33 protein-coding genes and 1 tRNA gene (2 of these 34 only partly in view) are annotated in these 57,671 nt (G+C 72.2%); 9 read left to right on the top strand and 25 right to left on the bottom strand.

Annotation, left to right across the window (positions count from 1 at the left end):
* A protein-coding gene (locus AC0KTA_RS04800; RefSeq protein WP_481053838.1) for an IS701 family transposase crosses the window boundary here: on the top strand, positions 1–1,158 show its 3' portion. It extends 33 nt beyond the left edge of the window; only the last 1,158 of its 1,191 coding nucleotides appear in the window; its start codon lies beyond the left edge, outside the window; it ends in the stop codon at positions 1,156–1,158.
* Between the two features lie 326 nt (positions 1,159–1,484).
* Here the strand turns inward: AC0KTA_RS04800 and AC0KTA_RS04805 are convergent, their stop codons facing one another.
* On the bottom strand, positions 1,485–1,853 hold the full coding sequence (locus tag AC0KTA_RS04805) for a hypothetical protein (RefSeq protein ID WP_481053839.1): 369 nt from the start codon (positions 1,851–1,853) through the stop codon (positions 1,485–1,487).
* A 323-nt stretch (positions 1,854–2,176) separates the two neighbouring features.
* On the opposite strand from AC0KTA_RS04805, the gene AC0KTA_RS04810 reads away from it, so the two are divergent.
* From AC0KTA_RS04810 to AC0KTA_RS04820, 3 genes are all read left to right on the top strand, one after another.
* On the top strand, positions 2,177–2,602 hold the full coding sequence (locus tag AC0KTA_RS04810) for a nuclear transport factor 2 family protein (RefSeq protein ID WP_481053840.1): 426 nt from the start codon (positions 2,177–2,179) through the stop codon (positions 2,600–2,602).
* A gap of 66 nt (positions 2,603–2,668) precedes the next feature.
* Entirely contained in the window at positions 2,669–2,992 is a 324-nt protein-coding gene (locus AC0KTA_RS04815) for a nuclear transport factor 2 family protein (RefSeq protein ID WP_481053841.1), read from the top strand.
* A gap of 170 nt (positions 2,993–3,162) precedes the next feature.
* Positions 3,163–6,453, top strand: coding sequence for an AfsR/SARP family transcriptional regulator (locus tag AC0KTA_RS04820; RefSeq protein ID WP_481053842.1), 3,291 nt, complete (start codon positions 3,163–3,165; stop codon positions 6,451–6,453).
* On the opposite strand, the gene AC0KTA_RS04825 is transcribed toward AC0KTA_RS04820, so the two are convergent.
* The 13 genes from AC0KTA_RS04825 to AC0KTA_RS04885 form a co-directional block, all read right to left on the bottom strand.
* Complete coding sequence (locus AC0KTA_RS04825) at positions 6,425–6,742, bottom strand: AzlD domain-containing protein (protein ID WP_481053843.1); 318 nt, start codon at positions 6,740–6,742, stop codon at positions 6,425–6,427. The genes AC0KTA_RS04820 and AC0KTA_RS04825 overlap by 29 nt on opposite strands.
* Before the next feature lie 37 nt (positions 6,743–6,779).
* Entirely contained in the window at positions 6,780–7,484 is a 705-nt protein-coding gene (locus tag AC0KTA_RS04830; protein WP_481053844.1) for an AzlC family ABC transporter permease, read from the bottom strand.
* A complete protein-coding gene (locus tag AC0KTA_RS04835; RefSeq protein WP_481053845.1) occupies positions 7,481–8,452 on the bottom strand; it encodes a branched-chain amino acid transaminase in 972 nt (323 codons plus the stop codon). Before AC0KTA_RS04835 ends, AC0KTA_RS04830 begins: the two co-directional genes overlap by 4 nt.
* Positions 8,449–8,883, bottom strand: a complete 435-nt coding sequence (locus tag AC0KTA_RS04840; protein ID WP_481053846.1) for a nuclear transport factor 2 family protein — start codon at positions 8,881–8,883, stop codon at positions 8,449–8,451. Before AC0KTA_RS04840 ends, AC0KTA_RS04835 begins: the two co-directional genes overlap by 4 nt.
* Before the next feature lie 56 nt (positions 8,884–8,939).
* Positions 8,940–10,214, bottom strand: coding sequence for a DUF6421 family protein (locus AC0KTA_RS04845; protein WP_481053847.1), 1,275 nt, complete (start codon positions 10,212–10,214; stop codon positions 8,940–8,942).
* Positions 10,211–10,861 (bottom strand): type 2 periplasmic-binding domain-containing protein, encoded by a 651-nt coding sequence (locus AC0KTA_RS04850; protein WP_481053848.1) that lies wholly within the window; start codon positions 10,859–10,861, stop codon positions 10,211–10,213. Before AC0KTA_RS04850 ends, AC0KTA_RS04845 begins: the two co-directional genes overlap by 4 nt.
* Before the next feature lie 383 nt (positions 10,862–11,244).
* Entirely contained in the window at positions 11,245–12,138 is an 894-nt protein-coding gene (locus tag AC0KTA_RS04855; protein ID WP_481053849.1) for a 3-hydroxyacyl-CoA dehydrogenase family protein, read from the bottom strand.
* Between the two features lie 70 nt (positions 12,139–12,208).
* Positions 12,209–13,309: an HAD-IIIC family phosphatase gene (locus AC0KTA_RS04860; RefSeq protein WP_481053850.1), complete on the bottom strand. Its 1,101-nt coding sequence runs from the start codon at positions 13,307–13,309 to the stop codon at positions 12,209–12,211.
* Positions 13,310–13,326: 17 nt separating this feature from the next.
* The gene (locus AC0KTA_RS04865) at positions 13,327–14,484 is read right to left on the bottom strand and encodes an acyl-CoA dehydrogenase family protein (protein WP_481053851.1); all 1,158 of its coding nucleotides are present in this window, start codon (positions 14,482–14,484) and stop codon (positions 13,327–13,329) included.
* Positions 14,481–14,741 (bottom strand): acyl carrier protein, encoded by a 261-nt coding sequence (locus tag AC0KTA_RS04870; protein WP_481053852.1) that lies wholly within the window; start codon positions 14,739–14,741, stop codon positions 14,481–14,483. Before AC0KTA_RS04870 ends, AC0KTA_RS04865 begins: the two co-directional genes overlap by 4 nt.
* A 55-nt stretch (positions 14,742–14,796) precedes the next feature.
* Positions 14,797–15,801, bottom strand: coding sequence for a 3-oxoacyl-[acyl-carrier-protein] synthase III C-terminal domain-containing protein (locus AC0KTA_RS04875; protein ID WP_481053853.1), 1,005 nt, complete (start codon positions 15,799–15,801; stop codon positions 14,797–14,799).
* The gene (locus AC0KTA_RS04880) at positions 15,802–22,974 is read right to left on the bottom strand and encodes an amino acid adenylation domain-containing protein (RefSeq protein ID WP_481053854.1); all 7,173 of its coding nucleotides are present in this window, start codon (positions 22,972–22,974) and stop codon (positions 15,802–15,804) included.
* The gene (locus AC0KTA_RS04885) at positions 22,971–39,470 is read right to left on the bottom strand and encodes an amino acid adenylation domain-containing protein (RefSeq protein WP_481053855.1); all 16,500 of its coding nucleotides are present in this window, start codon (positions 39,468–39,470) and stop codon (positions 22,971–22,973) included. The genes AC0KTA_RS04880 and AC0KTA_RS04885 overlap by 4 nt, the downstream gene beginning before the upstream one ends.
* Positions 39,471–39,640: 170 nt before the next feature.
* Between AC0KTA_RS04885 and AC0KTA_RS04890 the strand changes: the two genes are divergently transcribed.
* Positions 39,641–40,000, top strand: coding sequence for a hypothetical protein (locus AC0KTA_RS04890; RefSeq protein WP_481053856.1), 360 nt, complete (start codon positions 39,641–39,643; stop codon positions 39,998–40,000).
* On the opposite strand, the gene AC0KTA_RS04895 is transcribed toward AC0KTA_RS04890, so the two are convergent.
* A tRNA-Pro gene (locus AC0KTA_RS04895) sits at positions 39,982–40,055 on the bottom strand. The genes AC0KTA_RS04890 and AC0KTA_RS04895 overlap by 19 nt on opposite strands.
* Positions 40,056–40,182: 127 nt before the next feature.
* On the opposite strand from AC0KTA_RS04895, the gene AC0KTA_RS04900 reads away from it, so the two are divergent.
* Together AC0KTA_RS04900 and AC0KTA_RS04905 are read left to right on the top strand one after the other, a co-directional pair.
* A complete protein-coding gene (locus tag AC0KTA_RS04900; RefSeq protein WP_481053857.1) occupies positions 40,183–40,905 on the top strand; it encodes a transketolase in 723 nt (240 codons plus the stop codon).
* A 58-nt stretch (positions 40,906–40,963) separates the two neighbouring features.
* On the top strand, positions 40,964–41,869 hold the full coding sequence (locus tag AC0KTA_RS04905; protein WP_481053858.1) for a transketolase family protein: 906 nt from the start codon (positions 40,964–40,966) through the stop codon (positions 41,867–41,869).
* Between the two features lie 151 nt (positions 41,870–42,020).
* Here AC0KTA_RS04905 and AC0KTA_RS04910 read toward each other — a convergent pair whose 3' ends face one another.
* The 3 genes from AC0KTA_RS04910 to AC0KTA_RS04920 form a co-directional block, all read right to left on the bottom strand.
* The gene (locus AC0KTA_RS04910; RefSeq protein ID WP_481053859.1) at positions 42,021–43,265 is read right to left on the bottom strand and encodes an MFS transporter; all 1,245 of its coding nucleotides are present in this window, start codon (positions 43,263–43,265) and stop codon (positions 42,021–42,023) included.
* Between the two features lie 380 nt (positions 43,266–43,645).
* Positions 43,646–44,002 (bottom strand): MmcQ/YjbR family DNA-binding protein, encoded by a 357-nt coding sequence (locus tag AC0KTA_RS04915; RefSeq protein ID WP_481053860.1) that lies wholly within the window; start codon positions 44,000–44,002, stop codon positions 43,646–43,648.
* 92 nt (positions 44,003–44,094) lie between these two features.
* Positions 44,095–45,084 carry an alpha/beta fold hydrolase gene (locus AC0KTA_RS04920; RefSeq protein ID WP_481053861.1) on the bottom strand — a complete coding sequence of 330 codons (990 nt, stop codon included), beginning with the start codon at positions 45,082–45,084 and terminating at the stop codon, positions 44,095–44,097.
* A 299-nt stretch (positions 45,085–45,383) separates the two neighbouring features.
* Between AC0KTA_RS04920 and AC0KTA_RS04925 the strand changes: the two genes are divergently transcribed.
* On the top strand, positions 45,384–48,866 hold the full coding sequence (locus AC0KTA_RS04925) for a ThuA domain-containing protein (protein ID WP_481053862.1): 3,483 nt from the start codon (positions 45,384–45,386) through the stop codon (positions 48,864–48,866).
* The gene (locus AC0KTA_RS04930) at positions 48,863–49,723 is read left to right on the top strand and encodes a sugar phosphate isomerase/epimerase family protein (protein WP_481053863.1); all 861 of its coding nucleotides are present in this window, start codon (positions 48,863–48,865) and stop codon (positions 49,721–49,723) included. The genes AC0KTA_RS04925 and AC0KTA_RS04930 overlap by 4 nt, the downstream gene beginning before the upstream one ends.
* A 27-nt stretch (positions 49,724–49,750) precedes the next feature.
* On the opposite strand, the gene AC0KTA_RS04935 is transcribed toward AC0KTA_RS04930, so the two are convergent.
* From AC0KTA_RS04935 to AC0KTA_RS04965, 7 genes are all read right to left on the bottom strand, one after another.
* Positions 49,751–50,914 carry a serine hydrolase domain-containing protein gene (locus tag AC0KTA_RS04935; RefSeq protein WP_481053864.1) on the bottom strand — a complete coding sequence of 388 codons (1,164 nt, stop codon included), beginning with the start codon at positions 50,912–50,914 and terminating at the stop codon, positions 49,751–49,753.
* Positions 50,915–51,045: 131 nt separating this feature from the next.
* Positions 51,046–54,201 carry an AfsR/SARP family transcriptional regulator gene (locus tag AC0KTA_RS04940; protein WP_481053865.1) on the bottom strand — a complete coding sequence of 1,052 codons (3,156 nt, stop codon included), beginning with the start codon at positions 54,199–54,201 and terminating at the stop codon, positions 51,046–51,048.
* Between the two features lie 90 nt (positions 54,202–54,291).
* Positions 54,292–54,831 (bottom strand): N-acetyltransferase family protein, encoded by a 540-nt coding sequence (locus tag AC0KTA_RS04945; protein ID WP_481053866.1) that lies wholly within the window; start codon positions 54,829–54,831, stop codon positions 54,292–54,294.
* Positions 54,828–55,427, bottom strand: a complete 600-nt coding sequence (locus AC0KTA_RS04950) for a helix-turn-helix domain-containing protein (RefSeq protein ID WP_481053867.1) — start codon at positions 55,425–55,427, stop codon at positions 54,828–54,830. Before AC0KTA_RS04950 ends, AC0KTA_RS04945 begins: the two co-directional genes overlap by 4 nt.
* Before the next feature lie 43 nt (positions 55,428–55,470).
* Entirely contained in the window at positions 55,471–56,310 is an 840-nt protein-coding gene (locus tag AC0KTA_RS04955) for an ABC transporter ATP-binding protein (RefSeq protein WP_481056308.1), read from the bottom strand.
* Positions 56,311–56,361: 51 nt separating this feature from the next.
* Positions 56,362–57,393, bottom strand: a complete 1,032-nt coding sequence (locus AC0KTA_RS04960; protein ID WP_481053868.1) for an ABC transporter substrate-binding protein — start codon at positions 57,391–57,393, stop codon at positions 56,362–56,364.
* Positions 57,394–57,512: 119 nt separating this feature from the next.
* On the bottom strand, positions 57,513–57,671 hold the end of the coding sequence (locus tag AC0KTA_RS04965) for an ABC transporter permease (RefSeq protein ID WP_481053869.1). 708 nt of this gene lie beyond the right edge of the window; 159 of the gene's 867 nt are visible here — the last part of the coding sequence; its start codon lies beyond the right edge, outside the window — the gene reads right to left on this strand; it ends in the stop codon at positions 57,513–57,515.

Genomic DNA, 57,671 nt, shown 5'->3' on the forward strand with positions numbered 1-57,671 from the left:
GACTTCACCGATCAGGTCTTCCAGAATCTGCGCCGGGCCGATCAGCGCAGATGGGCGGGGGCCTATTTGGCGGGCCTGCTCATCACTCCCGGCAAGAAATCCGTGCGCCGCCTCGCCGGCGCCGTCTCGGCGTCTCCCACCGCGGTGCAGTCCCTGCGCCAGTTCGTGAGCCTCAGTCCCTGGGACTGGGAGCCCGTCATGCACGAGCTCACCCACTGGGCCCAGCGCCACGGCCCGGCCTCCACCTGGGCGATAGGCCGCGCGGTGCTGCCCAAGCGCGGCGACCGGTCCGTGGGCGTGCACCGCTACTTCGACCCCTCCTCCGGCCGCACGCTGAACTGTCAGCTCGGCCTCGGCGCCTTCCTGGGCATCGGCACCCTGCAGGTTCCGGTCGACTGGCGGCTGCTGCTTCCGGCCCCCTGGACCGAGGACCCTCAGCTCCGCCGCCGCGCGCGGATCCCCGACGACGTCGGTCACCGCCCGCTGTGGGCCCAGGCCCTCGACCTCGTCGACACCCTGGAGGCGCGCACCGCGCCCAGCACCGCGCCCGTCGTCGCCGACATGAGCGACGCCCCGGACGTGACCCTCTTCCTGCGCGGACTCAGCCAGCGGGGCCGGGACTTCGTGGTCGCGGTGCCCCAGCACCTGAAGGTCCTGCCCGTCGGCGAGCGCACACCGGGCGCCCCGGAGCCGGTCAGCGCGCGGGCCCACATCTCCTCGGGCAACACCGACTCCCTGACGGTCACCGCCCCGGACGGGCAGCAGCAGCACACCCGGGTCCAGTCCGTGCTCGTCCGGCTGCCCGGAGCCCGGCCGGGCGCGACACCGGAATATCCGTATCGCATTTTCACCGAGATGCTGCCGGAAAGCCGCCCGGGACCCATGTGGATCACCAGCCTCACCCATCAACGCCTCGACAACGTTGCCTCACTCGCCACACACCGCACCGGAACCACCACCGCGGTCGCGGGCATGGAACGCCACTTCGGTCTCCTCGACTTCGAGGGCCGATCATTTCCCGGGTGGTATCACCACATGGCGCTCGTTTCCGCGGCATACACCTATCAGCGATTGACACATCGCCCCGTTCCCCGGCATATGCCATGCTGCCCGGCACCGCTTTCGCGGATGAGCGAGGAACGACTGCATTTGGTCTGAAACGTGACCGGGCGCCATTCCCTGGGCGACTGCAGTGATGGGCGCCTGCAGTGATCTCGATTTCCTGGTGACGGAACGCGAATTCACGCTATTGACCGGACGTCGGCCGGGTGCCGGATCGGACGTCAACTCGGCGCCGGACAGCGGGAGTTGCCCGGCGCCTCTCGTGCGCCCGTCCCTGCCGGAGGGTGCGGCACTCCTCCGCGCCGGAAGGGTGCGGCCCTGGAGACCGCCGGGGGAGGTCGGTCTCCAGGGCCGCGGGATCGGTACCGGTGTACGGCAGCACACCGGACCGAAGCTCTTGCGGAGCGCAGCTCCGGTGTGCGCTAGGAGCTGCCCGGCGCGCCGCGCGGTGCGCGCCGCTCCGTGCGCCGGCCGCGTTCGTCGTACTCGAGCATCGCGGACACCGCGCGGATCAGCCAGGCGTTGACCGACAGCCGCTCCCGGTCGGCGGTCTCCTCGATGCGGGTCTTCGGATGCTCCGGCGGCCGGAAGTTGATGCGGGACGTCGCACCCTCCTCCCCGTTCACCGTGACTGGCGCCAATGACGCCAGTGATGGCACCACCCCGTTGTGCGCGAGGCCGCGCAGCCGCATCTCCACCGACCCGAGGGCCAGGTCGCGGGTGATCTCGTCGGCGGCAGCCGCCAGTGTGTGCTCCTGGCGCAGGGTGTCGACGTACCGCGTCAGCTCCATGGCGCCATAGTTGCACCATAATGGCACCACGCGCAAGCTTTCGAGCGCTCGCTCTCTCGGCGGGCGGTTCCGGGGGCCGTCCCAGGGGCCCGTCGACTGTTTCCGGCCACTGCCGCATCCAACTGCCCTGGCGCGCCAACGGCATCACCGTGTCAGGGCGATGTCGTGGTCGAACCGGGCTCACAGTTCAAGATCACGGGCCGCCGGTCGCGTCGGCGCCAACTCGTGGCGGGAATGAGTCGACTCGCTTACGCTCGCCGCAACAGGCGCACCACACTGGAACTCCACGACCAAGGGTCGATAGGCGACGAGGAGTTGGTGAGATGTCCACGCAGCCCCCCACGGGATCCGCCGAGGCCACCAGAGGTGTGATCGACGCCTATCTGGCCCGGCTCGCCGAGCGGGATCTGGACGGGGCGGTGCGGCTGTTCTCGGAGGACGCGGAGTGGGTCGCTCCCGGCTCCCCGGCCGTGCCGTGGTCGGGCAACCGGACAGGGCAGGCGGGGGTCAAGGAGTTCTTCACCCTGCTCCACCAGTATCTGCAGCCCGAGGAGTTCACCGTCACGCACATCGTGGTCGACGGCGAGCAGGGGGTGATCATCGGGCACCTCCGGGACACCGTCAAGGCCAACGGCACACCACTGACCACGCCCTTCGCCGCGCACCTCACGGTCGTCGGCGGCCAGGTCACGCGCTACCACCTCTTCGAGGACACCTACGCCCTCCACCGGGCCGCGACCGGCGGCTGACCGTCCGGCCGGGCCCGCCGCCATGGCAGCCACCCGCACGACCCGGAGCACCAGGAGGCACGAACGATGACCCCCCGTGACGGCATGCCGTCCCACCCGGCCGTACGCGCCTTCGTCGACGCGGTCAACGCACAGGACCCGACGGCCCTTTGGGCCGTCCTCGCCAAGGATGCCACCGTCATCGACGTGGGCACCGAGCGCGACCTCGACGCGTGGGTGGAGCGGGAGCTCCTCACGTCGCACGCGCGCATGGAGGTGGTGCGGGAGTCGCCCGACGGCCTGTCCGTCACGGCCCGCTTCCACAACGACATCTGGGGCGACATCGACACCGCGTGGGAGTTCTCGGTGTCCGGCGGCGTCATCCGGCGCTTCGTCACCGGTCCCGCCTGAGCGTCGCCCGGCCGCCGGAAGGGGAAGAAGGTAAGGGCACAGGCAGAGACAGGCGGAGAGCGGGAAGAGAGCAGGAAGGGAAGAGGGGGACGACGGCGACAAGAAGAGACGGCCCCAGAAATCCCCGGAAACAGGGAAGCAGCGGGACCACAGGTACCAGAGGAAGTGGTGTGAGCCGCACGCCGGGGCCCGAGGTGGAGCAGGCGCCGAAGGAGTCCGTGCGGATCCGCCTGCTCGGCCCGGTGAGCGTGGAGGTCCGGGGCGCGCACGTCGGCCTCGGGCCGCAACAGCGCGCCCTCCTCGCCGCCCTCGCGCTCGCCCACGGCCACCCGGTCAGCACCTCCCGGCTCGCCGAACTCCTGTGGGAGGGCGACGAACCGGACGGCGCGATCAGCGCGCTGCGTACGCACGTCCTGCATCTGCGCCGCATCCTGGAGCCGGGCCGGCGGGCCACGTCCGGCTTCGAGGTCCTGCTCAGCGCGGGCGCCCGCAGCAACACCAGCTACACGCTGGACGTCACCGACGAGCAGATCGACGCCCTGCGTTTCGTGCACCTCACCGACCGGGCCCGCAAGGCCGCCGCCGACGGCGACGCGGGCTCCGTGGTCGCGCTGCTCGACGAGGCCCTGGCCCTGTGGACCGGGCCCGCGCTCGAAGGGGTCAGCGACCGCAGCTTCGCCCTGGCCGAGGCCGAGCGCCTCGAGGAGCTGCGCCTCGTGGCCAGGGAGGACCGCCTGGACGCGCTCATCGAGCTCGGCCGCCACGAGGAGTCGGTGGCCGAACTGACCACGCTCGTCAGCGAGTTCCCGCTGCGCGAGCGGCTGCGCGGCCAGCTCATGCTGGCGCTGCACCGCTCGGACCGGCCCGCGGACGCCCTCGCCGCGTACCGCGACTTCTACCAGCTCCTCGACGACGAGGTCGGCATCGAGCCCGGCCGCCGGCTCCAGGAGCTCCACCAGAGCCTCCTCGCCGGCGACCCCGGCCTCACCCCCGGCCCCGCCCCGGCCCCCGCTCCCCCGCCCCCGGCCCGTCCCGTGCCCCGCCAACTCCCGCCCGACGTCGCCAGCTTCACCGGCCGCGCGGACTATCTGCGCCGGCTCGACACCCTCCTGGCGCAGGCCGAGGCGGGCCCGGGGCAGACACTGGTGATCTCCTCCGTGTCCGGCATGGCGGGCGTCGGCAAGACCGCTCTCGCCGTGCACTGGATGCACCGGGTGGCCGGCCACTTCCCCGACGGCCAGTTGTACGCCAACCTGCGCGGCCACGACCCCGCGCCCCCGACGACGGCCGACGAGGCCCTCGGGCAGTTGCTGCGGGCCCTGGGCGTCGGCACCGGGCATCTGCCGGAGAGCACGGACGAGAAGGCCGCCCTCTACCGCTCGCTCCTGGCGGGCAAGCGGGTGCTGATCCTGCTCGACGACGCGGCCGGCCTCGAACAGGTACGCCCGCTGCTGCCCGGCTCCCCGACCTGCTTCGTCGTCGTCACCAGCCGCAACGACCTGCGCGGCCTGACCGCCTTCCACGACGCCCACCGGGTGAGCCTGGCCGTCTTCGGCGAGGAGGAGGCGCTCGCGCTGCTCGCCCGCGTCATCGGCGCGGACCGGGTCCGGCACGAGCCGGAGGCCGCCGCCGAGGCCGTCCGGCTGTGCGGCCTGCTGCCGCTGGCCGTACGCATCGTCGCGGCCCATCTCATCGGCGACCGGCATCCGCCGATCGCGGAGGTCGTGCGCAGGCTGCGCGAGGGCGACCGGCTGCACGAGCTGACGCTCGACCAGGAGGAGCACACCGGCGTACGGAGCGTGCTCGATCTGTCCTACCGGTCCCTGCCCGCCCCGGAGCGGGAACTCCTGCGGCTGCTCGCCCTGGCTCCGGGCCCCGAGCTGTCCGCCCCGGCCGCCGCCGCCCTGGCCGGGACCGACCTGCCCGCGACGGCCCGGCTCCTGGACCAGTTGGTGGCCCGCAGCCTGCTGGAGACCCACCGGCCCGGCCGGTTCCATCTGCACGCCCTCGTCCGCCTGTTCGCGCGCGAGCGGGCCGAGGCGGAGGACACCGCCACCGACCGCGAGCGCGCTGTCGGCCGCCTCCTCACCTGGTACCTGGCGACCGCCGAGCAGGCCGCCCACCTCCTGTACGGCACCTTCTACTCCTGGTACGCGGCCCGCCCGCCGGAGCCGGACGGCTCCCCCACGTCCCCGCTGGTCTTCGGCGGCGCCGTCGACGCGCTGGCCTGGCTGGAGGACGAACGGCCCGCGCTCCTGGACTGCGCGCAGCACGCCGTACGGCACGGGCCCCGCCCCTTCGCCTGGAAGTCCGCGCTCGCCCTCCACGGCCACCTGATGGAACACGGCCGCCGCGCCGACTGGCTGCGGTCCGCGCAGGCCGGGCTGCGGGCCGCCGAGGCCGAACAGGACGACCACGCGCGGGCGGTGATGCACTGGAGCATGTGCTACGTGCTGTGGGAGCTGGCCCGGCACGACGAGGCGCTGGAGCACAGCGCCCACGCCGAGGCGCTGTTCGCGCGGACCGGGGTGGGGATGGAAACGGCCGGAGCGGTGCTCGGGCTCGCCGCGTCGCACCGCGAGCAAGGCGCCCTCGACCAGGCCGCCCGCGACGCCGAACGGGCCCGGCGGCTCTACGCCGAGGGCGGGCAGCCCGCCGGGGAGGCGTGGGCGCTGTTCCTGCTCGGCTTCGTCCGCCTCGACCAGGGCCGCCTCGACACCGCGCACCGGCACTTCACCGACGCCCGCGCCCGCGCCGAGGCATCGGGCGACCAGCACACGGTCATGCTGTCGCTGTGGGGTCTCGGCGTCGTCCAGCACGCGCTCGGCGCGCCGGACGACGCGCAGCGCCTGCTCTCGCGGGCGCTCGCGGCGGACGGCAGGCTGCTGTCCACGTACGCGGCGGAGGGCGCCCTCAACGCGCTCGCGGCGGTGTGCCGGGACAGCGGTGACCCGCGGCTCGCGCTCAAGCACGGCGTCGACGCGCTCGGTGTCACCCATCGCACGCGCCGCCGTCTCGTGGAGCCGTACGCCCTCAACACGATCGGCACGGTGCTGCTGCGCCTCGACGACGTGCCCGGCGCCCTGGACCACCACGAGCGTGCCCTGGAGGCGGCGCGCGCGGCGGGCTGCCGCCGGGCCGAGGCCGAGGCGTGCGTGGGGCTCGCCGCCGTGCACCGGCAGTTGGGCGCGCACCGCGAGGCCCTCGCGTGCACCCGGCGGGCGCTGGCCGCGGCCGGCCAGTCCGGGCTCCGTCTCGTCGAGGGCGAGGCGCGGACCGAGCTGGCCCTGGTGCATCTGGCGCTCGGTCAGCGCGGCAAGGCGGAGCGGGCCGTCGAGCGGGCCGTACGGCTGCACCGGGCGTGCGCCCACGAGCCCGGGCTCGCGCGCGCCCTGGAGGTCGCCGAAGCCGTACGGCGCGCGAGCGGCGGCCTCAACTCAGCGCCCGTACCCCCGCCGTGACCGCCGCGGCCACCAGGATGACGAGCGGTACGGGGGCCTTGAGCCGCCAGGCCACGAGGGCACCGGCGAAGCCGGCGAGGCGGGCGTCGAACGTCATGCCGTGCGCGCCGGCCGAGCCCACGAGCTGGGTGATCACGAGGACGGCGAGCAGCGCGGGGGTCAGGTACTCGACGAACCGGGGGAACCAGGCGGGCAGTTCGCGGTCGCCCATCACCAGGGAACCGGCGCCCTTGATGAGGAAGGTGGTCACCACCAGGGCGCCGACGACGATCCACGGGTCACGGCTCATCGGGCCCTCCCGGACGGGCGGTTGGCCGTCGCTTCGCTCATCGGGACCTCCACGTCCATACGACGGCGATGACGCAGGCGACGGCGATGGCCGTGTCGGGGACCGCGACGGCGGTGAGGAGCGCGGCGGAGGCGGCCGCGGTGGCGGCCGCCGTCCGCTTGCGGGCGGTGCCCAGGTGCGGGGCGAGCAGCAGGAAGAACAGCACCGGTGAGACGGCGTCGAGTCCGTAGGTGAGGATGTCCACCGCCTTGAAGGGGCCGACCGCGCCCACCAGGGTGCCGAGGACCCAGCCGAGCCACAGCACCACTCCGGAGGACAGCAGCCGCACCCGGTCGAAGCGTCCGTCCGCGTCGCTCGCGATGGCCCAGGACTCCTCGATGACCAGCTGCGACTCGACGGCGCGGCGGGCCCGGCCGCCGCGCAGGGCGGGCAGGATGGCGAAGCCCATCACCAGATAGCGCAGGTTCAGCAGGGTCCCGGCCACGGCCGCGGCCGCCCAGCCGCCGCCGTTGACGATCACCGAGACCGCGGCGAACTGCGACGAGCCCACGAAGACCAGGCCGGACATCGAGGTGGCGGCGAGCGCCCCGAAGCCCGCGCCCTTGGCGAGGACGCCGAAGGAGATGCCGAAGGCGAAGATGGCGACGGTGAACGGCACGGCGGCCCTGGCCCCGACGGCCCAGGCGTCGCGCGGCCCGCCGGACGGTGCCGGACGCATGGGCCCGGACCCGCGCTCGGTCATCCGCGCTCGCTCGGGGCGGGGGTGGGGGCGGGGGTGCTGCCCGGCGTAGCGGCGGGGGTCGCACCGCTGCCCGGCTCGGCGGCCTCGTCCCGCACCACCCGTGCGTACGCCTCCGCCAGCGCGGCGCCCACCTCGCCCAGCGGGTATCGCCGGTCGTCGACGGCGGTGACCGGCTGGACCTCGTACGCCGTGCCGGTCAGGAACACCTCGGTGGCGCGTTCGAGTTCGGCGGGGGCGAGGTGGCGCTCGACGACCGTGAGGCCCAGGTCATGGGCGAGGGCGAGGACGGTGCGGCGGGTGATGCCGTCGAGGACGCACTCCGGGGGCGGGGTGTGGAGTGCGCCGTCGAGGACCAGGAACAGGTTGGCGCCAGTGGCCTCGGCGAGGCGGCCCCGGTGGTCGAGGAGCAGCGCGTCGTCGCAGCCGGCTTCCTCGGCCTCCTGTCCGGCGAGGGAGCCGAGGGCGTACTGGGCCGCGGTCTTGGCGGTGACCGGCGCGGTATCGGGGGCGGGGCGACGCCAGCGTGAGGTGCGCAACCGGATGCCGCGCGGCCCGTCGGTGAAGATCCGTGGCCAGGGCCAGGCCGCGATGGCCACGTGCACGGAGTTGTCCGGGGCGACCAGGCGCAGGGTGTCGCTGCCGCGCCAGGCGACGGGCCGCACATAGCCCTCGGTGAGGCCCGCGAGGGCGACGGCCTCGCGGGTGGCGGCGTCCAGCTCGGCCGCGGTCCAGGGCAGTTCGTAGCCCATGCGGCGGGCCGAGGCGACGAGCCGGGCGCTGTGCTCGGGCAGCTTGAAGACGCGGCCGTCGTAGGCCCGCTCGCCCTCGAAGACGCTGCCGCCGTAGTGCAGTCCGTGGCTGAGGACGTGCAGTTGGGCGGCGCGCCAGGGCACGAACTGCCCGTCGAGCCAGATGACGCCGTCCCGGTCGTCGAGGGGGGCGGCGGGCGGCGGGGCCGCACGGGTCATGTGGCGAACCCCCGCTCGGCGTAGGGGTAGCCCTCCAGTTCGTTGACGTCGGTGGTGTCGTCGCGCCGGGACGCGTAGTAGATGCGGACCTCGTCGATCAGGCCGGTGTCGTCGAAGCGGTAGACCTCGGCGCCGCGCAGCACCTTGCCGAGGCGCGGCTTGAAGGCGGTCCACTCGCAGACGGCGGTGCGGGTGTGCTCGTCGGCGTAGACGGCGTCCACCGCCCAGTGCGACGCGTTGGCCCGCACGTCGGCGCCCCAGCGCTCCACGATCGGGTCGATGCCGTGCACGGGCCCGGACATGCCGTGGGCGAGGTAGTGCACGACCTCTTCGGACAGACACTGCGCGAACAGGTCGCGGTCGACTTTGTTGCACGCCTCGAAGTACTGCCGCACCGCGGCCTCCATCGTGGCCCGGTCCAGGCTTCCCATGGCTGTTCGTCCCCTCGTCTCTCGATCGCTTCCGTGCCGGAACGGAGCCGTTCCGGTCACATCTCCGCCGACGCGAACCGCAGGGGCGGCAAGGAGGCCAGCCGCTCCCGTGCCGCGACGAGCGCCCGCTGGTCGTCCGTGAAGGCGTAGCGGTCGCCCTCCGCCCCTTCGGGCAGCTGGCTGCGTACCAGTTCCTTGGCCGCCGCGCGGTACTCCGCGGACGTGCCGACGGCCGCTTCCATACCCTCGATCGTGTCGACCAACTCCCGCAGTCCGTCGATGACCCGCTCGTGGTCCAGGCGCAGCCCGTCGCCGCGGTCGGCGACGATCGCCCGGCGGGCGCGCAGCCAGGAGTAGAGGAAGACACCGGTGCCCGCGTCGAAGTTGCGGACGGCGTGGGCGTCGAGCGGGTACCGGAACATGCGCTCCAGCAGGATCATGGCGATCTGCTCGTCGGCGTACGGCACGGCGGTGTCGCCGTGGCAGGCGAGCACGGTCTTGGCGTCGACCTTCAGCTCTTCCAGGAGGCCGATGAACCAGTTCATCTTGAGTTTGACGTGCTGGTCGAGCGGCCACCGCCCCTGGTGGTGGAAGTAGTCGTGCAGATATCCCCAGACGGAACGCGCCTGGTAGCAGACCTCGGGGTCGAGTCCGGCGGATCCGCGGGGCACGGTGTCGGCGGTGAGGACGGACCGCGCGGACGGCAGGGCGTACGTCTCGTGGATGCGGCGGAATTTGCTGAAGAAGAAGATCGCGTAGGCCTGTTCGGTCACCTTGTCGTGGGCCGCGACGTTCTCCGGGAAGAAGACGATGCAGTTGCCGCGCGTCAGTCCGGCGCTGCCGGCGAGCAGCACGGTGGCCTGGCAGTTGTTCTTCGGGTGCGGGTAGTGGACGGCCAGTTCGGGCAGCGCGTCGGGTTCCTTGCGGCGTACGAGGAAGAACTCCAGGCGGCGGCCGACCGGCGGGACGCTGTTGGTGGTCTGCACGGGGGCGAGGAACGCGGCCCAGTCGCCGTCGGCGGGCGCGGTGAGGGCGTCGCGGCAGCGGGCGAAGTGCGGCGGAGTGTCGAGTCCGGCGGCGAGCCAGTCGTCGATGTCGGCGGTGAGCGCGTCGGCCTGTGCCGTCCTGCCGTGCCCGGCGAACCACTGTGCGGCCTCGTCCTTGATGGCCAGCAGGGCGCCGCGGTCCTCGGCGTCGGGTGCGGGGACCGTGCCGTCGTCGCGCTGGCGGGTGCGGAAGGCGTCGATCCGCGGGAGCAGGCCGCGACCGAGCAGCGCGGCCTCGTCGAGCAGGTCGTCCTTGAGGCGGTACGGGGTGTGCGTGCTGCTCATCGGCCGGCCTCCCGCACCTGGTGGGCCCGGCCGGTCTCCCGGACCTGGTGGACGGTGTAGACCATCGGCACCTCGCCGAAGCTGCGGACGACCCGCAGGCCGTGGGCGCGCGCGGCGACGACGGTGGTGACGCACCCGTCGGCGCGGCCGTCGGCGCAGTCGATGGCGGCCTGCGCGTTGCTGGTCACCAACTGCCGTGCGCTCGCGGGCGGTACGAGTCCGGCCGGGGCCGGGTGGGTGGCCACGGTGCGCGGCTCGGCGCTGGTGCCCGGCGCGACGGCGAGCACCATTTCGTACGTGGGCGACAGGAAGCAGTCCACCATGCGGCAGGTGTGCAGGTTGCCGAACACGAGCGTGTGCAGCTCGGGGTAGACGGCGCAGGCGAGCAGCGCGTGGGCGCCGGTCCTCGGCACGCTCTCCATGGCGCTTTCGAGCGACGTGTGCAGGACGACCTGCCCGTCGTCGGCGCGTCCTCGCCGCCGGAGCCACAGGTGGGCCGCGGACTCCAGGTTGGTGCCGGTCGGGCCGAGGGTGTGCAGGTACCGAATCTCATCGACGGTCGAGGACGACTCACCGACCCACGACGACGGCGACGGCACTCCCGAAGCCGCCGCCCCAGCCACATCCAAGGTCACTTCCGAAGGCACTTCCGAAACCAAGTGCGAGAGCGCAGCAACGCTCACTTGTTCCCCCGTCATCATTTCCACTCCCCTTTGAATTTCCCCCGAAATTCTCCGGTTGTGATGAGGCGGCGCCCGGACCGTGCGCCGCTCGTACAGGTGCGCGTCGGCGATCCTAGGCGGCCGTGCCCCGCCGCGGCCAGGGCGTCTAGGGCCCACAGGGCCGATTGCCGCACTCTGGCCAATTCGGCCCGCCCCGGTTTCTGAAATCCCGGCGACAAACCCCACCGGGCCGGGCGAAAATTACGCTGCTTTCATCGACATGCCCGCGAAGTCGCCGTGCGCATCACGTCACGGCGACCGCAATTCGACGGTCCCGGAGTCCGACTTGGGCAGGCCACGCCTCCATATCAGCTGGCAGTACCGGCGGTTGGGTAGGTGTGGAAACCTTGCCCGCTCTTGCGGCCGAGCCTGCCTGCCGCCACCAGGTCCGTGAGCAGGGTGCACGGGGTGAAGCGGGCGTCGTCGGTGAGCTCGTGCAGGACGTGCAGGGTGTCCACGACGGTGTCCAGGCCGATCAGGTCGGCGGTGCGCAGCGGGCCCATGGTGTGCCCGAAGCACTCCTGGAAGAGTCGGTCCACGGTGGCTGCGTCCGCGGTGCCGGCCTGGACCACGGCGGCTGCGTCGTTGTATGTGGCGTGCGACAGCCGGTTGGAGACGAACCCGGGTGCGTCGCCCACCATGATGCCCCGCTTGCCCATGCTCACGAGGAGGTCGTGTGCGTCGTCGAGGGTCTGCTCACTGGTGTGCTCGCCACGGATCATCTCGATGGCGTCCTTGGCGTAGGCGGGGTTCATGAAGTGCATGCCCAGGACGCGGCCGGGATCGTCGATGTGTTCGGCCAGCAGGCCGACCGGGATCGCGGACGTACAGGTGGCGAGTGTCGTGGTGGGGGTGAGCACGGTGTTGAGGGAGCGGAAGACCTCCCGTTTCACGGGGATGCTCTCGCGGGCGCATTCGACGACGAAGGACGCGCTGCGCAGCTGGGCCAGGTCGGCGCTGAACCGCACCCGCTCCGCCGTGCGCCCGGCTCCGTCGGCCGGTGCGCGGCGCATCAGGGTGGCCATGCGCAGTCCGGCGCGCAGTCGGTCGGGAGCGGTGGCCAGGGCCGCCGGTGCGGGGTCCACGACGGTCACCTCGTGGCCGGCAGCCGCCAGGCAGTGAGCGACGCCGACGCCCATGGTGCCTGCGCCGACGACGCCGACCGTACGGCTGGGGGTGGAGGGCGGGGTGGGGTGGGACACGGGTTCTCCTGGGGCGGCGGTCGGTGGGGTCGGTGCGGTCGGTGCGGCCGGTGCAGGCGGACCGGAGGGGTCAGGCGGTGGTGACGACGCGTACCGCACTGTCCTGGGCAGGGGGCGTCTGCTCGGGGTCGAAGCCGAGCAGGATCCGGGGGCCGTTCCGCTCGATGACGTCGAAGCCGCTGAAGCGCAGGTTGACCAGCATCACCCGGTTCACCTCGGTGGGCACGAACTCCGCGACAGGCCGCCGCCCGGCGGCCAGCGCGTCGCGGACGATGTGGCCGATCAGGGCGGGACCGATGCCGCGGGACATCACCCTGCAGGACAGCAGCAGCAGCTTCAGCACGCTGTCGGTGCCGGTGAGCTCGCTCAATGCGAGGCCGATGGTGCCGTACGAGCCGAAGCGGTCCTCCAGGCTCGCCACCAGCACCTGGTGCGACGGGGAGGCGCTCAGCTTGCGCAGTTCGGCCATGTCGTAGGTGCGGCCTGTGGTGTTGAGCTGGTGGGTGCGGACGGTGAGTTCGTGGGCGCGGTCGAGATCCGTCTCGGTTGCCCGGCGCACGGTCAGGACCAGGTCGAGGGTGGCCAAGAAGTCCTTCGCGGGGCCGGAGTGGGTGTCCTGGGCGCGCTTGCGGCGGAGTTCGCTGCGGTAGAGGTGGCGGCGGCCGCGGCTCTCGTCGGTGACGAACGGGGGCTGGAAGTCGGGCAGGACGGGCAGGACGGCCGCCTGCTCGGCGGCGAGAACGCGTACCGCAGGGTGGGCTGCCGCCACCTCTGCGCGTTCCGCCGCGTCGTTGTCGATGAATGCCACGGTGTCGATGCCGATGTTGAGGGCCTCGGCGATCCGGCGCACGGCATCCGACTTGGCGCCCCAGCCGATCTCCAGGACCGTGAACAGTTCCTCGATGCCGAGTGCCCTGAGATGCGCGGTAGCGGTGTCGTGGTCGCCGCGGCTGGCGGCGGCGTGCAGGATTCCGCGCTCGTCGAGGACGTTCAGCGTGGCAAGGACCTCGGGGAAGAGCCGGGGGGCGTCGCCTTCGAGGACGGTGCCGTTCCATACGGTGTCGTCGAGGTCCCAGACCAGGCACTTCACGGTCGCTGCGGGTGCGGGTGCGGTGGCGGTCGCGTCCGTCTCGGGTGTGTTCGTCTCGGGTGTGTTCGTCTCGGGCTTCATGGCGGTCCCTTCCCGGATCACTGTGCGGGTACGTCGGCGGACGCGGGCCGGTACCCGTAGCGGCGCAACAGCCGGTTGCCGATGTGGAGTTCCGACACGGACTGCGAGCCCTCGATGAGCTCCATCACCTTGGCGTCCCGGAAGAAGCGGCCCGCCGTGCTGTCCGGCGCGATCCCCGTGGCGCCCAGCACCTGCACGGCCGCCCCGGCGACGAAGGTGGCTGCGCCGGCAGCCGCATACTTGGCGAGAACGGTCTCCGCCACGGCCGACGGGTCTCCCTCCTGACGCAGCCGGCCCGCTCGGGCGCACAGCTCGCGGGCGGCCCTGGCCTGGACTGCGGCGCGGGCGAGTCCGGCGCGTACGAGCTGATGCCCGGCCAGCGGCACGTCCCGCTGAAGGCGGTGCACCGCGTGGTCGGCCGCGGCGTCGAGGCAGGCTTCGGCCATCCCGACGCAGCCCCAGGCCACGGTGTAGCGCCCGTGGTCCAGGGCCGTGCCCACGACGTGGGTGAGGCCCACGCCGGGCGGGCCGATCAGGTGGTCCCGCGGTACCCGCACCGAGTCGAAGCCGACATGGGCGATCTCGGCCGCCCGCATGCCCAGCTGGCCTTTGACGGGCTCCCGGCGTACACCCGTGAGGTTCCCCTCGACCAGTACCGCCGACGGCCGGCCGGCCAGCCGGCCCAGGACGAGGAAGACGTCGGCGGTTCCGCCGAAGGTGATCCACCGTTTGCGGCCGGTGACGACCAGGTCGTCGCCGGCCTCGTCGATGCGCGTCTGCACGCCTGCCAGGTCGGTGCCGGCCTCCGCCTCCGTTGCGGCGAAGGCGGCGAACCGGTCCCCGCAGGCCAGTTGCGGCAGCCACTGCTCGCGCTGGGCGGCGGTGCCCCAGCGCAGCAGCGCGGCGGCGACCATCTCCTGCACGGTGAGCAGACCGCGCAGTGCGCTGCACACTCCGCCGAGCTCGGCGGAGGCCTCGCCCAGCTCGGCCGGGCCGAAGCCCGAGCCTCCGTAGCGCTCGGGCAGGGCGACCCCGAAGAGTCCGGCCTGGGCGACGGCCTTGCGTACCCGCTCAGGGAGGGTGCACAAGCGGTCCCACTCGGCGGCCTCACCCCGGAGCGCGGCGGCGAGTTCCGCCGCGTCCGGCGGGCCCGCGCGTCCGGCGGCCTGCGTCATGACGCCAGAACACCCCCTCGGGCCTGGGCGAAGGCCAGGATGTTCGCGGCCGTACGGAAGTTGTCGATGGCGAGGTCCTCGACCTCCACCGTCAGCCGGAAGCGGTGCTCCACGAAGTTGACGAGTTCGAGGGCGAAGAGCGAGTTGGCGAGTCCGGTGGCGAAGTAGTCGTCGTCGGGGCCGACCTCGGTGCCGAGCGCGCGGGTCAGGAAGGCCAGGATGTCCTCGATCGCGGTCGTTGCGGGTGCTCTCGTCATGGGTGATCTCTCTTCTCGGGTCTCACGAACGCATGGGGTGACTGCGGCGCGGGGCTCACAAGTAGTGGGGTGCGGCGCCGGCTCCGATCTCCACGAGCAGCAGGCTCCACGCGGCGACCGGGCTGGCGCTGAGCAGGACGGCCCGCTGTCCGTCGCCGAGGCCGCCGCGTTCGAGTTCCGTGTGGAGGTTCACGAGGACGTCGTTCGGGCCGAGGTGCCCGTACCGCCGGAGGTTGTCGAAGCACGTGGTGCTGATCTCGATGCCGAGTGACTCCTCGGTGAACCGGAAGCCGCCCAGGGAGAGGTTGTGGCTGAGGTAGCAGGAGATGTCCGCCGCCGTGAGGCCGTTGCGTTCCAGAAGCCGCTGGTGCATCGCGCGCAGGCGGTTGCGGGTCTCCACGGCGAGCTTGAAGGAGTACGCGCGCTGATCGCGGCACTCCTCGCGCCACTGCGCGGTGGGCCGGTCCCGGTAGTCGACGTGGAAGAGGTCCCAGTACTCGCCGTTGGTCTCCTGGACGATGTCGAGGATGCGGACCGGTCCGCTGCGGGAGATCACCGCCGCAGCGCCGCCGTCACCGCTGACGGTCACCGGGTGGCGGTAGCGCTGTGGTGTCGGCGGCTTGCTGCCGTGTGCCACCAGGACGTGTTCCAGGTCAGGGTCGGCGGCGAGCAGTCCGCGGGCGGCCAGCAGCGCCGGGGTGAGCGAGACACAGCCGAGGCCGCCGACGGAGAACGCCGGCGCCCCGTCCGCACCGAGCAGCGCCTGGAGCCGGGTGGCCTGCGACGTCATCAGCATCTCCGGGGCGCGCGAGTCGATGAGGATCAGCGCGCCGATCTCGTGCCCGGTCAACCCCGCCTGCGTCAGGGCTCGACGGGCGGCTCCGGCGGCGAGGTCCAACGCGGTCAGCGAGTCGTCCGCGCGGACCTCGTCGATGCCGAGCTGGGCGCAGGTCTCGCGTTCGGCCGCGCCGAGCGGGTCGAGGCCCGGCAGCTCGGCGACGGGCAGCGTGCCGTCGGGCTGGTGGACCGCCACCGCTGCGAGGGCCGTCGTCGAAGCCATTCAGCGGCCTTCATCGCTCTTGCCCGGGGACGCCGCGCCCGCTGTGTGGTGTGCGCCGTGCCCGTCCTGCGCGGCGGCGAGCTCGGTGAAGGCCTCGACGAGGTGATCGGCGAATGCTTCCATGTCGGCACGGGCGATCGAACCGCGGTGCACGACGCCGAGTTCGAGCGTTCCGCCCATCACATGGGTCTCGACCACCATCGGCACGTAGCTGAGCAGCGAGGTCGGCCGGCCCGGCAGGGACGACCGGCGCATGCGGACGGCGGCACCGCCCAGCTTGGCGAGCCCGTTGTTGGCGCTGGCCAGGTGCTCCACCAGCACCTGGGGCTCCGGCAGCGCCCGGACCTCCGCCACCACTGGGGTCTCGGGGCTGAGGTGGCGCATGACGCCGTACCCGATGCCGTCGTTGGGCACCGACCGCAACGCCGCGGCGGCGACCGGAAGTGTCTCCGCGACGCCGGCCCCGGGCTCCACCCTCAGGAAGGCCGGGAACATGTGGGTGAACCAGCCGATCGACGCGGTGCGGTCACCGTGCCACAGCGCGTGCGGCGAGGCACCCATGCCCAGGGTGCTCAGGAAGGCGTGCGGCCGGCCGCGCCACCGGGACCAGGCCACGGCGACCGCGGCCATCGAGGCGTGCTGGCTGGCCGGACCGCTCTCGCTGAGCTGCGCCGCAACCCGGTCGGCCGCGACCATACGCTGGACGAGCCCGGGCGCCGCGTCCTTTGGCCCGTTTTCGGGTACGGGCTCCTCCGACCCGTCAGCCGCGCTCAGTATCCCCTTCCAGTACGGCAGTTCACCGGCCACCTCGTCGGACGTGGCCATGGCGCGCAGCAGATGCGTCCATTCCCGCCAGGCGGTGCGGCGCCCGGCGGTGGGACCGGTCCCGGCCAGGGCGGCGTCGAGGTCCTCCACCAGTGGCACGATCGCCAAGGCGTCGTAAACGAAGTGGTGGACCGCCATCAGGATCACACCGGGCAGGTCGGCGCCGCGGTCGTAGAACCTGACCCGGAGCACCGGGCCACGTCCCAGGTCGATGTCCGCCAGCAGATCGTCGAAGTCGGCCTCCAGGCGCGCGTGCAGCTGGTCTTCGTCCAGTGGCGGCAGCACCCTGGCGTCGACGACCGGCGCGGTCTCACGCTCCGCACACTCGATGCGCCAGCCGAGTTCGTTGTGCCGGAACCGGTAGCGCAGCGGCTCGTGCAACTCGACGAGGCGCTCGAACGCCGCGCGCACCGTGTCCGCCGGGATTCCCGGGGCCGTCTCCAGTACCGCCGGCGAGACGAAGTCCAGGGCGCCGTCGGGCGCGGTGTCCTGCAGGGCCCGGATCAGCGGCGTCGGCGGGATCGGTTCGCCGGGCACGGGCGCCGTCGCGGCGGTGGCGGCCGCCTCCGGACGGGCGGCGGGAACGGGCACGGCTGCTGCGGCCTGCGCGCGCAGGGTCGGGTGCTGGAGGACGTCGTGCGGGGTGAGGCGCAGCCCGGCCTTGGTGGCGCGCGAGGCGATGGTCACGCTGAGCAGCGAGTCGCCGCCGATCTTGAAGAAGTTGTCGTCGGGTGCCACCCGGGCGACACCGAGCAGGTCGGCCCAGATTTCGCCGAGGATCCGCTCGGCCTCGCGTCCTGCCTCGTCGGTAACTGCTCCCGGGGTCACGGCCGTGGTCACCGACGTCAGCTCGTCGGTCGTGTAGTGGTCGAACACCGCGCTCTCCTTCATCCTCTTGCGGTCGAGCTTTCCGTTGCTCGTCCGGGGCAGCTCGTCATGGCGTTGGACGCGGCCGGGCCTCATGTGGTCCGGCAGTTCCCGGGCCGCCCATGCCCTCAGCTCCGCCTCGTCGGGCAGTGGCGCGCCCGCGACGTGGGCCACCAGCAGCGGGGCGCCGGAGGGCTGTCGCTCGGCGAGGACGAGGGCCTCCCGCACCTGCGGGTGCCGCATCAGGGTCCGCTCGATCTCGGCGGGCTCCACGCGGTGACCGCGCAGTTGGAGCTGGTCATCGGCGCGCCCGCGGAACTCGAGGATGCCGTCGGGGCGGACGACGGCCAGGTCGCCTGTGCGGTACATGCGGGCGCCGGGCTCGTCGGCGAAGGGGTCGGCGACATAGCGGGTCGCGGTCAGGCCCGGCCTGCCGTGGTAGCCGCGGCCGACGTGCGCGCCGCCGAGATGGACCTCACCGGTCTCCCCCCGCGGCACCGGCCGGCCCCGGCCGTCCAGGAGGTACACGCGGGTGTTGGGGAGCGGTTGTCCGATGTCCGGCAGCTCGCCGGAACGGGTGGTGGCCTCAGCCACCCGGCCCGCGGTCGCGCAGACCACGCACTCGGTCGGCCCGTAGATGTTGAGCACGGCGAACGGAGCCTGCCGGGGCGGCCGTACGCGCAGCAGATCGCCGCCGGTGACCAACAGCCGCAGGGCGAGGTCCTGGACGTCGGGAAGGTCGGTGAGGACCAGCTCAGCGAGCGGTGTCGGCATGCAGGCCACGGTGACGCGATGCTCGGCCAGCTCGCCCAGAAGGCTCTCCGGGGTCTGCAGAAGTTCCGACACGAAGCACAGCGTCGCTCCGTAGTACAAGGCCGACATGACCTCGAGCACCGCCATGTCGAAGGCGGGAGACACCGTCTGCGCGAGACGGTCGGCGGACGTGAGCGCTGCCTCCTCGCCGAACCAGTGCAGCAGGTTGAACAGCGCCCGGTGCTCGATCTCACAGCCCTGCGGGCGCCCGGTCGAGCCCGAGGTGTGCGAGATGTACGCCAAGTTGGCCGCGCCGGCCCGCCGCGGTGGCCCGGCGCCCGGGCTCTCGTCGCCGGGGGCGGCGGCGATCCGGACGACCGGAACTCCGCCGCCGCCCTCGACCGCCATGCCCTCGCCCACGACCAGCGCGCATGCGCCGACCTCGGCGAGGACGGACCGGATCCGCCGCTCGGGGACCGCGGGGTCGATCGAGGCGAAGGCCCCGCCCGCCTTTTGCACCGCGAGCCAGCCGACCACCAGGTCGGCGCCGCGTGCGGCGACCACCGGGACGGCGCTGTCCGGTCCGATGCCGTGCTCGACGAGCCGGCGCGCCACGCGGTTGGCCCGCCCGTCGATGTCACGGAATGTGTGGCTGCCTGTGGCGTCGACGACGGCGATCCCGTCGGGGCGCTGCGCGGCGTGCTCCTGGAAGGCCTCGCTCACCAGGCGCACGTCCGGCTGGTCACGCCGGTCACCGGCGAGAAGGGAGGGCTCCGCAGCCTCGATGGCCGCGACGGGCTCGGTGGCAGCGGCCGGCTCACCGCCTCCCTGGAGGAGTTCCTCCAGGGGCCGGTCCGGCTCGTTCATCGCTGCCGCGGCGACATCCTGGAAGAGGTCGACGAGACGGTGCGCGGTGGCCGGCTCGAACAGGTCGACCGCGTACTCCAGGTAGCCGTTCATCAGCCCGCCGTCCTGGTCGTACAGGCCGAAGGTGAGGTCGAACTTGGAGGTTCCCGGGGCGACCCCGGAGACCCCGGAAAGGTCCTCCCCGAGGCTGTCGAGGCTCTCGGTGGTGAGGCCCGCCAGCTCGACGCCGGCCGCTGCGGTGTTCTGGTGGGTGTAGCAGACGGTGAACACCGGGTGCCGCGAGGGATCGCGGTGGTCGGCCGCGGCGACGATCTTCCCGAAGGGGATCTCCTCGTGGTCGAGTACGCCGGTGGCGGTGGTCGCACAGCGGGCCACGAGGTCGCGAAAGCTCAGGCCCGGGTCGACCTTCGTGCGGAACGGCAGCAGATTGTTGAAGTAGCCGATCAGGTCGTGTGTGGCGGGGTTGAACCGGCCCGTGGTCGCCGCGCCCACCACCACGTCCCGGTGGCCGGCCCACAGGTGCAGGACCGCGTCGATCACAGCGAGCATGGTGGCGAAGCTCGTCGTGTTCTCGCGCACGCTGAAAGCACGCAGGCGTCGGGACAGTTCCTCGTCGAGGCAGAACTTCACGGTGTCTCCCCGGAAGGACTGCACCGCGGGACGCGGCCGGTCGATCGGCAACTCGGGGGTGTCCAGGTCGAGCAGCTCGGCGTTCCACCACCGCAGTCCGCGCGCGGTGCGCTCCGCGTCCAGCCACTCCCGCTGCCAGGCCGCGAAGTCGGCGTACTGGACGGGCAGGTCGGGCAGCTCGGCTCGGTGACCGGCGCGGCGGGCGTTGTAGCAGGCGGACAGTTCCCCGAAGAAGACGGCGGGTGTCCAGCCGTCGTAGACGATGTGGTGCCAGGTGTGCAGGATCACGTGGTCGTGCTCAGCGACCTTGATCACCACGCTGCGGAACAGCGGCCCGCGCGCGAGGTCGAACGGTGCCGTCGCCTCCTCGGTCAGCGCCCGTGACAGCTCCGCGAGGCGCTCCCGGTCCGGCAGCGCCGCGAGGTCGATGAAGGCCAGCTGCGGCTCGGGCACCGCGTCGAGCGCGTACGGCCTGCCGTCCTCGTCCAGGATGCGGGTGCGCAGGATCTCGTGCCGGCCCACCACGTCACCCAGCGCGCCCCTGTACGCGTCGAGGTCCAGCTCGCCGGCATAACGCAGCTTGACGGGGATGTTGTAGAGCGCCGTGCCCGGCGCCAGCCGGTCCAGGTACCACAGTTGCTCCTGGTTGAACGACAGCGGCAGCCGGCCGGGGCGCGGCACAGGGGTGATCGTCCAGTCGTCCCGCTCCGGTCCTTCCGCCCGCAGGACGTCTATCCGCGCGGCGAGTTCGCGCAGCGTGGGGTGCTGGTGCAGGTCGCCGAAGGTGAGGCGCACGCCGAACAGATCCTGGGCCCGGCTCAGCACCGTGATGCCGGCGATCGACGTGCCGCCGAGGTCGAAGTAGTTCGAGTCGGGGCCGACGTCCTCGGCCTTGAGGATGCCTGCCCAGATCTCAGCCAGCTGCCGCTCCGAGTCGCCGCCTGCGCCGCCCCGCTCCTGAGCCGTGGTCCGCTCGGCGTCCGCCGCGCCGGTCGGGCGGAGGGACGGCAGCGGGGCGCCCGGCGGACGGCACCAGCAGGAGACCTCGTCGGCGTCGAACGGATAGGTCGGCACCTCGATCCGGCGCCGCTGCGTGCCGGCGTAGTAGCGGCTCCAGTCGAGGTCCGCGCCGAGCGAGTAGAGCGCCGCGAGGGCCGAGAGCACGCCCTGCCGCGTGGGGTCCGCGAAGAGGCGCACGACCGGCAGCTCCGAGGCGACCCGGGAGATCTCCCGCGACAGCGCGCCGTCCGCGGCCAGCTCGACCAGGACCGCGCCCTCGTCGGCGAGACTGCGGACCGCGCGGCGCAGGCCGTGCTCGTCGACCTGGCTGGTGATCGGCGCTCCCGCGGCCTTGTGCCGGGCGTCCTCGGCCGTCGCGGGGTCCTGGATGGTGCGCACCGCGAGGTTGCCGACGCCGTTGCCGACCAGGCGCGCCTCGGTCAGGCCGAAGGAGCGCGCGAGGCGGTACACCGCGTGCTGCCGGGCGAGCAGCCGGGCACCGGGCGAGGTGTCGTCCGTGTCGTCCCCGGAGTCCGCTGAGCCCTCGGATTCCTCGGAGCCCGCGGAGCCGGAGTCGGGAGCGGCGAGTTCCGGGAAGGCCGCGCGCAGGCCCGCCCATGTGTCGTCGCCGAGCTCGGCGTCACCGGAAAAGAGGAAGACCACGGGGGCCTGCGCCGACGGTTCGCGCTCACCGGGGCGCTGCGCGCGCAGTACCGCGGCCAGCTCCTGGTTGTCGTACGCGGTCCCGGCCCAGCGGTACGGGTGGTCGTCGCGGCCGCGGTTGAGCGCGTGCGCGACATCCGGCAGCTGCTGCCCGGTCCGGTCGAGGAAGTCGGCGACGCGCCGCGCGTAGCTTTCGAGGGCCGTCGGCGACTTGGCGGAGAGAGTGACCAGCTCGGCCGCGGGCTCCCGGGCCGCCGGGGTCCGGGCCCCGGCGGGCGGTTCCTCGACGACGGCGTGCACATTGGTGCCGGTCAGGCCGAAGGAGCTCAGACCTGCCCGGCGGGTGCTGCCCGCCCGGCGCTGCCACGTCGTGGCCTCCGCGTCGACCTGCACCGGACCGGTGAAGTCGATCAGCGGGTTGGGCGTCTCGAAGTTGGGGTTCGGGTACCGGGTGCCGTGCCGCAGCCCGGCGAGGACCTTGAAGAGACCGGCGATGCCCGAGGCGTGGTTGAGGTGTCCGATGTTTCCCTTGATCCCGCTGATCCCGCACGGGTCGCCCCGACCCGCCTCGTCGAAGGCCTGCCGCAGCCCTGCGACCTCGATGACGTCGCCGAGTCTGGTGCCCGAGCCGTGGCACTCGATGTAGTCGAGCGGGCCCGGGCCCGCCTGCCGCCAGGCCTCGACGAGCACCTCGGCTTGCCCGCGGGCGCTGGGCGCGCTCATGCTCGCGGCACGGGAGCCGTTGTGGTTGACGGCCATGCCGCGCAGTACGCCGTGAATGTGGTCGCCGTCCGCGAGCGCGTCGCTCAGCCGCTTGAGGACGACGAGCCCGCCGCCCTCACCGCCGGTGGAGCCGTCTGCGGCGGCGTCGAACGGGCGGCACACCCCCTCCGGGGACTCCAGGCCGGCCACGGGCCTGCGGCCACGCCCGGGCACCAGGACCGGATAGAGGTTGAGTCCGCCGGCGAGGGCCAGGTCCGCCTGCCCGCCCCGCAACTGCCCCACGGCGACCGCGACCGCGGCGAGGCTGCCGCTGCACGCGGTGTCCAGGACCAGATTGGGGCCGTCGAAGTCGAAGAGGTAGGCGATGCGCGCGGCCACCGCGGAGGGGTGCGAGCCGAGGATCTGCTGCGGGTCGTCGTCGGTGTACAGGCCGGCGTACTGGGGTTCGGGCGCGCTGAGGACGACGGAGGTGCGCGAGCCCTTCAGGGACCCCGGCGCGTAGCAGGCGTTCTCGACGGCCCGGTGCGCGAGCTGGGCCGCCATGCGCTGGTGCGGGTCCATCAACTCCGCTTCGCGTCGGGAGAGTCCGAAGAACCGGTGGTCGAAGAGGTCGATCCGGTTCAGGTAGCCCATGTCCACGTAATCGACGTCGGTGGGCGCCCCGCCGTAGTGGACCCGCTCCTTGTCCGGTGCCCGTACGCTGATGCGTCCGCCGAGCAGGTTCCGGTGCAGCGCGTCCAGATCGTCGGCGTCCGGTAACGCCACGGCTACACCGGTGATCGCCACGGCGTCCCGCCCGGCGCGGGTGCCCCCGGACGGAGGCGAGGGGAGGCTGGGTTGCGTCACAGTTCAAACCCCAATCTGTCAGTCGTTCCGCGGGCCGTGCGGTCGTCCAGGAGGCGGGCCATCGCCTCGACCGTGTTGTGTTCGAACAAGACGGTCACCGGCACCTCGCTCAGGCCCAGTTCGGCAAGCCGGTTGCGCAGCGCGAGGACGGACAGGGAGGTTCCGCCGATCTCGAAGAACTTCTCGTGCACGCCGATCTCGTGCCGGCCGAGCAGTTCCGCCCAGATCGCGGCGACTGCGCGTTCGGTGGCCGTGCGCGGCAGGGCCGGAGCGACCCCGGTCCCGTCGGAACGCCGGGGGACCGGCAGGGCGTCCCGGGCGTCCAGGGCGTCGAGCGGCGTGCGCGGCCTGGCCGTCAGTTCCGTGACGAGGTGCACGAACCGGTCCGCGAGGTCCCGCGACGTGCTCCGCTCGAACAGGTCGGTGGCGTACTCGACGAGCCCCCGTAGTCCGTCCCGAGCACAGTCCTCGATGTGGAAGAGCAGGTCGAACTTCGCGGTCCCGGTCACGACCGGTTCGGGGACTGCCCGCAGACCGGGCAGTTCGAGCCGGCCCGTGCCGGTCTGCCAGGAGAACGCCACCTGGAACAGCGGGTGGTAGGCGGCGGACCGTTCGGGGTTCAGCGCCTTCACGAGCCGGTCGAAGGGCACGTCCTGGTGGTCGTACGCGCCGACGGCCTTGTCCCGCACCTGCCGCACCACGGACGCGAAGGTCGGGTTGTCCGCCATCCGGACCCGCAGCACCCACGTGTTGACGAAGAAGCCCACCAGCTCCGCGAGCGCGTCGTCGCCGCGCCCGGCGATCGGTACGCCGATGGCCAGGTCGTCGCCGCCGCCCCGCAGATGCAGCAGCACAGCGAGCGCGGACTGCAGGACCATCGGCACCGTCGCGCCCTGGGCCCGCGCCGCCTCCTCGACGGCGGTGCGCACATCGGGGTCGATGGTGAAGCCGACCGTGTCGCCGCGGTGACTGGCCACCGGTGGCCGGGGCCGGTCCAGCGGAAGCGGCAGCGGCTGCGGCATGTCCGCCAGCTCGCCGCGCCAGTAGGCGAGTTGAGCCGCGAGCACGCTGTCCGGGTCGTCCTCGTCCCCCAGCAGCTCCCGCTGCCACAGTGCGTAGTCCGCGTACTGCACCGGCAGGTCGGCCCACTGCGCCGGCCCGCCCCGCAGGCGGGCCTCGTACGCGTCTCTCAGGTCCCGTGCCAGCGGCGCCATTGACTCGCCGTCCGCGGCGATGTGGTGCATCGTCAGCACGAGTACGTGCTCTTGCGGCCCGCACTGCAGCACACGCGCCCGCACCGGTATCTCCGCGGCCAGGTCGAAGGGGCGGCCGATCTCCTGGGAGACCGCGGCGGACACTGCCTCCGGCGCCACCTCCCGCACCGGCACCTCCAGCGCGACGTCGTCCGCCGGCAGCACCACCTGAACGGCGCCGCCCCCGTCGTCCGCCGGGTACAGGGTTCGCAGGCTCTCGTGCCGCAGCACCACATCCCGCAGCGCCGATCCCAGCGCGTCCGTGTCGAGGGGGCCGCTCAGGCGCAGCACGAACGGCAGGTGATAGGTCGGCAACGGTTCGAGCTCGTTGAGGTACTTCAGCCGGCGCTGTGCGAACGACAACGGCACCCGCTCGGGCCGCTCCTTCGCTCGCCGCAGCGCGGGGCGCGACGACCGGGCTCCCGCATCCACCCGCTCCACGAGCTGCGCCACCGTCGCCGCCTCGAACACGGCCTGGATCGGCAGTTCCACCCCGAGGTCGGCCCGTATCCGGTTCACCAGCCTCGTGACCAGCAGCGAATGCCCGCCCAGTTCGAAGAAATTGTCGTCGATCCCGGCCTTCTCGACGCCGAGCACCTCCGCGAACAGCGCGCACAGGGCTTCCTCCCGCGGCGTGCGCGGCGCCCGGTGGGGGGCGGAGGCGACCAGCTCGGGGACCGGGAGCGCCTTGTGGTCGAGCTTGCCGTTGGGTGCGAGGGGGAGGCGGTCGAGGGGGACGAAGACGCTGGGGACCATGTAGTCGGGCAGCCGCTCGGCCACGAAGGCCCGCAGCTGATCAGAGGCCGGAGCGGGGGTGCCGCCCGCGACGGGCACGACGTAGGCGGCCAGCCGCCGGGCACCGTGGGTGTCGTAGGGGAGTACGACGGCCCGGTCGACGCCCGGATGGACGGTCAGGGAGGCCTCGATCTCGCCGGGCTCGACACGGAAGCCACGGATCTTCACCTGGGCGTCGCCGCGGCCCGCGTACTCAAGGAGCCCCTGGTCGTTCCAGCGGGCCAGGTCGCCGGTGCGGTACATGCGCGCGCCCGGTTCGGGAGCGTACGGGTCGGCCACGAACCGCTCGGCCGTCAGGCCCGCTCGCCCGTGGTAGCCGCGGCCGATGTTGCCCGCGACGTACAACTCGCCGACCACGCCCACCGGCACCGGCGCGAGGCCCGGGCCGAGGACATAACCGCGCATGTTTCCGAGCGGGACGCCGATCGGGACGCTCGCCGCGGGCTCGTCGTCCGGTTCCAGGGTATGGGTGGTGGCGTAGAACGACTCGGTCTGGCCGTAGGCGTTGACGATGCGGATGCCGGGGAGGGTGTCGCGCACCCGTCGCACCAGGGACGCGTGCAGCGCCTCACCGGCGAACACCACCGTGTCGGCGGCGATGCGACCGCCGGCCCGGTCGAGGAGCTCGGCGAAGACCGAGGGCACGGTGGAGACGACGCCGCCGCTCCAGCCGTCGCGCTCGCCGAGGACGAGCACGTCACGGACGACATCGACGGCGCCGCCGTGGGCGAGGGTGGTGACGATCTCGAACACGGAGACGTCGAAGTTGACCGAGGTCCCCGCGAGCGTGCGAGTGCCCGTCGTGATGCCGCTGCGCTCGGCGAGCCGGAGCACACCACCCACGACGCCTTCGTGGGTGACCGTGACGCCCTTGGGTACGCCGGTCGAGCCGGATGTGTACATCACGTAGGCCGCGTTGGCGGCCCTTGGGGCACGCTCGGGGCGCGCGGCTTCGCCACCGGTCGCCGCCAGGGTGTCCAACAGGAGGCGGGGCAACTCGGTGCGGGGCAGGGAACCGAGGCTCTCCGTGTCGGTGAGCAGCAGCACCGGGTGCGCGTCGGCCAGGATGTGCGCCAGGCGCGCGCCCGGGTAGAGCGGGTCGATCGGCAGATAGGCGCCGCCGGCCTTGAGCACCGCGAGGAGGGCGACCACCAGGTCCGCCGAGCGGGGCAGCGACACGGCGACGACGGTTTCCGGGCCGACCCCGCGCGCGATCAGCTCCCGGGCGAGCCGGTTGGCGCGCCCGTCCAGCTCCCGGTAGGTCAGGGTGCGTGTGCCGTGCTCGACGGCGGTCGCGGCCGGAGTGCGGTCCGCCTGCCGCTCGATGAGGCCGGGGACGGTCATGTCGGGGAGGGGCGTCCCGGTGTCGTTGAAGCGGCGCAGCGCCCTCTCCCCCTCGACCGGGTCGAGAACCGCCGTCTTCCCGACCAGGACATCGGGGTCGTCGGCGAGTTGCGCGAGGATCCGCTGGAAGCCGTCCGCGATCCGCTGGACCGTCTCAGTGTCGAGGGCGTCCCGCCGATGCTCCAGCGTCAGGCGCAGGTGGGGGTCGAGGGCGGCGTTCAGGGTCAGCGGGTAATGGGTGCTGGTCAGCGGGCGCAGGCCGGTGACCTCGATGCCCGCGGCGGCGTGTGCGTCGGTGAGGCGGAGCCGGTCCACGGGATAGGAGTCGAAGGCCACGAGCGTGTCGAACAGGACGCTCGTGCCGGTGGCCCGGTGGCTCCCGGGCAGGCCGTAGTGGTGGTGATCGAGGAGCCGGGCCTGGCGGTGCTGCAGGTCGGTGAGGAGCTGGGCGAAGGTGGTGCCGGGCGGGCATCGCACCCGGACGGGAATGGTGTTGGCAAACAGGCCGATCATCGTGTCCACCCCGGGCACCCCGGCCGGGCGGCCGGACACCGTTGCGCCGAACACCACGTCCTGCCGTCCGGTGCGGCCGGCGAGCAGCACCCCCCAGGCTCCCTGTACCAGGGTGTTGAGGGTGATCCCGAGCTTGGCCGCCTGGCGGGACAGCGCGCCGGCGGTGTCCGGGTCGATCGACACCTCGATCCGCCCGTGGCGGGCGTCTGCCGGGGCGGTCACGCCGGGCTCGCCGGACTGCGCGGGCTCGCCGGACTGCGCGGACTCGCCGGACTGCGCGGGCACGCCGGACTGCGCGAGCTCCCCGGATGCGGCGGCGCCACCGCTGCCGGGGGCGGCCAGCAGCGTCGGCCCGTCCACGCCGTCGAGCTCCTCGGCCCAGGCGCGGGCAGCCGCCTCCTCGTCCTGCTGGGACAGCCATCGCATGAAGTCCCGGTATTCGGGCGCCCGGGGCAGCCCGGAGGCGTCCCCGGCGGAGCCGTACAAACGCAGCAGGTCCTCGATGAGGAGCGGGAACGACCAGCCGTCGAGCAGCAGATGATGTGCTGTGAGGACGAGTTCGGACCGGTCCGGGCCCAGGCTGACCAGGCCCAGCCGCAGGAGCGGCGGTACGGCCGGGTCGAAGCGGCTGTCCAGATCCTCTGCCAGGAACCGCTCGACGGCTGCGGCGTGACCGGCCCCGTCCAGGCCCGTCGCATCGATGTGCCGCCACGGCAGCACCACGTCGTCGGCCACCAACTGCGCCGGATCTCCGGTCGTGCCGGGCACGAAGGCCGCCCGCAGATTGGGGTGCCGGTCGAGGAGCGCCTGCCCCGCCGTGCGCATCCGTGCCGGATCCACGTGGCCGCGCAGATGGAAGACCAGCTGCAGGTGATAGGCGTCGAAGGACGCGTCGGCGAGGAGCGCGTGGAACAGGAAGCCGGACTGCAGAGGGGTCAGCGGCCACACCTCCGCGAGCCCCGGGTACTGCCGCTCCCACTGCTCGATCTCGCGCTGCCCTGCCACCACCAGCGGCACGTCCGACGGGGTGAGCCCGCCCGCGCCGGGAGAGACGGCGTGCCGTGCCAGCCCCTCCAGTGCCGCACGCCACTGCTCCGCCAGCCGCTGCGCCTCCCCGCGCGGGAGTACGCCGACGGGGAAGGTCCACTCGGCCTCCAGCCGCGGCCCCTCGGCGGTGTCGGTCGCGAGCGCCTCGATGTGCACCGGGGCCAGTGCGGACATGCCGTTCTCCGGTGTCCGCAGCCCGGAGTCGGCGGTGATGTCGTGGAAACCGAGGCCTCGCAGGTTCTCGGGCATGTCGGCGGCGGAGAAGCGGCCCTGGTAGTTGAGTTCGATCTGTGGTGCGGGGTACTGCCGCAGCTCAGCGGAGGTCTCCGGGTTCAGATGGCGCAGCAGCCCGAAGCCGATGCCGTGGTCCGGGATGGCGAGCAGCTGTTCCTTCACGGCCTTGAGCAGATGTCCGGCGGCCGGCCCGCCGGCGAGCACCTCGTCGAGGTCGCACCCCGCCAGGTCGAGGCGTACGGGGAACAGACTGGTGAACCAGCCGACCGTGCGCGACAGGTCGGCCCCGGGCACGGCGCTCTCCTCGCGGCCGTGCCCTTCGACCCCGAGCAGTACCGAAGGCAGCGACGGCTTTCCTGGTCCGCGCGTCGCCTGCCTGCGGGCGACGGCCACCGCGAGGGCCGCAAGCAGTCCGTCTTGGACGCCGCAGTGGAACGCCGCGGGCAGTGCGGTGAGGAGCGCCTCGGTGACCGGTGCCGAAAGCCGCACACGTACGGTGTCCACGGTGTCCATGCGGTCCACCGTGGGGTCGAGTCGCCGGTTGCCGAGGACCGGGTCCGGCCCGTCCAGGACGGAACGCCACAGCGGCAGTTCCCGCGCTCGGGCCTCGCCGGCCGCCTCCGCCTCGAGCGCGTGCATCCAGCGCCGCGCGGAGGTCGTCACCGCCGGAAGGGCTGGAGGCGCGCCCGCGCGGACCCCGGACCAGGCGGCGGCGAGGTCCGGCAGCAGGATGCGCCAGGACACCCCGTCCACCACCAGGTGGTGGAGGACGAGAAGGAGCCGGCCCGCGCCGCCGCCGGGTCCCGGGGCAAACCACACGGCTTGGACCATCACCCCGGCCGCTGGGTCCAACCGATTCGTCGCAGTGTCCAGTTCGGCCTGGGCTGTGCGCTGCCACCGGGCGTCCCAGCGGCCGTCGCAGGCGACCCGGCGGAGCAGTGCCGCCGCGTCCACCGAGCCCGGCCGCGCGACCCGCAGGACCCCGTCGTCGGCGGACTCGAGGGAGGAGCGCAGTACGTCGTGGTGGTCGAGGACCGCGGCCAGAGCGACGGCAAGTCCGGCGCCGTCGATACCGGCAGGGAGCTCCACCAGCGCGAACATTGCGAACCGGTGCCAGTCGCCGCCGAGTTCGCGGATGTGCCGGGCGATCGGCGGCAGCGGCATGGAGCCCACGCCGCCGCCGTCGAACTCCTGCAGCACCGCGCCCCCCGTGGTGCGGACCGCCGCCTCTGCCAGGCGGGCCACCGTGCGGTGCTCGAAGATCTGCCGCGGTGTGACCTCGACGCCGTGCGCGCGGGCCCGCGAGACCACCTGGATGGAGCGGATGCTGTCGCCGCCGACGACGAAGAAGTCGTCGTCGCTGCCGACCCTTTCCAGTCCCAGCACCTCCGCGTAGGCGGCGGCCAGGATGTGCTCGGCCTCGGTGCGGGGAGCGCGGTACGCGCCGCCGCCGAACCGCGGCGCGGGCAGCGCCGCGCGGTCCAGCTTGCCGTTGGCGGTCAACGGCAGCTCGTCCAGGAGGACGAAGTTGGCGGGGACCATGAAGTCGGGCAGCCGCCCTGCGGCGAAGCGGCGCAGTTCGGTGACCGAGACACCGGCGGTGATGTCGCGGTCTTCGGTTCCGGCCTGCTGCGCGGTCGTGGGCACCACATAGCCCACCACTTGCGCGGCCCCGCGGTTCTCGCGTACGACCACGACCGCCTGGGCGATGCTGGGATGTCCGGCGAGCACCGCCTCGATCTCACCCGGCTCGATGCGCAGTCCGCGCACTTTGACCTGGTCGTCGCTGCGGCCGAGGAACTCCAGCTGGCGGTCGGTGCCTTGGCGGACGATGTCGCCGGTGCGGTACATGCGCGACCCTGTCGGGCCGTGGGGGTCGGCCACGAAACGCTCGGCGGTGAGTGCGGGCTGGTTGAGGTAGCCGCGTGCCAGGCTGGGTCCGGCGATGTAGAGCTCGCCCGGTGTGCCGGGCGGTACCGGGGTGAGGTGGTTGTCCAGGACCCGCACCCGGTTGTCGGCCACAGCGGTGCCGATCGGGACGTGGTCGGAGGTGAGCGGGGCGCTGATGGCGCCGCACACCGTCGTCTCGGCGGGCCCGTAGGCGTTGACGAAGCGCCGGCCCGGCGCCCACCGTGAGGGCAGTCCCGGTGGGCACGCCTCGCCGCCCACGGTCAGCACCCGCAGCCCGGTCAGGGCGTGCGCGGCCTCCTCCGGCAGCGCCGCGACCACGCTCGGCGGCAGCATCACGTGCGTGATGTGCCGCTCGGCCAGCGTGCGGCAGAGGTCGTCGCCGACCACCCGCCGCCGGCGCGGCACCACCAGCGTGGCCCCTGCCGTCAGGGTCTGCACCAGTTCCCAGAACGCCGCGTCGAAGCTTGGTGCGGCCACTTGCAGGACGCGGGAGTCGACGTCCAGTGCCATCCGTTCCCGGGTGGTGGCGCTGAGTGCGGCCAGGCCGGTGTGGGTGACGGTGACGCCTTTGGGGCGGCCTGTCGAGCCCGAGGTGTAGATCACGTACATCGGGTGGGCGGGCGTGAGTTCGGTGTCGGGGTCGTGGTCGTGGCTGTGTGCCCAGGCCCGTTCCACCGTGGCCGTGTCCACCGCGACGATGTCCGTGGCCAGATCCTCGGGCAGCTCGCTCGCCAACTCGGTGGTGGTCAGGATTGCTGCGGGGGCGGCGTCGTTGACCATGTAGGTGATCCGGTCGGCGGGGTATTCCAAGTCGACCGGGAGGTATGCGGCGCCCGCTTTCATGATGCCGAGTGCGATAGCTACCTGCTCTGCGCAGCGGGGCATCGCCACGCCGACCGGGCGTTCCGGGCCGATGCCCCGGTTGATCAGCCAGTGTGCGATGCGGTTCGCCCGCGTGTTCAGCTCCGCATACGACCAGGTCGCCTCTTCCGACTCGACCGCGGGTGCCTGCGGCGCTGCTTTTAGTCGGGCGGCGAACAGTTCGGGGAAGGTGGCCGGTTCGATCTCACGGGTGGCTGGGGAGCGCTCGGCAGCCAGGAGCTCACCACGCTCCTGCTCGGTGAGCAGGTCCGCGTCGCTGATGCGGTGGGAGGGGTCGGCGACGGCGGTGGTCAGCAGCCGCTCCCAGCGCGTGATCAGGGTCTCTATCGTGGCAGCGTCGAACAGCTCGGTGGAGTACTCGGCCGCGATGCGGATACCTGAGGGCCTGCTCTCCTCGAAGGTCTCCTCGAGGCTGAAGTAGATGTCGAAGCGGGCCGTGCCGGTGCCGTCGGTATCGGTCTGCACCTCCAGTCCGGGCAATTCGAAGGGGGCTTGTTCGTTGTTCTGCAGTGCCAGCGCGATCTGGAACAGCGGGTGATGGGAGGTCGACCGCTGCGGGTTGAGCTTCTCCACCAGAGCCTCGAAGGGGATGTCCTGGTGGCTGTAGGCGGCCAGGCTGGATGTGCGCACCTGCTCGAGGAGGTCAGCAAAGGTCGGGGCGCCGGAGGTATCGGTGCGCAGGACCAGCATGTTCACGAAATGGCCGACCAAGTCCGTGAGGCCCTCATCGGTACGACCCGCGACGCCGCTGCCGATGGCGATGTCCGTACCGGCGCCCAGCCGGGTCAAAAGCGCAGCCATCGTCGCCTGCAACACCATGAACGGTGTCGCACCCGATGCCCGCGCCAACTCGGCCACGCCCTGGTGCAGCTCGGGGCCGAAGGTGAAGTGACGCAGATCGCCACTGTGAGCGAGCACGGCCGGACGCGGCCGGTCACCGGGGAGCGTGACCTGCTCGGGCAGCCCGGCAAGCCGATCAGCCCAATACGTGAGTTGACTGCCGTACAGGCTGTCCGCGTCATCGGGGTCGCCGAGCAGATTCCGCTGCCACAGCGTGTAATCCGCATACTGCAACGGCAACGGCGCCCACTGCGGCTCGCCACCCCGGACACGTGCGGTATACGCAGCGGCCAGATCCCGCGCCAAGGGCGCCAGCGACCAGCCGTCGGCGGCGACGTGATGGATCACCAATACCAGCACCCACTCCCGCGGCTGCGTGGTGAACAGCCAGGCGCGGACCGGGATCTCGGCCGCCAGGTCGAAGCTGTGCCGGGTGGCCTCGGCCAGGGCCGCGGTCAGCGCATCCCCCGCCTCGGTCTGCTGCGGGGCCAGGGTGATCCTGGCGTGTTCGGGCTGTCGGATGTCCTGGTACGGATTGCCGTCGACTTCGGGGAATGTGGTGCGCAGGGTCTCGTGGCGGGCCAGGAGATCATTGATCGACGCTTCGAGGGCGGACACGTCCAGGTCACCGCTCAGCCTCAGGACGAACGGCATGTTGTAGGTCGCCGAGGGGCCTTCGAGCCGGTGCAGGAACCACAGGCGCTGCTGGGCAAAGGAAAGCGGCAGCCGCTCAGGCCGCTCGGCGGCCCGCGTCAACGGGGCCCGGTTGTGGGCGGCGCCCGCGTCGAGGTGCGGGGCGAGCGCGGCCACCGTCGGGTGGGCGAACAGCGTGCGCAGATCGATCTCGGCGCCGAGCGCACTGCGGATACGACTGATCAGCTTCGTCGCGAGCAGCGAGTGACCGCCCAGGTCGAAGAAACCGTCATCAATGCCGACCCGGCCCAGGCCGAGGACCTGGGCGAACAGGTCGCACAACAGCTCCTCTTGGAGCGTACGCGGCGCACGGCTGGCGGCCCGGGAGGCGAAGTCGGGCGCGGGCAGCGCGCGCCGATCCAGCTTGCCGTTGGCGGTCAGGGGCAGCTCGTCCAGGAGGGCGAAGTTGGCGGGGACCATGAAGTCGGGCAGCCGCCCTGCGGCGAAGTGGCGCAGTTCGGTGACCGAGACTCCAGCGGTGATGTCGCGGTCTTCGGTTCCGGCCGGCTGCGTGGTCGTGGGCACCACGTAGCCCACCAGGCGACGGTCGCCGCCCTGCTCATGGCAGACGACTATCGCCTGCGCCACACCCGGATGCTCACTCAACACAGCCTGGACTTCGCCGAGCTCGATGCGGAACCCGCGCACTTTGACCTGGTCGTCGGTGCGGCCGAGGTATTCCAGTTGGCCGTCTCTGCCTTGGCGGACGATGTCGCCGGTGCGGTACATGCGGTGACCCGGCGCGCCGAACGGGCAGGCCACGAAGCGTTCGGCGGTGAGTGCGGGCTGGTTGAGGTAGCCGCGTGCCAGGCTGGGTCCGGCGATGTAGAGCTCGCCTGGTGTGCCGGGCGGTACCGGGGTGAGGTGGTTGTCCAGGACCCGCACCCGGTTGTCGGCCACGGCGGTGCCGATCGGGGTGTGGTCGGAGGTGAGCGGGACGCTGATGGCCCCGCACACCGTCGTCTCGGCGGGTCCGTAGGCGTTGACGAAGTGCCGTCCCTGTGCCCAGTGGGCGGCGAGTCCTGGTGGGCATGCTTCGCCGCCCACGGTCAGCACGCGTAACTCGGTCAGGGTGCGCGCGGCCTCCTCCGGCAGCGCCGCGGCCACGCTCGGTGGCAGCATCACGTGGGTAATGTGCCGCTCGGTCAGGGTGCGGTAGAGGTCGTCGCCGATGACTCGGCGTTGGCGGGGTACGACCAGTGTGGCTCCGACGGTCAGGGTCTGCACCAGTTCCCAGAACGCCGCGTCGAAGCTTGGTGCGGCCACTTGCAGGACGCGGGAGTCGACGTCCAGTGCCATCCGTTCCCGGGTGGTGGCGCTGAGTGCGGCCAGGCCGGTGTGGGTGACGGTGACGCCTTTGGGGCGGCCTGTCGAGCCCGAGGTGTAGATCACGTACATCGGGTGGGCGGGCGTGAGTTCGGTGTCGGGGTCGTGGTCGTGGCTGTGTGCCCAGGCCCGTTCCACCGTGGCCGTGTCCACCGCGACGATGTCCGTGGCCAGATCCTCGGGCAGTTCGCTCGCCAACTCGGTGGTGGTCAGGATTGCTGCGGGGGCGGCGTCGTTGACCATGTAGGTGATCCGGTCGGCGGGGTATTCCAAGTCGACCGGGAGGTATGCGGCGCCCGCTTTCATGATGCCGAGTGCGATAGCTACCTGCTCTGCGCAGCGTGGCATCGCCACGCCGACCGGGCGTTCCGGGCCGACATCCTGGGTGATCAGCCAGTGTGCGATGCGGTTCGCCCGCGCGTTCAGCTCCGCATACGACCAGGTCGCCTCTTCCGACTCGACCGCGGGTGCCTGCGGCGCTGCTTTTAGTCGGGCGGCGAACAGTTCGGGGAAGGTGGCCGGTTCGATCTCACGGGTGGCTGGGGAGCGCTCGGCAGCCAGGAGCTCACCACGCTCCTGCTCGGTGAGCAGGTCTGCGTCGCTGATGCGGTGGGAGGGGTCGGCGACGGCGGTGGTCAGCAGCCGCTCCCAGCGGGTGATCAGGGTCTCTATCGTGGCAGCGTCGAACAGCTCGGTGGAGTACTCGGCCGCGATGCGGATACCCGCGGGCCTGTGATCTTCGAAGGTCTCCTCGAGGCTGAAGAAGATGTCGAAGCGCGCCGTGCCAGTGCCGCTGCTGTCCTCCAGAACCCGGAGACCGGTTAGTTCGAAGGGGGCTTGTTCGTTGTTCTGCAGTGCCAGGGCGATCTGGAACAGCGGGTGGTGGGAGGTGGATCGCTGCGGGTTGAGTTTTTCCACCAGAGCCTCGAAGGGGATGTCCTGGTGGCTGTAGGCGGCCAGGCTGGATGTGCGCACCTGGTCGAGGAGGTCTGCGAAGGTCGGGTTGCCGGAGGTGTCGGTGCGCAGCACGAGCATGTTCACGAAATGGCCGACCAGGTCCTTGAGGCTCTCGTCGGTGCGTCCCGCGATGCCGCTGCCGACGGCGATGTCCGTACCGGTGCCCAGCCGGGTCAAAAGCGCAGCCATCGTCGCCTGCAACACCATGAACGGTGTCGCACCCGATGCCCGCGCCAACTCGGCCACGCCCTGGTGCAGCTCGGGGCCGAAGGTGAAGTGGAGCAGGTCGCCGTGGTGGTTGAGCGTGGCCGGGCGCGGCCGGTCGCTGGGGAGGGTGATCTGCTCGGGCAATCCGGCGAGCTGATCGGTCCAGTAGGTGAGTTGCTTGCTGTAGAGGCTGTCCGCGTCATCGGGGTCGCCGAGCAGATTCCGCTGCCAGAGGGTGTAGTCGGCGTACTGCAGGGGCAGCGGCGTCCACTTCGGCACTTCGCGCCGGGTGCGTGCGGTGTAGGCGGCGGCCAGATCCCGTGCCAGGGGCGCCAGGGACCAGCCGTCTGCCGCGATGTGGTGGATCACGAGCACCAGGACCGACTCCCGCGGCTGCGTGGTGAACAGCCAGGCGCGCAAAGGGATCTCAGCCGCCAGGTCGAAGGTGTGCCGGGTGGCCTCGATCAGAGCCGCGGCCAACGCATCCCCCGCCTCGGTCTGCTGCGGGGCCAGCGTGATCCTGGCGTGTTCGAGTTCTACGATGTCCTGGTACGGATTGCCGTCGATCTCGGGAAACCTGGTGCGCAGGGTCTCGTGGCGGGCCAGGAGATCGTTGATCGACGCTTCGAGGGCGGACACGTCCAGGTCACCGCTCAGCCTCAGGACGAACGGCATGTTGTAGGTCGCCGAGGGGCCTTCGAGCCGGTGCAGGAACCACAGGCGCTGCTGGGCGAAGGAAAGCGGCAGCCGCTCAGGCCGCTCGGCGGCCCGCGTCAACGGGGCCCGGTTGTGGGCGGCGCCCGCGTCGAGGTGCGGGGCGAGCGCGGCCACCGTCGGGTGGGCGAACAGCGTGCGCAGATCGATCTCGGCGCCGAGCACGCTGCGGATACGACTGATCAGCTTCGTCGCGAGCAGCGAGTGACCGCCCAGGTCGAAGAAACCGTCATCAATGCCGACCCGGCCCAGGCCGAGGACCTGGGCGAACAGGTCGCACAACAGCTCCTCTTGGAGCGTACGCGGCGCACGGCTGGCGGCCCGGGAGGCGAAGTCGGGCGCGGGCAGCGCGCGCCGATCCAGCTTCCCGTTCGGATTCAGCGGCACCGAGCTGAGGGCCACCACCGCCGACGGGATCATGTAGTCGGGCAGCCGTTCGGCCATGAAGGCCCGCAGCGCGGCGGGGGCGGGCAGGCCGGCGCCCTCGACGGGCACGGCATAGCCCACCAGGCGACGGTCGCCGCCCTGCTCATGGCAGACGACTATCGCCTGCGCCACACCCGGATGCTCACCCAACACAGCCTGGACTTCGCCGAGCTCGATGCGGAACCCGCGCACCTTGACCTGGTCGTCGGTGCGGCCGAGGTATTCCAGCTGGCCATCGGATCTCCAGGTGACGATGTCACCGGTGCGGTACATCCGGCGGCCGGGCGCGCCGAACGGGCAGGCCACGAAGCGCCCGGCGGTCAGGCCCGGCCGGCCGAGGTAGCCGCGCGCGAGCGAGTCACCTGCCACATACAGCTCGCCCGCCACCCCGGCGGGCACCGGGCGCAGCGCGTCGTCGAGGGCGTACATCCGGGTGTTGGCGATGGGCCGGCCGATGGGCGGGGTACGGCCGTCGGCGGTCAGCGGATCACTGAAGGTCACGATCGCTGTGGTCTCGGTCGGCCCGTAGGCGTTGACCATGTCCCGGCCCTCGGACCATCCGGACACCAGCTCCGGCGTGGCAGCGTCGCCGCCCACAGCGAGGGAGGTCACGCCCGGCAGCGTGCCGGGCGGCAGCGCTCCGAGCACGGCGGGCGGCAGGAAGACATGGGTCACCCGCTGCTCCGTGATCGTGTCGATCAGCGGTCGGCCTGGGGCCAGTTGCTCTTGGGGAGCGAGGACGAGTGTGGCCTCCGTCAGCAGCGCCATGCACATCTCGTAGACCGAGACGTCGAAGCTCGGCGAGGCGAACTGCAGCACACGGCTGGCGGCGGTCAGCCCGAGCCGGGAGCGCTGCGTCTCGACCAGGCCGGCCACCCCGAGATGGGTGACCGCCACGCCCTTCGGCCGGCCGGTCGAACCCGACGTGTAGATCACATACGCGGCGCGTTCGACGGCCAACGGGCCGCCGTCCCGCTCCTCATCGGTCACCGGAGCACCATCGAGCCGTGCCAATCCCTCGGCAGTGACGGGGTCGTCCGGCTGCAGCAGAGGTACGGCCAGGTCGGGCAGTTCGTGCGCGGTGGCGGCGTCCGCCAGGACGAGGCGAGCAGCGGAGTCCGCGAGCATGTACGCGATCCGGTCCGCGGGGTGGGCGGCGTCCACCGGCAGGTAGGTGCCGCCGGCCTTCAGTACGGCCAAGTAGGCCACCACCAGGTCGGGCGAGCGCCGCATGGACACCGCCACCACCGTCTCCGCCCGCACGCCGCGCCGGATCAGCTCGCGCGCGAGCCGGTTTGCGCGCGTGTCGAGGTCCCGGTACGTCAGCGACGCGTCGCCGCACACCAGGGTCACCGCGTCGGGTGTCGCGGCGGCCCGCTGCTCGAAGAGCACGGGGAAGCTACCGGCCTCGACCGGAACGGCGGTGTCGTTGTGCCCGGTCAGGAGCTGTTCGCGCTCTTCGGGGCTGAGCAGATCGAGACGGCCGATGGGCGCGCCGGGGTCGGCGGCGATCTGCTCGACGATGCGCGCAAGTCGCCGGGCGACGGCTTCGGCGGCGTCGCGGTCGAAGAGGTGACGCTGGTACTGCACGGCCACCTCGAGCCGGGGGGTGGCAGTGACGGTCACCGTGAGGGGGTAGTGAGTGCCGGCGGACGAACGGACACCGGTGACCTCGATGGCGGTGCCGCCATCGCCGTGGTGACCCGCTCCTTCGGGAGCCGCAACCGTATGATCCGCACCTGTGTGCTCCACCGTGTAGGACTCGGACGTCACCAGGGTGTCGAACAGGGCGTTTGTGCCGGTGGCCCGGTGGATGTCGGCGAGGCCGCAGTAGTGGTCGCGGAGCGCAGCCTGCCGCTCCCGCATTCCACGCAGCAGGTCGGCCACGGTGTCTGTGGGCGCGAGCCGGACCCGTACCGGAAGTGTGTTGACGAAGAGCCCGGCCATCGAGGCCACTCGGGGCACTGCAGCCGGTCGCCCGGGCACGGTCGCGCCGAACACCACATCCTGCTGTCCGGTCAGCGCCCCGAGCAGCAGTGCCCATGCGCCCTGCACCACGGTGTCCAGGGAGACACCCGATGCGGCAGCCTGCCCCGCCAGGTCACGCGCCGTCTCCCCGCTCAGGGGTACCACGGCTTCGCCGACCCCCGCGGCCTTCGGACCCGCCGCCGCGGAGCCGGTTCCGGTCACGGGAGCCAGCAGCGTCGGCTCTTCCGCTCCCGCCAGTTCTTCGGCCCACACCCGGGCCGCCGCCTGCCGGTCCTGCCAGGACAGCCACACGAGGAAGTCGCGGAATTCCGGCACACGCGGAAGCTCCGCGGCGTCACCGCAGGACCCGTAGAGGCAGAGCAGATCCTGCACGAGCACCGGTAACGACGCGCTGTCGAACAGGAGGTGATGGGCCGTCAGTACGAGTTCGAACCGCTCGGCTGCCACCTTGACCAGTGCCATCCGCAGCGCGGGCGGCACCGCCACATCGAAGTGGTCCCTCAGGTCCTCGGCCAGGAAGGCCTCGAGCGCCGCATCCGGCTCGGCGTCCACCTGCCCCCGCCGGGTCAGATCCAGCTCGCACCACGGCAGCTCGATCCCGTCGACGACCACCTGCACCGATTCCCCGTCGGACCCCGCCACGAAGGCCGTACGGAGATTGGCGTGCCGGTCGAGCAGCGCCTGGCCGGCCGTCTGCATCCGCGACCCGTCCACCGGTCCGCGCAGATGGAGGACGAACTGCATCTGGTAGGCATCGCGCGAGGCGTCGTCCAGGAGCGTATGGAAGAGCAGCCCCGACTGCAGCGGGGTCAGCGGCCACACCTCGGTGAGCCCCGGGTAGCGCTGCTCCCACATCTGGGCCTCGCGTCGGCCCACCGGTGCCAACGACACCCGCACCGCCCCGACCGGCCGGCCGGGCTCGGCCACGACCTGCCGTACGACCTGCACGAACCGCTCGGCGAGAGACTGGGCGACCGCGCCGTCGAACAGCTCACCGGGGTACCGGAGCGTGCCGGCCAGCCCGCCCCCGGGGTGCTCGGTGAGCGGGCCGAGCAGCCGGGAGGGGCGGCCCTGCGGATCTTCCGCGCGGGCGGCCCGGTCGCGTACCTGCGCCACCAGAGCGGCGAACGACGGATCGTCACCCGGCGAGCCTGCCCGCCGCTCCGGCGCATCGGCACCGAGCGACACTGGCTGCTCATGAGCGCTCCCTGCCGCGGACAGCTCCACCGCCAGGCTGTCGCCCCCGCCGAGCCGGTGCAGCAGCACCTCGAACGCCGCCTGCAGTACCACCAGCGCCGTGGTGCCGAGCTCCTTGGCCACCTCTTCGACGGTGGTCAGGAGTTCACGGTCCAGGCCGAACTCCACGGTGTCACCGGCACGCTGAGAGATGCGTGGCCGATCTGGGGGTAAGTGTCCTAATTTATAGGTAGAAATTGACACGGAGAACCGCACTCCTATCCGGTGGATGGGCAGGGTCGGTTACTTCCCCCGCGCCTGCGGTGGACTGGGGCAGGCGGAGACGATGAGCAGCGACCATGACAGACGGCGCCAACCCCGATCAAGGCGTTCTCTACCGGTCGCCGCGGGATGGGGCGGGCGACGCGGCGGCGTCCGACGCGGCGATGTCTGCGGACCCGCATGACGGACTCCTGTCCCGCCGGCGGGACTGGAGTGGTCTGCTCACAGGGCCCGTTCTCGAACGGGAGCGGGGCCGGGATCACTCCTTCATCGAGCGAACCGCAGTGAACACGGGAACGGTTCCGGTCCTTGCCCCTGTCAAGGTGTCGGTGAGCGGCGTGCTCAACCTCGGAGTGATCGACCGGAGAACGACAGAAGGGCCCTCACAGGCTCTGACCTGCGAAGACCCTTCGAAATGTCGGGACGACAGGATTTGAACCTGCGACCCCTTGACCCCCAGTCAAGTGCGCTACCAAGCTGCGCCACGTCCCGGTGCCCGCTGACCTGGGGTTTCCCCTGGCCGAACGCGCACCGAAACAATACCGCACTCCGGACCGTGATCGCTCACGCCTTTCCGCCGCTTGACCTCAAGCACACTTGAGGTTGCACGCTCGTCGGCATGACGACGACAACGGAGCACACCTTCACGTACGCGGACCTGCCCCGCCTCATGGGCCTGATGACGGGCGACGAGAAGCACGGCCCCGCGGCGACGTCCACGCTGGACGCGCTGTGGGTGCTCTACGACCGCGTGCTCAGGGTCACACCCGCCCGCGCGGACGATCCGGGGCGCGACCGGTTCCTGCTGTCCAAGGGGCACGGGCCGATGGCGTACTACGCCGTGCTCGCGGCCAAAGGCTTCCTGCCGGTCGACTGGCTGGAGGGCTTCGGGGCGTACGACTCCCCGCTCGGGCACCACCCGGACCGCGTCCTGGTCCCGGGCGCCGAGATCGGCAGCGGCTCGCTCGGGCACGGCCTGCCCCTGGCGGTCGGCACGGCCCTCGGCCTGCGCGCCCGTGGCCTCACCGAGCCGCGCGTGTGGGTGCTCGTCGGGGACGCCGAGCTGGACGAGGGCAGCAACCACGAGGCGATCGCCTTCGCCGGACCGGCCGGTCTCGAGCGTCTGCACACCCTGGTGATCGACAACGCGTCGGCCAGCCACGCCCGGCCCGGCGGCATCGCCGCCCGCTTCGAGGCGGCGGGCTGGTCCGCGCTCACCGTCGACGGCCGCGATCACGAGGCGCTGTACGCGGCCTTCACGGCACCGCACCCCGGGCGGCCACACGTGGTCGTGGCGCGCGTCGAGCCCAAGGAGTTCGCGGGCGAGCCCAAGTCCGCCTGAGCAGCCTCTCCCCCCCCCCCCGGCTCCCCTCCCCCTCTCCCGGAAGGACGACTTCCCCATGGACACCATGCGTGACCGTTTTGCCCCCGTCATGGCGCGGCTCCTCGACGAGGATCCGCGCGTCGCCGTCGTGCTCGCCGAGATCGGCAAGGACGCCTTCAAGGAGGTGATGCGGACACATCCTGACCGGGTCATCAATGTCGGCATCAGGGAGCAGTTGCTCGTCGGTGCGGGCGCCGGGCTCGCGCTGGCGGGGCTGCGGCCCGTCGTGCACACCTTCGCCAGCTTCCTGGTGGAGCGGCCCTTCGAGCAGATCAAGCTGGACTTCGGGCATCAGGACATGGGCGGCGTGCTGGTCAGCGCGGCGGCGTCGTTCGACTGGCCGGAGGGCGGCTTCACGCACATGGCGCCGGGCGACGTCGCGCTCCTCGACACGCTGGACGGCTGGAGCGTGCACGTGCCGGGACACCCCGACGAGGCCGAGACGCTGCTGCGGCACGCGGTGGGCCCCGGCACCGACGCCTCGGACAAGGCGTACGTACGCCTGTCCGTGCAGGCCAACGCGGCGCCGATGCCGGTGGACGGCGCGCGCTTCCTGACCGTGCGGGAGGGGCGGCGCGGGGTCGTGGTCGCCGTGGGGCCGCTGCTCGACCAGGTCCTCGCCGCCACGGAGGGTCTTGACGTGACGGTGCTGTACGCGACGACGGTGCGGCCGTTCGACGCGGCGGCGCTGCGGGCGGCCGTGGCGGGCGGCCCGGCGGACGTCGTGCTGGTCGAGCCGTATCTCGCCGGTACGTCGACGGGCGCCGCGAACGACGCCCTCGTGGATGTCCCGCACCGGGTGCTCGGCCTGGGCGTGGGCCGCCGCGAGCTGCGCCGTTACGGCCGCCTCGAGGAGCATGTGCGGGCGCACGGCCTGGACGCGGGTTCGCTGCGCGAGCGCATTGCGGGGTTTCTCCCGTAGCCAGGGGGTTGCCGCTCCCTGGACCCCGGCTGGGGTGGGTGTCCCGGGCGGGTGGGACTGGGCCGCCGCCGATCGCGCTGCGCGCTCGCCCTCAATCGCCGGACGGGCTTTCCCCCACCCGCCCGCCCTTTTCGCCCTTCGGGCGGGAAATCTAGCCCCTCCGGCGTTTGAGGAGCGGGGTCTGGGGCGGAGCCCCAGTTTCGGGAAGGGGCGGGACTGGGGCGCACCCGCGAGGCCCCGCCTCCACCCGCACAAGCCCTCGTATCGCCCCCACCGACAACAACGCCCCGCACACGACAAGCGTCATCACGCCGCCCATCAACAGCACACGCTCCGCGCCGAAGAAGGCAGCCGCAGGCCCCGCCAACGCCTGCCCGACGGGCAACATCGCCAGCGACCCCGCGACGTCGTACGCGTGAATGCGGTTGAGCACATCCGCCGGCACCTGCGTCTGCACACTCGTCGCCCACATCACCGCCCAGAACGAAGTCCCCGCCCCCGCAACCACCGCGCCCACCACCATCAGCCCCACACCGAGCTGCGCACCCACAGACGCCGGAAACGCGGCGAAGCCGATGAGGGCGAGCGCCCCGGCGCGCAGCATCCGCCGGGGCCGAAGCCGCAGGGCGACGACACCACCGACGACGGTGCCGGCACCGAGTGCGGAGTTGACGAGGCCGTACGCGCCCGAGCCGTGCTGTTCGACGACGGTGACGGCCACCAAGGGCGTGGTGGGGCCGCTGACCGTGATCATCAGAACGCACCAGATGGCTATGACGCCCCACAGCCAGGTGCGGGCACGGAACTCCCGCCAGCCGACGACGAGATCGGCCTTGAAGCCGAGGCTCGGCGCACGGCTGCCGGGCACGGCGGGCGGCAGCCGGAGCAGCAGCAGACACAGCGCGCTCAGCGCGTACGTCCCGGCGTGCGCGGCGAAGACAGCGCCGGGCGAGGCGAGGCCGACGAGTACGCCCGCGACGGCGGGGCCCGCGAGCTGGGCGCCGGACTCGGCGATCCGGATGACGCCGTTGGCCTTCTGCACGTCCGCGGCGAGCCGGGGCACGGTGCTGGCGACGCCCGGCTGGAAGACCGCGGCCGCGGCGCCGTTGACCGCGCCGATCACGCAGATCTCCCACAGCACCACGTGACCGGTGAAGAAGAAGACGGCCGCGAGCGCCTGCGTGCCGAGCCGCACGGCATCGGCGCCGATCATCAGCAGGCGGGTGCTGAACCGGTCGGCGAAGACGCCGCCGAAGACGACGAGTGAAGCGAAGCAGGCGGCGGTCGCGGCCATCGCGAGCCCGACGGCCCCCGCGCCGTACCCGTGCCGCAGCATTCCGGCGGCCAGCGCGACGGGCAGCATGGTGTCGCCGAGCTTGGCGACGGCCCGCGCCACGAAGAAGAGCCCGAAGTCCCGCGACCAGAGGCCCCCTGCGGCACGCCCCGGTTCAGCCGGACCCGCAGCAAAGCCCTCCCCCGAACCCCTTGAGCCCTCCCCTGAACTCCCTGAGCTCTCCGAAACCCCCGATCCCCCTGAGGCCTCTGAATCCCCTATGCCCCCTGAGCCCTCCGAACCCCCCGACCCCCCGGACGACACCCCTGGCACACCCGCCCCTCCGCTGACCGCCGACGGCACTGCGCCGACGGCACGACCGCAGGATCATGCCACGCGATCCGGCCACGCTCAGCCGGATTTACGCGCCGCCCGGAACCAGCCACGCGACCGCGCCCGCGACGGCCCCGCACCCCCGCCACCCCTCCCCCCGCCGCGCCCCGTCACTCCGGTGCCGGAACCCCCAACTCCGGGTGGGCGTCCAGGAGTCGGGTGGGCGCGGCCTGGCGCCAGGAGTCGGCGAGGATGTCGGCCAGCTCGTCCTGGTCGACGGCCTTGAGCCGCACCCGCACCCAGGCGAAGCCCGCCTCGTGGTCCGCGATCCAGAACTTGTCCGGCTCGGCGAGCACCAGCTCGTCCCGCTCCAGCTTCGGGCAGCGCACGGCGATGGACGTCTCGTCCTCGGGCAGCGTGGCGAACATCTTCCCCGCGACCCGGAAGGTCGGCATGCTCCAGGCGATCTTCTCCGTGGTGTCCGGCAGGGCGAGGGCGGTGCGGCGTACGTCGTCGGCGTTGACCATGGCCAGAACCGTAGCCAAGCCGACTGACAATCGCCCGCCGGGCCGCCCCGGGACGAACGGGCCGCTCCCGCCCCGGTCCGCCGCACACCACCTCACGGAATGCGCGCGTCCAACCACCCCGCAAGGTCCCGCTGCACCACGTCGCGGTTCGTCTCGTTCAGGATCTCGTGGCGCGCGCCCTCGTAGCCCCGCCAGGTCAGGTCCGTCACGCCCGCGTACCGGAAGTCCTCCAGGAGTTCGTACACGAGCGTCATCCCCTGGTTGCAGGGGTCCTGGGTGCCGACGGCCACGTGCACGGGCAGGTCGGCGGGGATCCGGGCCAGGTTCCTGGGGTCGTTGATCTTGCGGACGGCGCGCACCCAGTCCAGCGAGAGGCCCGCCGAGAACGGGAAACCGCAGCGCTCGTCGGCGACGTACGCGTCCACTTCCGCCTCGTCGCGCGACAGCCACTCGAAGCCGGTGCGGTGCGGATAGGGGTCGTTGAAGGCGGCGAAGAGTTCCGCGACGAAGGACGACGGGGCCGCGCGGCCGCCCTTGGCGATCTCCTCGCCGAGCCGGGCGAGCGCGCCGTCCGTCTCGGCTCCGGGCAGCGAGCGGAACGTGCCGGACAGGATCAGGCCCGCGAGGGAGTCCGGGTACTCCTGGGCGTAGTCCCGGGCGAGCATCGAGCCGAGGCTGTGGCCGAGCAGGACCACCGGCACGTCGGGGTGCAGCGCGCGGACCTGGTCGCCGATGGCCTTCAGGTCGTCGACGATCGCCCGCCAGGCGTCGGCGCCGCTGTCCGGGCCCGGGTCCGGGCCCGCTGTGTCCGTGACGCCGTAGCCGCCCGTGGACTGCGCGGTGGCGCCATGGCCGCGGTGGTCGGAGGCGACCACGCCGTACCCCTGCGCGGTCAGGTGGCGCGCGAAACGGTCGTAGCGCAGGCCGTGTTCGGCGGCACCGTGCGCGATCTGCACGAAGGCCCGCGGCCTGCCGCTCGCGGGCAGCCAGGTGTACGTCGCGACGGGCACGCCGTCCGGCGCGGTCAGCAGTCCCGCGGTGTACGTGACCTGCGCGCCTGCCGCGTGGTCGTGGTCCTGCATGGGAGGGCTCCTCTGCATGGGCGACGGGGCTCGACTCTCCCGGCACACCCTCCCCCGCACGCGGAACGTCAATCCCGCCTCGCCAATCCCGCCTCGTTCGGGGCACTTCCGACCCATTGACCCTCTCCCGAAGCAGAATCTACGCTGAACAGCCCTACGGAGTAAGCGCTTTCCATCCTGCGGCCCCGCCGCACACGGCGCACCCCGTCGCACCACAAAGCACCGCAAAGCACCACATCGCGCACGAGCGACTCACCGCATACCCGGCGACCGGCAGCCGTCCAAGCCCAGGGAGCGCCATGAGTTCCACGCGAAGACTTCTCTCGCCGTGCATCGCCGTCACGGCCCTGCTCGCCCTCCTCGTCGGCCTCGGCCTGGCCTCGCCGCCGCGCGCGGAGGCCGCCGCGGCCTTCCGTGTCCTTGTCTTCTCCAAGGTCACGAACTACCCGCACGAGTCCATCCCCGCGGGCATCGAGGCGATCAAGAAGCTGGGCGCCGAGAACGGCTTCGAGGTGGAGGCCACCGACGACGCGGCGGCCTTCACGGATGCCAACCTCGGCCGCTTCCAGGCCATCGTCTTCAACAACACCAACTCGACGCCGGAGAAGGGCGACCTGCTCGACGCCGCGCAGCGCGCGGCGCTGCAGAAGTACGTCCGCGGGGGCGGCGGCTGGGTGGGCCTGCACGCGGCGTCGGCGAGCGAGCGCGACTGGGGCTGGTACGAGGGGCTCGTCGGCGCGATCTTCGACAAGCACCCGGAGGTGCAGACCGGCCGGATCAAGGTCCTGGACCAGGCGCACCCGTCCACGAAGGGCCTGCCCGAGCTGTGGGAGCGTACGGAGGAGTGGTACAACTGGCGCGCCAATCCGACCGGGAAGGTGCACACGCTCGCGCAGATCAAGGTGCGTGACGGCGTCACCGGGCTCGACGAGGGCGTCGACCACCCGTGGTCGTGGTGCCAGAACTACGACGGCGGCCGCTCCTGGTACACGGCGGGCGGGCACGCGGTGTCGGCCTTCGCGGAGCAGGGCTTCCTGAAGCATCTGCTCGGCGGCATCCAGTGGGCGGCCGGCGCGAAGGCGGGCGACTGCACGGCCACGAAGACCGGCGCGTTCCAGCGGACGCCGCTGGTCACCAGCGATCTCGCCGACCCGTTCGAGCTGGCGGTCGCGCCGGACCGGCGGGTGTTCTTCATCCAGCGCACCGGCAAGCTGAAGGTGATCGACCAGGAGACGATGAAGGTCACGACGGCGCTGGACTTCGCGTACACGCCGGACATGACGAGCCAGTCCGACGGCCTGCTCGGGCTCGCCCTCGACCCGGGCTTCGAGGCCAACCACCGGCTGTATCTGCTGCATTCGGACAAGACCGAGAAGCGCCTCAACCTATCGCGGTTCACCGAGGCGGGCGGCAAGGTCGACCCGGCCTCCGAGAAGCGGCTCCTGACCATTCCGACGCTGCGCGGCGAGGGGCGGGCCAACTCGCATATGGCGGGCTCGATCGCCTTCGACAAGAAGGGCGACCTGTACGTCGCGACGGGCGACAACACCGACCCGTTCGCGTCGGACGGCTTCACGCCCATCGACGAGCGCGAGGGCCGCCGCGCCTGGGACGCGCAGGGCACCTCGGGCAACACGAACGACCTGCGCGGCAAGATCCTGCGGATCACGCCGAAGGACGACGGGACGTATGCGATCCCGGACGGCAATCTCTTCGCGCCCGGCACGGACAAGACGCGCCCCGAGGTGTACGCGATGGGCCTGCGCAACCCCTTCCGGATCACCACGGACCCGGTGAGCGGCGCGCTCCTCGTCGCCGACTACGGCCCGGACGCGCGGCAGGCCGTGCCCGACCGGGGCCCGGAAGGCACGGTCGAGTTCAACCGGATCACCAAAGCCGGGAACTACGGCTGGCCGTACTGCACCGGCGACAACACCCCCTTCAACGACTACGACTTCGCGGCGCAGAAGCCCGGCGCGAAGTTCGACTGCGGCAAGCTCGTCAACGACTCGCCGAACAACACGGGGCTGCGGGACCTGCCGCCCGCCAAGGGCGCCGACGTCTGGTACGCCTACTCCGCCTCCGAGCGCTTCCCGGAACTCGGCGCCGGCGGGGGCGGCCCGATGAGCGGCCCGGTCTACGACTACGACGCCGACAACCCGTACCGGACCAAGTTCCCCGAGTACTTCGAGGGCAAGTGGTTCACGTACGAGCTGACGCGGCAGTGGTTCAAGGTCTTCTCCACGCAAGCGAAGGACCAGGAGTTCACGGATCCGCGGTTCCCGCCCGTGCAGGCGGGCGAGCTGCAATCGATCAACGGCATCTTCTCCGACATGAAGTGGAACCAGCCCTTCGACGCCGACTTCGGGCCCGACGGGGCGATGTACGTGATCGACTTCGGGCTCGGCAGCGGCACGGGCCGCGGCGGCAGCAACGAAGGCGCGGGCATCTACCGCATCGACTATGTGGCGGACAAGCGGCTGCCGGAGGCGCGGGCGAGCGCCACGCCCGACAACGGCGGCGCGCCGCTCACCGTGTCGTTCTCCAGCGAGGGCTCGGGGCTGCCGGACGGCAAGCCGGTCACGTACGCGTGGGACTTCGACGGAGACGGCAGCACCGACTCGACGGCGGCGAACCCCCGGCACACGTACACGAAGAAGGGCCAGTTCACCGCGCGCCTGAAGGTCACCGGACCGGGCGATCTGACGGGGCTCGCCGTGCGGGAGATCACCGTCGGCAACACCCGGCCGACCGTGACGCTCCAACAGCCCCCGGACGGCGGGATGTTCAGCTTCGGGGACACGATTCCGTTCACGGTGAAGGTCACCGACCCCGAGGACCGGCGGATCGACTGTTCCAAGGTCGTCGTGCAGTCCCAGCTCGGCCACGACGCGCATCTCCATCCACTGGACAACTACACCGGCTGCACGGGCGAGATCGTCACGGACACCGGCGACAGCCACGGTCCCGGCCAGAACCTGTACTACGGCATCACCGCCCAGTACACGGACAAGGGCACGCCGGGCGTGCCCGCGCTCACCGGCTCCGACGCGCTGACGCTGCGGACCTCGCTGCGGGAGGCGGAGCACCGCACGGCCACCGGCGGCGCCCATGAGGGCGCGGTCACGGGCAGCCGCCCGGACGCCTCCGGCGGCAAACGGCTCATCGAGATCGAGCACGGCGACTGGGTCGCCTTCGACCCGGTGCACCTGAAGGGCGTGAACTCGGTGACGGTCGGCGCGGCGTCGGGCGGGCTCGGCGGCGACATCGAGTTCCGGGCGGGCTCGCCGACCGGCAAGCTGCTCGGCAAGGTGACGGTGCCGAACACCGGCGACTGGGGCAACTTCGTCTCCCCCACGACGAAGCTGGCCCGGCACGACGGCACCCTCAAGCTGTACGCCGTCTTCACCAACCCGCAGTGGGCCGAGGGCAAGCCCGACCTGCTCACCGTCGACTGGCTGCACTTCAACGGGCCGGGCACGCAGAAGCCGCCGCACGCGCGCGTGACGGTGACGGCCGCTCCGGACAGTGGAGCGCCCCCGCTCACCGTCCGCCTCACCGGCAAGCCGGAGCTGCTCGACGGGCGCGAAGTCGCCTCGTACCACTGGGACTTCGGGGACAACTCCAAGCCCGGCACCCCGGAAGGACCGACCGCGGAACACACCTACCCGCGCGCGGGCGCGTACACGGCGCGGCTGACCGTCACGGACGACAAGGGCGACACGACGACCGGCTCGGTCGGCATCACCGTGCGGCCGCCCGCGAAGGGAGGACGGCCATGAGGACGACCAGACGGGCATTTCTCGGTACGTCGCTGGGTGTCGCGGCAGCGCTCGGCACAGGGTTGCCCGCGCGGGCCGCGGAGGGGCGCCGACGTCCCTGCCGGCGCATCCCGCGCGGCGGCATCGGCATGCACCTCTACACCATGCGCACCGCCCTCGCGCAGGACTTCGCGGGCACCTTGGAGGAGCTGGCCGCGATCGGCTACGCGACCGTGGGCGTCAGCGGGCGGCACGGCCACACCGCCGCCGACATCCGGCGGATGCTGGACGCCGCCCGGCTCACGGCGGTCCTGGAGCACGTCGCGTACGACATCCTGCGCGGCCCGGGCCTCGGCCGGGCACTGGACGACCTGCACACGCTGGGCGCGGCCTGGCCCGTCGTGCCGAGCCTGCCGGGCGCGCTGCACTCGCCCGCCGGATTCCGGGAGGCGGCACGGGAGTTCAACCGCATCGGGGAGGCCTCGCGCGAGGCGGGCCTCGGCAGGCTCCTGTTCCACAACCACGGCTCGGACCACGCCGTGGTCGACGGCGTGAACCTGTACGACATCCTCGTCACGGAGACCGACCCGGAGCTCGTCGGCTTCGAGCTGGACGTGTACTGGGCCGTGAAGGGCGCCGCGGATCCGGGGAGTTACTTCGTACGGCACCCGCGGCGGTTCCCGGCACTGCACGTCAAGGACATGGCCGCGGACGGGGGCTTCGCCGACGTGGGGTCGGGGACGCTGGACTTCGCGGCGATGTTCGACCACGCCCGCGAGGGCGGGGTACGGCAGTGGCTGGTCGAACACGACAGCCCCGCGGATCCGTTCGCCACGGCGCGGAACAGTTATCGGTATCTGGCGGCGCTGCGGTATTGATCCTTCAAGGACCCGGGCAGGGTCAGGTCAGCGGTCCAGTCCGAAACCCCTCGCCCCGAACTCGGCCTCCAGAAGCTTGTCGAAGACGGGAAAGGCGGAGTAGTCGTTGGCGACGTGTGCGGCGAGGGTGTGCCGGCCGTCGGGAGTGCCGAGGACGAGGGTATTGGTGCCCATGCTCTGGCCGGTCGCGCCGCGCAGCTTCCGGCCGTCGGACAGCGTCAGTTCGTAGACGCCGAGGCCGTGGCGGGTGTTGGTGAGCCAGTGGGCGCCCTCGGTGGACACCGTGGTCCACATCTCCTGGTGCTGGGCCCCCGGGAGCAGACTGCCGGTGATCAGCGCGTTGAAGAACACGATCAGCTCGTCCAGCGACGCCACGACGTTGGCCGCGCCCCACGCGACCGACATGTTGACCTCGGTGGTGTCCAGGGGCGGGAGCTTCGGGTCCTCCAGCAGGGAGGGCCAGTTGTCCGGCGTGACCTCCTCGGGGCGTGCGCCTTCCTTGAGGAACAGCTTCGAGTACACGCGGGGGTGGCGACCCCGGTACCCGGTCTCCGCGCGGTTGCGCACGAAGGTGCCGGTCAGGCCGAGCGGGCGGACGACGGCCCGGTCGACCTCGGACTCGAAGCTGTTGCCGGTGACCGCCTCCACGATCGCGGCGGCGAACGCGAAGCCGCCGTTGGAGTACCAGAACGCCTCCCCCGGCTGGGAGACCGGAGGCTCTGACAGGGCGACCCTCAGCACCTCCTCGGGCTGCCACACGTCGAAGCGGTGCTCGAGAAGCGCGGAGCGGACGGCGTAGCGGCGCTGCACCTCCAGAGCCATGTCCGTGGAGAACAGGCCGCTGGTGTGGGACAGCAGGTGCCGGATGGTGACCTTGGAACCGTCGTGGCCGTTCTCGGCCATCACGCCCGGCAGCCACTGCTCCACCGTGTCGTCGACGCTCAGCCGGCCCTCGGCGGCCAACCGCAGCACGGTGGCGGCGGTGTACGCCTGGGAGACGCTGCCGGTGTGCAGGTGCTCGCCCGGCACCCGCACGGCTCCCGCCGTGGCGTCGGCCAGGCCGGCGCAGTCGAACCATGTGCCGTCGCTGTCCTGGATCTGGACGGCGACGCTGGGGGCACCGCCTTCGCTCACCGCCCAGTCCAGGATCTCGCACACCTTGTCGCGTCTGGGGGTTGCGAAGTCCGCCAAGTCGATTCCTTTCACAACGGAACCGCCCGGCGTCACCGGCCGGACGGTTCCCGGTCTACTGGTCGCCCCAAAGGTGCGCGTCGACGATGACAGCCGTCTTATAGGCCGCTGACACGCGGCGGGGAGGAGTGTCAGGGCGGGTCACGCAGGGCGTCCAGGCGAGCGAAGGCATCGGTCCGGGACAGGTGGGCGCCCGCGCGGTACGCCGCGTCGTAGGCGGGCCGGCCGAGGTGCCGGGTGAGTGCGGCGACCAGGTCCCGCAACTCCGGGTCGCCCTCGTCGAAGGCCCCGCGCAGGGCCTCGCTCATGCCGAGCGCGGTCGCCGCGCCGACCGGGTCGCCTTCGAGGAAGCGCAGCTGGGCCAGTTGCTGCGCGGCCGGGGCAGGGTCGCCGAGGGCCTGGGCCCCCGCGATGGTCGCGGGCAGCAGTTCGCGAGCCCGTGCGGCGTCCCCAGCCGTCAGGCTGAGAGCCATGTGGGTCGGCGCGAGCCACTTCTCCCAGTCCGAGCGCCGCTGCCCTTGAGCGATCTCTTCCATCCGGTCCAGCATCCGCTCGGCCCGTTCGAGGTCGCCCGAGCGGCGATGGATCTCGGCGCGGCTCCGCATCGCCACGAGCGCCATGAACCACTGGCCCCGCAGCCTCATCACCTGCTCGGCCGCCTCGGCGTCGCGCGCGCCGCCGTGCGGGTCACCGGCGCGCGTCCGCTCCGTGGCCAGCTCCATCAGGCCCCAGACCTCGTCCTGCATGCCGAGTCCCGCGATCAGTCCCAAGCCCCGGCGCAGCGCAGCAATCGCCGTGTCGTGCTCACCTCTGACGGCGTGGGCCCGGGCCACCGCGACCAGCGACACCCACGCCCACCGCCGATCGCCGATCTCGGTGAACTCGCGGGCGGCGCGGGCGGCTATGCGGGTGTACGCCGCCCACTCACCGCGGCTTCCGGCCCTCTCTGCCTCGAGGAGCGACATCTGCGCCCGGGGCCAGGGGTCCGGGCGGCTGCGCACCCGGGCCATCTCGGCTTCGACCAGATCGTCGAGGCCCATCCGGTGTGCGATGTGCGTGATCGTCAGCAGCAGCGGATACCGCTCCATGGCACCGGTGTCCACGCAGTCGGCGATCAGGGCTCGCACCCTTTCGGGGTCGGTGGTCGGAGCGCTGTCACCCATCAGCGCGTCGATCGCGGCGAACGCGGCCCGGGCCGCGGCGGGGAGCTCGTCGCCGAGCGCGAGTGCCTCGGCCACGAACGACTCCATACGGGTGTCGTAGCGCACCCCGATCCAATACGGGAACAGGAGGCCGAGCAGCTGTGTCACAGCGTCCGCGTCCCGGTCGTCGAGCGCGGACCGCAGCGCGAACACGAGGTTGTCGTACTCGACTTCGAGGAGCGGCAGCGACGACACCTGTGCGTGGGACCGCAGCAGCGGATCGTGCTCGGCGGCCAGCGCCGCGAAGCCGCGGATGAACCGAGCCCGGACTGCCTCCCGTTCACCCGCCCGCGCGAGCTCGTCGGCGGCGAAGGCCCGGATGCTCTCCAGCATCCGATAGCCCTCGCCGCTCTGCTCCACGAGCGACTTGTCGACGAGTGAGCCGAGGACGTAGATGACGTCTCCAGCCGCCAGGAGCCGCTCGTCGGCGCAGACCCTCTCGATCGCGTCGGCACCACTCGCGGCGGGGAAGACCGCGAGACGCCGCGCGAGGACCCGCTCCCCCTCGGTCAGCAGGTCCCAGCTCCACTCGAACACCGCGCGCAGGGTGCGCTGTCGGGGCCCCGCCTCCCGATTGCCCGTGGACAGCAGCCGGAAGCGGTCGTCGAGCCGCCGGGCTACCTGGCCGATGGTCATCGAGCGCAGCCGCGCGGCCGCCAGTTCCAGGGCGAGCGGCAGGCCGTCCAGTCCGCGTACGACGTCCACGACCGCGTCGGCGCTGGTCGCGTCGAGCGCGAAGCCGGGCCGGACGGCCGTCGCGCGGTCCAGGAACAGCCGTACGGCGGGCGCCCCGGCCACGGTGGCGAGCTCCGCGCCACCCGCCGGGACGCGGAGCGGGCCGATGCGGCACAGGGCCTCGCCCATGACCTCCAGCGGCTCCCTGCTGGTGGCCAGAACGGTCAGCCGCGGCCGCGCCTGAAGCAGGTGCCGGGCGGTACGCGCCGCCTCGGCGACGACGTGCTCGCAGTTGTCCAGGACGACCACCGCGTCGCGCCCGCCGAGCAGTTCGGCCACGCGGTCCAGCGGCTCGGCCGGCCCGCCGCCCGTGGCCTGGGCGGTGCCCGAGCCGATCGCCCCGAGGATCGCCGCGGCCACCCCTTGCGGGCTCTCGACCCCGGCCAGCGGGACCAGCCACAGCCGGCCGTCGCGATACGCCCGGTGCCGGGAAGCCGCCTCCACGGCGAGGCGGGTCTTCCCCACGCCGCCCGGACCGACCACGGTCACCAGGCGGGCGGTGTCCATCAGCCCGGCGAGCAGCTTCAGCTCGTCGCCCCGGCCGACGAATGAGGTCAAGGGCTCCGGCAGCCGACCCGGTACGGGTTCGGTCCGCGGCACCGGTCGGTCCACCTCACCGCGCAGCACCGCGACATGGGTGTGCCGCAGTTCGGCGGAGGGGCCGACACCGAGTTCGGCGGCGAGCCTGCCCCGGATGTCGTCGTACGCGGCGAGCGCGTCCGACTGGCGACCCGCCGCGCACAGGGCGCGCATCCGCAGCGCGGCCGGGCGTTCCCGGAACGGGTGGTCCGCGCACACCGCCTCCAGGTCGGGCAGCGCCTCGGCGTGCCGGCCGAGACGCAGTTCCGCGTCCAGCCGGTCCTCGCGGGCCACCGAGCGCAGTTCCTCCAGGCGTACCCCGGCCGGCTCCGCGAACGGGGCGGCCGACACGTCGGCGAACGCGGCGCCGTGCCACTGCGCGAGCGCGTCCCCGAGCGTCGCCGCCGCACGCTCGGCGTCGCCCGTCATCAGCTCGCGCCTGCCGCGCGCGGCGAGGACCTCGAACCGGTGCGCGTCCACATGGTCGGCCGGCAGAGCGAGCCGGTACCCCACGGTCAGCGACTCGACCACGCCGGGCTCCGGCAGCGCCCGCCGCAGCCGGTGCACCAACGCGTGCAGCGTGTTCGTGTTTCCTGCCGGTGAGTCGGCTCCCCAGATGCCCTCGATGAGCGCGTCGGACGACACCGCCTTGCCCACGGACAGCGCCAGCCGGGCCAGAAGCATACGGAGCCGGGCGCCCGCGACCTCGACCGGTTCGCCGTCGTCGCCGAACACCCGCACCGGCCCCAGCACTTCTACCCGCATGCCCATGGGCCCTTCCCCCGTCGCCATTCGTCCCGCCCCCGCACATGCGGAACGTTACGCACCCGGGGGAAGTCCAGTGCGAGACGGCCCGGGTGACTAGCCCGCGCCGAGCCGCTTGTAGAACAGGGTGGTCGGGCACAGCACGCCCGCCGGGTCCGCCGCGTGGCCGGGCACGACGCCCAGCCGGGTCCAGCCCGTCGACTCGTACAGGGACTCGGCGGGGCTGTCCGTCTGGGTGTCCAGGAGCAGCAGTGTCACGCCCGCGCGTGCCGCCTCCCGCTCGGCGAGGGCGAGCAGTGCGCGGCCGAGGCCCCGGCCGCGTGCCTCGCGGTGGACCAGGAGCTTCACCAGCTCCGCGCGGTGGCGGGCGTTGGGCTTGTCGGCGTACGCGAGGCTCACCGTGCCGGTGACGCGTCCGGCCTCGCGGACGGCCCACGTCGCCACGCGCCCCGCGTCGACGTCCGCCGCCCGGCCGCGCCACCACCGGGCGGCCGCTTCCCGGTCGAGCCCCGCCAGGAAGCCCACGGACGCCCCGCCGTCCACCGCGTCGACCAGCAGCTCACCCAACTCATCGGCGAGGGCGGCTAGTTGGTCACCGGTGGGCCGTTCGGCGCCCAGTGCCGAAACCGTCGTCACGGCGCCACCACCACCAGCAGGTAGCGCACCGCCCGCTCGCCCCCGCAGCGGAAGCGGGTCGCGCCCCACACCCGGAACCGCAGGCAGTCACCGGCGGCGAGTGCGCGCGTCTCGCCGCGCACCGTCACCTCCAACTCGCCCTCCAGGACCCAGATGTGCTGTTCGAGTCCCGGCACGGGCGGCCGGTCGTAGGCGAGGTCGGCGCCGGGCGTCAGCGTGCCCTCGACGACTTCGCCGCGCAGGCCCGTGTGCGGCGGCGAGACGGACCGCCGTACGAAGCCGGACGCGCCGTCGGTCCACACGGCCTGCTCGGCGGCGCGCACGAGCTGCGCGGGCTGGGCCTCGACCTCGCTCAGGAGCTGGGACATGGTGCGTCCGTACACAGCGCACAGCCGGTTCAGGAGGGACGCGGTCGGGCTGATCTCGCCGCGTTCGGCCCGCGAGAGCGTCGACCGGCTGATGCCGCTGCGGTCCGCCAACTCGCCCAGGGACCAGCCGTGTTCGGCCCGCAGCCCGGACAGCCGGGCGGCGAGGCGGGCGTCCACGTCGCCGATATCGGGCGCGACAGGGGCGACATCTTCATCATCGCGTTTCATATTCGGGATGCTATCCCATATACGAGAGAGACCATGAGCCCTCTCAGTCGTGCGCCCCCGCCGCCCCCAGCAGCTCCCGGATCCGCCCCGTCGCCGAGCGGAACTCGGACGAGCCGAGCGTGGCCGCGTACTCCCGTTCCCTCGGCAGGCCGACGTCGATGATCTCGGTGACCGTGCCCGGGCGCGGGCTCATCACGACGACGCGGTCGGCGAGATAGACGGCCTCCGGGATGGAGTGGGTGACCAGCAGGACCGTCGTGTCGGTCTCGCGCCAGATGCGGTGCAGCTCCACGTTCATCTGCTCGCGCGTGAGCGCGTCGAGGGCGCCGAACGGCTCGTCCATGAGCAGGACGGGCGGCTCGTGCAGCAGCGCGCGGCACAGCGCGACCCGCTGCTGCATGCCGCCCGACAGCTCGTGCGGATAGGCGTCCTCGAAGCCGTCGAGGCCCGTCATCCGGATCAGCTCGTCGGCCCGGGCGCGGGCCCCGGCCGCCGGGAGCCCGCGCATCTCCGCCTGGAGCAGGATGTTGCGGCGGGCCGAGCGCCAGTCGAGCAGGGCGGCGCGCTGGAAGACGAAGCCGATGTCGCGCCGCGGCCCGCGCACCGGCTCGCCGCCGAGCGCCACCTCGCCCGCCGACGGCGCGAGCAGCCCGGCGACGAGCTTGAGCAGCGTGGACTTGCCGCATCCCGACGGCCCGACGATCGCGACGAACTCACCGCGCGCCACGTCGAGCGAGACCTCGCTGAGGGCGGTCACGTCCTTCCGCTTGGTACGGAAGCGGACGGCGACGTCGGCGAGGCGGACGGCGGGCGCGGTGTCGGCGGTTCCTTCGGACAGCGCGCCCGACCTGTTCGCCGCCACGCCGGACTTGTTCGACGACATGTCGGACTTGTTCAGTGCGGTGTCGTTCACGGTCCCCATCCCCCGCCCCCGTTATCCCTTGACCCCGTTGGCCGCGTCCCAGTACTCGGCGACCGGCTTCGGGCTCTTCACCATGCCCGCCTCCGCGAAGACGTCGATGGTCTGCTTCCAGTCGGCCTCGGTGTTGGCGCCGGGCGCCTTGCCCCGGGTGGCGTCCGTGTGCAGCAGCGTGAGCGTGGTCTTGAACTGCTCCGACAGCACGTCCTGCGGCGGCAGTTGCTCGGACGCGCCCCGCATGGCGGCGACCGCGGGCTTCGGGTTCTTCTCGGCGGCGGCCCAGGACTCGCTCACCGCGGCCGTCATGCGCTTGGCCAGGTCGCCGCGCGCGAGGGTCTTGTTGCCCGCGATCAGGCCGTTGGAGTAGAAGTTCAGGCCGTGCTCGGAGAAGCGCAGGTACGAGACGTCCTTCTTGGCCTTGTTCTGCATGATCGGGCCCTGGTCGCTGGCGTAGCCGAGGAGGGCGTCCGTCCGGCCGGAGATCACCGCGGCGATCTTGCCCGCCGGGTCGGTGTTCTGGACCTTGACGTCGGACAACTCCATGCCGTTCTGCTGCAGGAAGATCGGGAAGGTCTTGGTGAGCGCGTCGCCCGCGGTGCCCGCGACGGACTTGCCCTTGAGGTCGTCGGGCGCGGCGATGTCCTCGCTGCCGAAGAACTGCACGGAGGCGGGCGTCGTCTGCAGATAGACGCCGAGGCTCTTGACCTTGACGCCCTGGTCGACGCCGGCGAGCACGGCCGGGGTGTCGGCCCAGCCGAAGTCGGTCTGTCCGGCGCCGGTCGCCTGCACCGTCTTCTGCGAGCCCTGCCCGGCGCGGATGTCCAGGTCGATGCCGTGCTTCTCGAAGATCTTCTGCTTCTCGCCGTAGTAGAACGGCGCGTGTTCGCCGTACGGATACCAGTTGAGGGTGAGCGTCACCTTGTCCAGCTTCTTGCCGGAGTCACTGACGGTCGTCTTGTCGTCGTCGCCGCAGGCCGTCGCGGTGACGGAGACCAGGAGCAGCGGGAGGAGACCGGGAAGGAGTCGGAATCTGCGCGGCGCTTGCATGGGGTCGGCCCTTCTCGCGTGCGTGGGACGGGACGTGCGCGGTGTCGGAGCGTGGTCGTGGCGACGGTGTCGGAGCGCCGTCGTGGCGGCGGTGTCAGAACGTCGTCGCGGCGGCGGTGTCAGAGCGTCGTCGTAGCAGCGGTGTCGCGGCGGGACGCGTGCCACGGGAGCAGCAGCTTCTCGGCGATCTCCACCAGGACGAAGAGGACGACGCCGATCAGCGACATCACGAGCAGCCCGGCGAACAGCATCGGGGTGTCGAGGTTGCCGTTGGCCTG

It is taken from the genome of Streptomyces sp. Y309, assembly GCF_056712025.1.

Coding starts and splice junctions, on each gene's coding strand:
- AC0KTA_RS04805 (WP_481053839.1), bottom strand. CDS start 1,853: ATGGAGCTGACGCGGTACGTCGACACCCTGCGCCAGGAGCACACACTG.
- AC0KTA_RS04810 (WP_481053840.1), top strand. CDS start 2,177: ATGTCCACGCAGCCCCCCACGGGATCCGCCGAGGCCACCAGAGGTGTG.
- AC0KTA_RS04815 (WP_481053841.1), top strand. CDS start 2,669: ATGACCCCCCGTGACGGCATGCCGTCCCACCCGGCCGTACGCGCCTTC.
- AC0KTA_RS04825 (WP_481053843.1), bottom strand. CDS start 6,742: ATGAGCCGTGACCCGTGGATCGTCGTCGGCGCCCTGGTGGTGACCACC.
- AC0KTA_RS04830 (WP_481053844.1), bottom strand. CDS start 7,484: ATGACCGAGCGCGGGTCCGGGCCCATGCGTCCGGCACCGTCCGGCGGG.
- AC0KTA_RS04835 (WP_481053845.1), bottom strand. CDS start 8,452: ATGACCCGTGCGGCCCCGCCGCCCGCCGCCCCCCTCGACGACCGGGAC.
- AC0KTA_RS04840 (WP_481053846.1), bottom strand. CDS start 8,883: ATGGGAAGCCTGGACCGGGCCACGATGGAGGCCGCGGTGCGGCAGTAC.
- AC0KTA_RS04845 (WP_481053847.1), bottom strand. CDS start 10,214: ATGAGCAGCACGCACACCCCGTACCGCCTCAAGGACGACCTGCTCGAC.
- AC0KTA_RS04860 (WP_481053850.1), bottom strand. CDS start 13,309: ATGAAGCCCGAGACGAACACACCCGAGACGAACACACCCGAGACGGAC.
- AC0KTA_RS04865 (WP_481053851.1), bottom strand. CDS start 14,484: ATGACGCAGGCCGCCGGACGCGCGGGCCCGCCGGACGCGGCGGAACTC.
- AC0KTA_RS04870 (WP_481053852.1), bottom strand. CDS start 14,741: ATGACGAGAGCACCCGCAACGACCGCGATCGAGGACATCCTGGCCTTC.
- AC0KTA_RS04875 (WP_481053853.1), bottom strand. CDS start 15,801: ATGGCTTCGACGACGGCCCTCGCAGCGGTGGCGGTCCACCAGCCCGAC.
- AC0KTA_RS04890 (WP_481053856.1), top strand. CDS start 39,641: ATGACAGACGGCGCCAACCCCGATCAAGGCGTTCTCTACCGGTCGCCG.
- AC0KTA_RS04900 (WP_481053857.1), top strand. CDS start 40,183: ATGACGACGACAACGGAGCACACCTTCACGTACGCGGACCTGCCCCGC.
- AC0KTA_RS04905 (WP_481053858.1), top strand. CDS start 40,964: ATGGACACCATGCGTGACCGTTTTGCCCCCGTCATGGCGCGGCTCCTC.
- AC0KTA_RS04915 (WP_481053860.1), bottom strand. CDS start 44,002: ATGGTCAACGCCGACGACGTACGCCGCACCGCCCTCGCCCTGCCGGAC.
- AC0KTA_RS04920 (WP_481053861.1), bottom strand. CDS start 45,084: ATGCAGGACCACGACCACGCGGCAGGCGCGCAGGTCACGTACACCGCG.
- AC0KTA_RS04925 (WP_481053862.1), top strand. CDS start 45,384: ATGAGTTCCACGCGAAGACTTCTCTCGCCGTGCATCGCCGTCACGGCC.
- AC0KTA_RS04930 (WP_481053863.1), top strand. CDS start 48,863: ATGAGGACGACCAGACGGGCATTTCTCGGTACGTCGCTGGGTGTCGCG.
- AC0KTA_RS04940 (WP_481053865.1), bottom strand. CDS start 54,201: ATGGGCATGCGGGTAGAAGTGCTGGGGCCGGTGCGGGTGTTCGGCGAC.
- AC0KTA_RS04950 (WP_481053867.1), bottom strand. CDS start 55,427: ATGAAACGCGATGATGAAGATGTCGCCCCTGTCGCGCCCGATATCGGC.
- AC0KTA_RS04955 (WP_481056308.1), bottom strand. CDS start 56,310: ATGTCGTCGAACAAGTCCGGCGTGGCGGCGAACAGGTCGGGCGCGCTG.
- AC0KTA_RS04960 (WP_481053868.1), bottom strand. CDS start 57,393: ATGCAAGCGCCGCGCAGATTCCGACTCCTTCCCGGTCTCCTCCCGCTG.